Origin of the sequence: Pseudomonas sp. SAS7, assembly GCF_052112345.1 — a bacterium.
Taxonomy (GTDB): Bacteria; Pseudomonadota; Gammaproteobacteria; order Pseudomonadales; family Pseudomonadaceae; genus Aquipseudomonas; species Aquipseudomonas putida_Q.
Genome location: NZ_JBEGGO010000016.1, coordinates 1 through 57,018, shown reverse-complemented (window position 1 = coordinate 57,018; position 57,018 = coordinate 1). Strand labels below are relative to the sequence as shown.

Below are 57,018 nucleotides of genomic sequence, written 5' to 3'. Positions count from 1 at the left end.
CGCCGCCTATGTCGTGTCGGGCATCGGCTTTCTCGGTGGCGGTGTGATCATGCGCGATGGTTTCAACGTGCGTGGCCTGAACACCGCGGCCACCTTGTGGTGCACGGCTGCGGTCGGCGTGCTGTGCAGCTTGGGGCTGTTGCTGGAGGCAGCATTGGGTAGCCTGGTGGTGCTATGCGCCAATATCCTGTTGCGTGACATCGCCCAGCGCCTGGACCGTCAGGACGTGGTGCCGGCCAGCGAAGTGGAACAGCACTTCGAAGTGCGCATCGTCTGCCGCGCCGAGGACGAAATCCAGGTGCGCAGCCTGATGCTGCATAGCCTGGGCGATCCGCAGCTGCGCTTGCAGTCACTGCAGAGCGAAGACCTGGACAGCCCTGCGCGCCTGGAAGTGCGCGCCGAACTGCTGGGCACCGCACAGGCACCAGCGCAACTGGAGCGGCTTGTCAGCCGGGTCAGCCTGGAAAAAGGGGTAAGCTCGGTACGCTGGCAATTACAGCCGCAGGTGTTGGCGGCGGACTAGAACGACTGGAGTGATTCATGCTTATCCGCCCTACCCTTGAACACGATGTTCAATCCCTGCCGGACATCGAGCGTTCCGCAGCCCAGGCTTTTGTCGGTTGGCCGGCACTGGCCTGGCTGGCGGAGGGTGACGTGATGGATTGCGCTGAACACAGGGCTTTCGTCGAGGCGGGTGGTAGCTGGGTGGCTGAGGATCCCGCTGGGCGCATTGTGGGGTTTGCATGTGCCCGGCTTGTGGGCCAGGCACTGCACCTTCATGAGATATCGGTGCGCCATGAGGCGCAAGGGCAAGGTGTCGGGCGCCGATTGCTACAGCAGGTGGAAAATGCCGCGCGCTTCACCGGTGTGCGCGAGCTGACGTTGACCACCTTTGTCGATGTGCCCTGGAATGCGCCGTTTTATGCACGGTTCGGGTTTGAAATTATCGATGAGGGGCTGCTGGGCGAACGACTCCGGGGCATTCTTGCCAGTGAGCACGCTCACGGTCTGCAAGGGCGATGTGCAATGCGGCTCTGCCTTGCTCGTTAGCCGTTGGGGGCGCAAAGCCAGATCACGTATCCACGCCCAGCACCACACTCCCCGCCACGCAATACCTGTCGCGCCCCAGCTGTTTGGCCTGGTACAACGCCCGATCTGCCGCCGCGACCAGCGCCTCGGCAGTCACGCCCTCCCGCGCCAGGTCGCCCACTGCGATCCCCGCACTGAACGATACCCGTCCCAACGGGCTGGCCGCATGCTCCAGCATCTGCCGGCGTAACAGTTGCTGCAGCTCCTGCACCAGCGCCTCTGCCCCACGGCCATCGGTGTCGGGCAACAACAGCGTGAACTCCTCGCCACCATAACGCACAGCCAGGTCGGCCGGCCGCTTCAAGGCCTGTTTCAGCACCTCGGCAAAGCGCCGCAGGCACTGGTCGCCTGCGGGGTGACCGTAGTGGTCGTTATAGGGTTTGAAGTAATCCAGGTCGAGCATGACCAGCGCCAGCGAATACCCTTGGCGGCGAGCCCGGCGCAGCTCTGATTCGAACACCGCATCCAGCCGGCGTCGGTTACCCAGCCCGGTCAGGCTGTCGGTCAAGGCCAGCGCTTTCAGTGTCTGATGTGCCTGGAGCAGCGCTCGCTCTATGGCAATGCGCTCGCGCAACTGGCGCAGCACCACAGCTGCGAACGCGGCCAGCCCGACCAGTAACAGCAACAGTACCGCCACCGATTTGATTGCATCATGCCGCCAGGGCGCGATGATCGATTCACGCGACAAGCCCGCCTCCACTACCAGCGGGTAGCTGGACAACGCGCGATAGCCATACAGCCGCGGCGTGCCATCGATCACCGCGACCGCCTCGGCTACACCTTCTGCGGCATACGGCAAGTGATTACGGAAGATCTCGCTATTGGCCAGGCTGCGGCCTACCACTTGTGCCACGAACGGGCGCCGTACCAGGATGGTCCCGTCACGCTTGGCCAGCACCAGGGCACCGCGTTCGTCGATCTTGAAGTCGCCGTAATAGCGCACGAACCATTCCACTTTGATGGTGCCCAGCAATACACCGGCGAAGCTGCCGTCGGCATATTCCAGGCGCCTTGAAATAGGAATGATCAGATCGCCGGTCGAACGGCTGCGTACCACCGAACCGATACGTACACCCCGGTCGGTGTGGTTGCGATGGTAAGCAAAGTAGTCGCGGTCGGCGTTATTGGCGTTGGGCGGGATTGCCGGCTGATCGGTAACGATCCAGCTACCGTCCGGGCCGTAAACGAACAGCCCGTGCAGTTGCGGCATGATGCTTTTGTGCTGCACCAGCAAGGCATGCAGGCGCGGCCGGTCGATGTGCTCGAAACCGTCGCCTTCCAGGCGTTCGGCCAAGGCAGCGGTAATGGCGTCAACCTGGCGGATAGCGTCCTCGGCATGCTGCGCCGTGGCCCGGGCCAGGTTGCTGACCATGTTCTCGGCATTGCTGTAGGCGTATCGGTAGTCACGCCAGATGCGCCAGCCTTCCACCAGCACAAATGCCAGCATCACTACCAACATGAACGCCAGTACCAGGCGGAACAGCGCCACGGCGCGGCCCTCGCCTGTTAGCGCGAAAAGTCCTTCGTCATCCTGTTTCCTGGCTGCGCACATTGGAGTCCCTGGCCATACCGCGTTCGCCGCCTTTCACTATAGTTCAGCGTCGTACAGACAAACCGGCGGCGAAAAAGATTAAACCTTTGCCTCACCCTCACCCTCAACTGTACGCGACACTGAGGTCGCGCCACGGTTTAAGGAGTGAAGCATGAGCAATCTCTTCATCAAGCGCGTTGGTTTCTCCATGGTGTTGGGCCTGGCATCGGTGCACGCACTGGCGGCGAGCTCCGACGACTTCGTCGATGCGGCCACCGAGGCCGGCATTGCTGAAGTGGTCACCGGCAACCTGGCCAAGGAAAAAAGCCAGAATGCCGAGATCAAGACCTTCGCCCAGCAAATGATCACTGACCACACCCAGGCCAACCAGAAACTCGGCGACATTGCCCGCAAGCTGGACATTTCCGTTCCGGACGAGGCAGCCATGACCGACAAGGTCAAGAAAATGATCCTGGAATGGCGTGATGAATCGTTCGACAAGTCGTACCTCAACAACCAGGTCGACGCTCACGAAAAAGCGGTGGAACTGTTCAAGAAAGAGGCTGCATCGTCCGACAAGGCCGAGCTGAAGGCCTTTGCCAGCGAAACCCTGCCCAAACTCGAACAGCACCTGGAGCATGCCAAGGCGCTTCAGGCCAAGCACGCCAAGTGAGGCCCGCCATGAGTAACGATGCATTGAAAACCGAAGTGCTTACCCGCCTGCTGCATGCGCACCCTGAAGGGCTGGGCAAGGAAGTGCTGGACAACTACCGCGGTGAGAAAGCTGTGGCCGGCATGCTGAAGACATTGCAGGAAGCCGGCCTGATCCACGACGGCAGCGTGGTAGTGGGTAGTGACCACCAGATCAGCGTGCACTACCCGATCAAGCTGTCGGCGTCGGGGGTCGAAGCAGCGCGCAAAGCCGAAGCCTGAATACTCGCCCGTCGGGCCATAAGGCTGCTCTTACGGTAAACCTGCTAGCTCAGTGAGCTAGCAGGGCGCCGTTGGAGCGCTGGGCATAGCCGCACTCACCTGTCCTTTTCAATGTCTCTGGGCGCCTTGGCCGGCCCTTGCGGGTCCACCTGTGGGTCGTCGACATCCGGGGAATCAGGGTCGAAACCAAGGTCGTCCGGTTTATCCGCCTGCTCCGTCGAGTGAGGCCCCTCTTTGCGTACTGGCTCAGAATCATGCATGGCGTTTTCTCCCGTGAGTGTCAAAGGAAGAACACGCCAGCCACGGAAAGTTTGATTAATCTGCAACGGGTGCCAGCTGTGCGCGACATTGCGCCAGCGCCTCGTCCCGGTCCTTCAACTGTTCCTCAAAGCGCTGCAATTGCCGCGCTTGTTCGGTGCACAGGTCTCGTCTGGCCTCCAGGCTCTGCGCCTGCACATCCAGCTGACGGCGCATTTCCTCGCTGGCGCCTTGAGCCTGGGCCAGGATCGTGCGCAAGCCCTGGATCTGCGCATCGCGTTGTTCCAGCAACTCGTCCTGCGCCCGGCACTCGCTGGCCGCCTGGCGGTGTTCGCCCAGCAAGCGCTCGTTGTCGCGGTGCAGGCGGGTCAGTTCATCCTGCTTGACGATCATGCCCTGCTGCAACTGGCGCACTTCCACCTGCATGTGCTGCAACTGCGCTTCGTGGCGGCGCTGCTCCTGCTCGCGCTGCTCACGGCTGGCATTGCGGTAGTGCTCCAGAGCATCGCGGGCATGGCGATGCTTGTCTTCCAGCGATTTGACCTGTTCGTCCTTGTCAGCCAGACGCACCTGCATTTCGCCCAGTGACTGGTTGAGGCTGGCACTGCGCAGCTGCTCGGCCTGCAGGGTGCTTTGTGTGGACAGCAGCTTTTCTGTCTCGGCGGCCAATGCCGCTGCATCGATCTTGTGTTGCTGATGCGCTGCAGCCAGCGCCTGCTGGGCAATCTCCAGCTGCGCTTCAAGCGTTTCCCGCTGTTGAGTGAAGGTGCTTTCGGCCTGCTCGATCGTCAGGTCGGCCTCGTCCTGCAACTGGGTTGCCAGTTGCCCGACCAGGCGGCTCAGCACATCGCTCAGCGCCGCGCCGCCTTCGGAAGCCACCGGCTGCTGGCCGTTCAACTCCTTCAGGTAACGGTGAATGGTGGTCTTGGAGCCGGTATTACCCAGCTCGATACGTATGGCATCGATGCTGGGGTTCTCGCCCCGGGCTATCAGTGCCTGACGCGCCTGCTGCACTACCACCTTGTTAATACCGCCCCGGGCCATGCTTGCTCCTACGATTTTGTACTGTGTTATGTACCATGTAATTACGTACTAATTATGGCGATATCCAATCGCTCCTGCAAACAGTTCCTGACATGGAATAATCACGGCTTATCGCATGTGATAAGTAAAATACTGTTGTTTTCGACGTTGGCAGCCGTACGGAACCTGCAGGCGCACAACCTTGTGCCGGTTACGCTTTGCCGCCACCATGGGCGTCCAGCACTGATCACCGACAGAAAATGAACCTGCAAAACTACAAGGCAATCGCCGACAGCATCGCCCTGCTGCTGTACCCGCACGCCGAAGTCATCCTCCATGACCTGCGCAGCCAGACGGTAGTGCACATCGCCAACAACTTCTCCCAGCGCAAGCTGGGCGATGATTCGGCGATCGATCACGAATTGGGCGATGTGCTTGACGGCGCCAACCTGGGCCCGTACGAGAAGCTCAACTGGAACGGCCAGAAGGTCCGGTCTATCAGTACCGTCCTGCGCAACGCAGAGGGCGAAGCCGAGCACCTGATGTGCATCAATCTGAACGTGTCGGTACTGGAACAAGCCCGTGTGGCACTCGATGCGTTCTTCCAGATGGGCCGGCTGGTACCGCAACCTGACTCGTTGTTCCGCAACGACTGGCAGGAACGTATCAACACCTTCCTGCATGCGTGGCTGCAAGCGCGCAACCTTTCGCTGCAGACACTGCAGATGAAGGACAAGCGCAGCCTCGTGCAGGCACTGCACGCCGAAGGCGCGTTCGAAGGGCGAAGTGGTGCTGACTATGTCGCCAACGTGCTGAGCATGGGCCGGGCCACCGTGTACAAGTACCTGAAAGAGCTGAAGACCTAGCGCGCCCTTGACCGACAGAACATCGCCACCGGCTCTGCTCGCGCACTTGTCTACCATGGATAATTATTCTACCGTAGACAGATATTCCATATGCGGAGCGCAGCATGCCAGTCTTTACAGCTTCCCCGACCTTTGCCGACAGCCCTTACCTCGATGCACTGTACGAATCCATCAAGGAAGCACACAGCGCACTGCGCCCAGCCGTCAGCATTACACCGCTCACCTACAGCGCCCGGTTGTCGGCATTGAGCGGCTGCGAAGTCTTGCTGAAATGCGAACACCTGCAGCACACGGGGTCATTCAAGTTCCGTGGCGCCAGCAACAAGATCCGCCTGCTACCGACCGAAGCACGCAAGCGCGGGGTAATCGCTGCCTCTTCCGGCAACCACGGGCAGGCACTTGCACTGGCCGGCAAAACGGCTGGCGTGCCAGTGACTGTCTACACCGCCATCTCCGCCTCGCCATACAAACTGCAGGCGATGCGTGCGCTGGGCGCCGAAGTGCTTTGCCTGCCCACGGACCCGCTAAGTGCAGAGCTGGAGGCAGCCAGGCAAGCCAAGGCTCAGGGTGTACCGTTCGTGTCCCCCTACAACGACCTGCAAGTCATTGCCGGCCAGGGCACCATCGGCATGGAGTTGTTCGAGCAGGCACCCGACCTGGACGCGGTGTTTGTCGCCGTGGGCGGTGGTGGGATGATTGCCGGCATCGCTGCCGCCCTGCGCGTACTCAAGCCGGGTACCGAGATAATCGGCTGCTGGCCGGCGAATGACCCTGCACTGGAGCAATCCCTCAAGGCCGGAGAGATTGTCGAGGTGGACGCCCGCGAAACGCTGTCGGACGGCACAGCTGGCGGCGTCGAGCCCGGCGCCATCACCTTGCCACTGTGCCAGGCGTTGCTCACCGATACCGTACTGGTCAGCGAAGACGAAATTCGCGCCGCCATGCGCGATATCGCCAGCAATGAACGCTGGATCATCGAAGGCGCTGCAGCGGTTGCGGTCGCCGGCATGCAAAAGCTCGCCGAGCGCTATCAGGGCAAGCGTGTCGCAGTGATCCTGTGCGGCCGTAACATCGTGCTGGAAAAATTCCTCGAGGCCGTGCAATGAAAGTCTTCAGCAAGGCGCAGATCACCGCCAGCTTCAACCCGGAGCTGGCGGTTAGCCTGCTGGAAGAAGGCTTCATCGCCTACTCCAACGGCAAGGTCCAGGTACCGCCCGTGCAGGCCTTCGCATTTCACGCGGCGAACGGTGACTGCTGCGTGAAATCGGCCTACATCGAAGGCAGCCCTACCTTCACCGCCAAGCTTTCCACCGGTTTTTATGACAACCCTTCCAAGGGCCTGCCGAGCAACGATGGCCTGATGCTGGTGCTCTCGGCGCTCACCGGGCAGCCGCTGGCACTGCTGCAGGACCAGGGCTGGCTGACCGCCATGCGCACCGCGCTGGCCGGGCGTATCGCTGCCCGGCTGCTGGCACCGGCCGAGGTCAAGGCCATTGGCATCCTCGGCACCGGCATGCAGGCGCAGATGCAGCTTGAACAGCTGCGCGCCGTTACCGATTGCCGCCAGGTCATTGTCTGGGGCCGGCATGAAAACGGGCTTGCGGCCTATGCAGCATTTGCCCGTGAACTGGGCTTTGAGGTTCGCACCACACGGGATGCGGCAGAGGTCGCGGGCGCGGCAAACCTGATTGTCTGCACCACCCCTTCCCGCCAGGCGCTGCTGCACAGCGAGTGGGTCCAACCGGGTACGCATATCACCGCCGTCGGCGCCGATGCGCCCGGCAAGCAGGAGCTGGACCCGGCACTGGTGGCCAGCGCAGACCGCATCATCGTCGACTCGGTCGCCCAGTGCAGCCAGTACGGCGAAGTGGCTCACGCGCTCGAGAGCGGTCAGCTACACGCGAACCAGCTGATCGAGCTGGGTACGCTGTTGACCGGCCGCGCCAAAGGGCGCGAGCACGACGACCAGATCACCCTGGCAGACCTGACCGGCGTGGCTGTGCAGGATGCTCAAGTGGCGAGCTGCGCCCTGGCTGCACTGAGCACCTGAGCCCATAGCGAAGTCAGAGCAAACGCTGCACCTGCGCCGGCGTACGCTGCATCAGCACCTTGCCATTGCGTACTGACACCAGTGCATGCCCCTGGGTACGGACCATTTCGTAATCATCAGGCGCCGACAACAGCAACAGGTTCGCCGGCCGCCCCACCTCGATGCCGTAGCGCTCGCCCAGGTTCAAGGTACGGGCGCTGTTATCGGTGATCAGGTCAAGGCAACGCTGCAGGTCTTCGTAGCCGAGCATGTGGCAGATGTGCAGGCCGGCTTCAAGAATGCGCAGGATGTTGCCATTGCCCAACGGGTACCACGGGTCGACGATGGAATCCTGGCCAAAGCACACGTTCATCCCGGCACGGTCGATCTCGGCAACACGGGTGACGCCACGGCGTTTGGGGTAGTTGTCAAAACGCCCTTGCAGGTGAATGCTCTCGGTCGGGCACGACACGAAGTTGATGCCCGACAGCTTGAGCAGGCGGAACAGCTTGTAGCAGTAGGCATTGTCATACGAGCCCATGGCCACGGTATGGCTGGCCGTCACCCGGGCACCCATGCCGCGCGCCCGGGCCTCTTCGGCCAACACTTCAAGAAAACGTGATTGCGGGTCATCGGTCTCGTCGCAGTGCACGTCCACCAGGCAACCGGTACGCTCGGCCAGGTCCATCAGGAACTTCACCGACGACACCCCCTGGTCGCGGGTGTTCTCGAAATGCGGAATGCCGCCGACCACATCGGCGCCGATGGCCACCGCTTCGGTCATCAGCGCCCGGCCGTTGGCGTACGACTCGATCCCCTCCTGCGGGAAGGCGACAATCTGCAGGTCGACCAGTTCGCGTACTTCGTCACGCACTTCGACCATTGCCTTGAGCGCGGTGAGTTTCGGGTCGGTCACATCGACGTGGGTACGCACATGCTGGATTCCGTGGTCCACCAGCATGCCGATGGTCTTTTTCGCGCGTGCCTTGATGTCTTCATGGGTGGTGATTTCCTTGCGCTCGGCCCAGCATTCGATGCCTTCGAACAGGGTACCGCTCATGTTCCACCGGGGCTCGCCGGCAGTCAGTGTGGCGTCGAGGTGGATATGCGGTTCGACAAAGGGCGCCACCACCAGGTTTTGCCCTGCGTCCAGGTCATGGGCGGCAACGGGCGCCACCACCTCGGTCTGCGGCACGATGGAGGCAATGCGCTCGCCGTTCAGTTCGATGCGGAACAGGCCAGGCTTGCCGCGCAGCCGTGCGTTGATGATGTTCATGCTGTTACTCCTTGCCGTGGGCTTCGCTCATGCGCCATACCAGCATGGCGACCGAAGCATTCATGCGAAAAAGCGGGTCATCAATGGACTGCCCGCTCAGTTGTTCGATGCGCTGGATGCGCTGATTGATGGTGTTGCGGTGCAGCCCTAGCCGCTGTGCGGCCTTGAGCCCGTTGCCGTTTGCCATGAGCAAGGCATCGAGGGTGTGCACCAGAGCATTGGCCTGCTTGCGGCCAGGGGCGATCAACGGGCCGAGCGTACGGCTGACGAAATCGTCGATCAGCGAGCGGTCGACGATGCCTTGCAGCAGGCGCAGCACGCCCAGTTCGCTGTAGTTGCAATAGCCGTTGGCTGGGCGCAGGTGCTGCGCGACGTCCAAGGCCTGACGAGCCTCGTTGAGGGCCTGGCGATAGTGCGCGCAATCGTCGGCGACGCTCGACAGACCCATGTGCAAACTCAGTTCACCCGTTGTGGCCTGCAGCTGCCGGTAAAGCGCAGCCAACGTCTCGGGCAGGTCGTGTGTATCGGCCAGCAGCACCACGAACAGATCACCCGGCAGCTGCGCGGTAACGCTGCCTGGCCGTTGGCGGCACCAGGCTTCGAGCTGGTCTTCCAGGGCCTGCCGGGTAGCTTGCCAGGTACGCTCGCCGTGGGCCAGCCCGTGGCGCTCGAACAAACCGTCCACGCCCGCCAGGCGCAAAGCCAGCAAGCGACGCGGCTCGTCCAGTGCCAGCTGCAGGTGCGTTGCGCGCTGCCGGGCAATGGCCAGGCTCGGGTAGTCGCCCGTGAGCAGTTGGCCAAGGATATCGTGACGCGCGCGGCGTACCTGGCTCATCTGCACCAACGCCGTGCCGATCAGGTGGGTAACCACCACCATCTTCAGCGCGTAGGGCTGCTCGATCAGCGGCAGGCCAAGTTGCTCGGCTCGTGCGATGACAGACGCCGGGACGCTCTGGATAAAACTGCCGCCAGTGAGGATCACCATGCCGGCGATGCCCACGGCGTCGCCGTCTTCCAGCAGGCTCAACAGGTTGGCCTCGCCGCGCGGGTGGTTGATACCGGTAACGAACACCAGTTCACCGCCCATTACCCATTCAGCGATGCCTTCGTTTTCCGCCACATACGGCCAGCGCACCCGACGCTGAAGGTTACGTGCCCCGGCCAGCACACGCATCTCGTGCAGGCCAGGCAAATGCAGGATCTCGTCCAGCGCCAGGCTCACGGCTCCACACCCGCCTGGCCCGGCGCCCGGCGGCGTGCGCCCAGTTCGAGCATGACGATGTAGCACAGGGCCGAGGCGCCTATACCCACCAGCGGAGCGACCCAGGGCGAGGCGTACGCCAGTACTGCGCCCACGGCATAGGCAAACAGCCCGGTGAGGTTGTAGCGTGGCAGGCTTGCGGTGCCCAGTGCCGGGTATTGGCCGCGGTGTCGATACCAGAAGTCAGCCATGATCACCCCGCCCACCGGTGGAATGATCGAGCCCAGCAGCACCAGGAACGGGATCAGCATTTCGTACATGCCACCAATCGCCAGCACAATGCCAACCCCGGCCGCCACCAGCGTTGCCGTGCGCCGGCGCTCACTGCGCAACAAATGGCAGGCGGCCGCCGACACGTTGTAGATGGTCGGCCCCTGAATGGTCCACAGGTTCAGGCACAGCATCACCACCGCCGCGAACGACAGGCCCTGCAGCATCATTACTTCGACAATATCGGCCTGCTGGTAAACCATCGCGCACCAGGCACCGGCCACCACCATCAGGCCGTTGCCAAGCAAAAATGCCACCACGCTGGCGATCACCGCCACCCGGCCGCTACGCGACAGCCGTGTCCAGTTGGTGGCTTGGGTGGCACCACTGGCGAAGGTGCCGAACACCATGGTCACTGCTGCCGAAAAAGTCATGGTCTCGTGCGGCACTACTGCAGCCAGGCCGGCAAAGCCACCGGCATCGCGGGTAGCGATGTACATCGACACCAACAGCAGCACGAACATCAATGGCACCGACACGCGCGACAGCACGTCCAGCCCCTTGAAGCCGATGATGGCAGTAATGCTGAAACCCAGCCCGAACAGCACCATCAACGGTACGCCGAAGCCTTCCGCCAACCCCAACAGCTTGACCAGCACGATGGCCACCGTGGCCGTACCCCAGGCGTACCAGCCCAGTTCAGCGAAACCCAGCAGAAAGTCCGAGAGCCGGCTACCTGCCTCACCGAAACAAAAACGCCCCATCAGTACGGTATTCAGCCCGCTGCGCGAAGCGATGAATGCCAACGCTGCGGCATACATCGCCAGCAGGCTGTTGCCGACGGTGGCCACCCACAACATGTCGACAAAATCGAAAGCCATGCCCAGCTTGCCGCCGGCGAACATCGTGCCGGTGAAAAAGGTAAAGCTGAACAAGACCATGGCAATCGGCAGCAGGCCCTTGCGGGCGGACTGCGGGGCTTCGCTGAGGGGGAATTCGCTGGGTGAGCTCATTGCACGGGGGCTCCGGGTGGTAGTTGGGAGCTGGAAGAGCAATATGCGGGCCGCTTTTTCTAGGGCCGGGACCCGGAATCAAATCGGGCAGGCAGCCCAGACATCAATGTGCACTGTGAACAGTAAAGTCGCTTTTATGCGCTGTGGAAGTGTGCTGAACGACTTATTTTGAGGCATTCATGCACCAAAGCGGGCTTGGGCTGGGTAGGAATCACCCAGTCGACCAAGCACTTTGGGCCTGCTGCGCAGCCCATCGCCGGCAAGCCGGGCTCCCACAGAGACCGCGCAATGATTGAAGGGTTGCACCGTACCTGTGGGAGCCCGGCTTGCCGGCGATGGGGCGCAAAGCGGCCCCGGGGGGGCTACGCCACCCCGTCCAGGCCCATCTGCCAGAAGTCCGCCTCCAGGCTGGATGCCTGGCCAAAGATCCCCACCAACTCGGCAAACCGCTGCTCGGTCATGCTCCGCGCTGCCAGCTCATCCAGGTGCTTGCGCGCTGCGGCCGCCACCCCCTGGTAGCCTTCACCGGCATACTCACCAATCCACTCGCGGTACGGGTGGTTGCTCAAGTCGCCAATGCGCTCGGCCAAGGCCCGGCCGATCTCCGCATAGCCGATCACGCAAGGCGCCAGCGCCACATGCAGCTCCAGCAGGTCACCGGCGGCGCCACAGTCCAGCACGTAACGGGTGTATGCCACCGTGGCCTGGTGCTCTGGCGCGGCCTCGATATCCGCCTGGGTCAGCCCCCAGCGCGCGCACAGGCGCAAGTGCAGGTCGGTTTCATCCAGAATCGCCGCCAACCCGGCCTGCGCCGCGCGGATATCGGCCGGGCGACGGCTCTTGTAGGCCGCCAGTGCCCAGGCGCGGGCGAACTGGATGAGGAACAGGTAATCCTGTACCAGGTAAGTGCGGAACGCTTCCTCGCTCAGCGTGCCCTCGCCCATCTGCCGTACGAAGTCATGGTCTACGTAGCTGTGCCACTGTTGGGTGGCTGCGGCCTTGAGGCGCTCGAAGATATCCATGCTCATTTGCCCTCCGGGTAGACGGCATCGAAGAAGGCCAGCTCCAGCGCAACGGTGCGCTGGTAGAAATCGCTTGCAAGTGCGGCTTCCTGCGGGCCGACACGGTCCAGCTCAGACTGCAGGAAGGCAACAAAGGCCTGGAATGCCGGGTTGTCGTGCAGGGTGATCCACTCGGCATGGACAAAATTGTCCGGCATCGGCTTGGGTGCCTTGAGCGCCCAGTCGAGGTAAAGGCCTTCGGCAACGTTGAGCACTGCCAGCGCCGCTGCATAGGAGCGGGTCGCTGCCGCTTCACGCATGATCGCCTTGAACCCTGCGGTTGGCACGGTATCGGCGGGTGCGCTGCGTTGTGCGGGGCTCACGTCCAGGGCCTCGAAGGCACGCAGGAAGTAGGTGTTCTCATCGCTGGAAATCATTCCGGCAAAGCGGCCGAAGCGCAGGCGCGCCTCGAACGTATCGGCGGTGGCAATGGCCGCACCCAGCAAGGTCAGGAAACTGTCGAGAAAGCGATGGTCCTGCACCAGGTAGTCGACCATGATCGGGTCCGGCAGGCTGCCGTCGCACAATTGGGTCACGAAACGGTGGCCAACGGCCGCCGACCAGGTCGGCTCGCTTTGGCGGCGCAGGGACTGGCTGAAACGTTCGGTCATGTTGCTGTCCTTGATGAAGGTGACAGCGAGACCTTGGCAGTTGACATGGACGGGCCTCGCAGTGAGGCCGGCAAAAAGGCAGGTTACAAGCCCCATCCCTTCGCCGGCATGATCCGGATCAGGTTCGAAGGGTCACCGCGCTGTAGCGTTCAGCGGTTTCTCAGCCCTTTACCGGGCTCCCCTTGGTGGCGAACAGGTATACCCCAGCGCGCTGGGGGTGTCACGCCCCAATCCACCCAATCTGTGGGCATTGGGCCCCCGCTAGTGGGGACTTATACCCATTCTTGACGCCCCGTCATCATGCGCACATCAGGCGCCACAAGGATTTGTTTAACAAAGCATTACTGAGAGATCTGTTGGCACAGCCGTTGCTCAGGGCCTTTTACCGGGCAAAACGCCATTGATGGCTTTAAGCCATACAGCCGCGAGCGAGGCACAAGGCAATGAAAACACCTGCCGTGATACACCCCACAAGGCACGCATTCCAGCTGTCTTGCGTCACTGCGCTGATGGTCAGCCTCGGACTGATCACGGCCATGGCCTCACCCATGGATGACAACAGCCAACCGTCGCCGACCGACCCATCGGCCTATACCAACCAGCCGGACGACCCTGCCCCGGCCCTGCTCAACCTGAACACCTTGCCCGAAGCCAACCAGGGCTCGCTTGAACTGATCAATGGCGCATACGGCGACCGCGATACGGTGCGTATCGACAACGTGCTGCCGCCCGCCCTCCAAACCTCGGACAGGTACCCCACCAACGGCAAACCCAGCCCGTTGTTCGGCGCGCAGCCCTTTACCCAGCAATTGCTGCTGTTCGAAGAGTTCGGACCAGAGAAGCTCGACCCGACCACGCCGGCGCCAGAGCTGACCTTCCCGGTCCCCACCCTCGGCGCGGCCCCCGCGCAAGACCCCAACGTAGTGGCGCGCAGCGGGCCAAGCGGCACGGCACTTGAAGCGTTCCTCAAGCAACCCGGCCTGTACCCGTTCCCGACCCAGTACGCCAATGTGCTGGACCGCAACCCCTGGAAGGCGCAGATCGAGATGTTCCTCAACCGCCAGCCGGTCGGTTCGCCTGCCGAAGGCCGGCCACCAGGGAAAGGCTGGTCGCACCAGCGCTGGAACGAGTTCTACCCGCAGGCGGCGTTCAAGACTGCGCAGGCCGGCGCGCGCATCAACCTCGGCCTGCGTGACCGCAAACAGCTGCACAACTATGCGGTTGGCGAGTTCGCACCCGGCGGCCTTTACTACCAGACCTCCGACATCCCGACCACGCTGGGCACCACCAAGGGCATCGACACGCGCTTTCACCCGAACATGCCCTTGCAGAACCATAAATCACTGTGGACATTCGACGGCACCTTCCCGGCCAAGCTGCTGATGGTGCGCTACGGTCAGCCGATCCTGATGCGCCATTACAACGCCTTGCCTATCGACCCCTCTGCCAACGGCGGCTTTGGCCTGCACACCATCTCGACCCACGAGCATAATGGCCACTCCCCGGCTGAGAGCGATGGTTTTGCCAACGCTTACTTCTTCCCCGGCCAGTACTACGACTACCGGTGGCCGGTGCAACTGGCCGGCTACGACACCATCAACACCCGTGCCCAGGATCCGCGTGCGGCCTTCCCTTGCTCGCCGGGTGAAACCCTGTTCGTCAACGACGGCACACCGGGCCTGAAAACCTGCCAGAACGGCAGCATCAAGATCCGCGGTGACTGGCGTGAAACCATGAGCACCCACTGGTTCCACGACCACATGATGGATTTCACGGCGCAGAACGTCTACAAGGGCAACGCCGTGATGATGAACTACTACAGCGCCCTGGACCGCGGTAACGAGGCCCTGCAGGATGGCGTAAACCTGCGTTTCCCCAGCGGCACGGGCATGCCGTGGGGCAACCGTGACTATGATGTTAACCTGATGATTGCCGACAAGGCCTGGGATGCCAACGGCCAGCTGTGGTTCAACCCGTTCAACACCGATGGCTTCCTCGGCGACCAGATTCTGGTCAACTGGCAGTACCAGCCCAAGCTCAAGGTTCGCGCGCGCAGCTACCGCTTCCGTATCCTCAACGGCTCGGTATCGCGCTACTTCAAGTTTGCCGTGGTGCGGGAAATTGCCGGTACCAGCGGTGAGTTCAAAGGCCCGTCCGGTTCCAACCTTTCATATGCGCGGGTGCCGTTCCACATGATTGCCAACGACGGCAACATCATGGAACACGCCGTGCCATTCGACGGCACCCTGGACCTCAACGGCGACGGCAGCCTGCAGGACAACAATGGCATCCTGCCGCTGCAAGGCATCGCCGAGCGCTACGACATCATCATCAACTTTGCCAAGAACGGCATCAAGGCGGGCGACAAGCTGTACTTCGTCAACCTGGAGGAGCACCGCACCGGCAAAGGCCCGGAAGGTACCATTGCGTTGGCCGACGTACTGTCGGAAAAATACAAGGCGGTGATCAAGCAGACCAGCAAGGGCCCGCAGTGGGACAAAGGCGACCCTGCAGTCGGCAAGTTCCTGCAACTGCTGGTACAGCCTTACACCGGCCAGGACCTGAGCATGGACCCGGTGGCCTATGAGCCAGCCAAGCCAGGCAAGGCCGCAGGCCTGAAAATGCTGCCGCTGCCAATTGACCGCAACTCGGCCGCCGATTTGGCCAAAATCAAGAATGCCCGCCACCGCGAGTTCATCTTTGGCCGCTCCGACGGTACCGACACCAAGCCCTGGACCATCAAGACCGACGGCGCCTTCGGCTACAGCATGGACCCGCGACGCATCAGTGCCGCGCCGCAACTGGCCAACCAGTCCACCGACGGTGGTTTCAGTGGCGACGGCACCCTGGAAGTGTGGAAAATCGTCAACGGCGGCAATGGCTGGAGCCATCCGGTGCATGTGCACTTCGAAGAAGGCGTGATTCTCAGCCGCGACGGCAAGGCGCCACCAGAGTGGGAAAAATGGGCGCGTAAAGATGTGTACCGCATCGGCCCGGATGCCGACTCTTCGGAAGAGGTGGAAATGGCCATCCGCTTCCGCGAGTTCGCCGGTACCTACATGGAACACTGCCACAACACCCAGCACGAGGACTCGTCGATGCTGCTGCGCTGGGACATCGAGCACCCGGGGCAGTTCCAGGTGATGCCGACCCCGCTGCCAGGATGGGACGGCGTGCAGTACATGGCTTCGGTGGGCCTGCCGACCTTCCGCACCAAAGGCCATGACGACAACGACGACCCGGCCAACAAGCCACCCGTCGCGGCCAATGACAGTGCAGCCACTACCGCTGGCAAGCCGATCACCCTGAACGTGCTGGCCAACGACACCGACCCGGACGGCAACGTACCGCTGACCGTGACCGGCCTCAGCCAGCCAGACTCCGGCCAGGGTACCGTCAGCACCGACGGCACCACGGTGACCTACACCCCACCCGCCACGGTCGCCACGCCGTTCACTGCCAGCTTCAACTACACGGCGCGTGATGCCAAGGGTGCCGAGTCGCTAACCCCGGCCACGGTCAGCATCGCCGTAACCGCAGCGGCAGCGCTCGACCAGATCCAGGTCACCAGTGCCACGGTGCAGGTGCGCAGCGGCAACCGCTTCACCTGGGATGTGCAAGGGACCACCACGGTGGCCACGGGCAACAGCATCAGCGTGACAGCGGCCACCACCGGCGGCCCGGTAAGCCTGGGGAACGCCACGCTGACGGCCGCAACTACGGGCGCCCGCTGGCGGGTGTCTGTGACCACTACCGGCTTTGGCCCGGCCACACCAGCGACGGTCACGGTGAAGTCGGCGCTGGGCCAGACGGTGACTGCGCCAGTGAAATATCAGTGAGTGCACCGCTCCCACAGAAATCGCGCAGCTGCGGCTCTGTGAAGTTCCTGTGGGAGCGGGCGTGCCCGCGAAGGGCTGCACACCATCGAGGACCCTATCATGCCTGGCTCATGGCGTTTCCTGCTGGTACTCGCGGTATTTGCCGCCAGCATCCCGTTCTGGCCACTGCAGCCGCAACAACCTGTGGCCGAAAAAACCGCAAGCCCATGGGGCGCCGACTACTTTCCCAACATCCCCCTGCTCACCCAGGACGGCGACCAGCTGCATTTCTTCGACGACCTGATCAAGGACAAGGTCGTCGCCATCAACTTCATCTTCACCGGCTGCACTGACTCCTGCCCGGTGGAAACCGCGCGCTTGCGCCAGGTGCAAAAGATTCTGGGTGACCGGGTCGGCAAGGACATATTCCTCTATTCCATCAGCATCGACCCCTACAACGACACCCCCGTCACCCTGAAGCGCTACGCCGAAAAGTTCGGCATCGGCCCTGGCTGGACACTGCTCACCGGCGAGCCCGACGACATCGAGCAATTGCGCCGTAGCCTGGGTTTATGGATAGACGGCCTGGAAAACGGCCGCTCCAAAGACCACAACCTGAGCCTTATCATCGGCAACCAGGCCACCGGCCGCTGGATGAAGGCCTCGCCCTTCGAAAGCCCGTACATCCTCGCTGACCGGCTGGGCAACAGCTTGCACAACTGGAAGCAGGCCAGCGCCCTGAACAATGATTATGCCCAGGCCCCCGAAATACGTTCGCCCAGCAGTGGCGAGCAGATTTTCCGTACGCGTTGCTCTTCCTGCCACACCCTTGGCAACACCGAGCCAGGCCAGCCAGGTATCGGCCCCGACCTGCTGGGCGTGACCCGTCAGCGCGACGCCAGCTGGCTGACCCGCTGGCTGAAGGAGCCCGACCAGATGCTGGCCGAGAAAGACCCACTGGCCATGCTGCTGTATGAGCAATACAACCGCCTGGCCATGCCCAACATGCGCCTGGGAGATGCCGAAGTCAGCGCATTGATGAGCTATATCGAGGAAGAAACCGCGCGCCTGAAAACACCCGTCGCGAATAGGGAAAACCCTTAAAGGCGATTGGCCACTAGTCATCAGCCTGTCATCTCCTTGTCGTATTTTTTGAGCATCACCCAGGGTCGGGAACTATCAGCAGTGATACGCCGTTCGCTTTCATCCGCCAGCCTCCTGCGGCTGCTGATCCTGATGCTCGGTGCAGCCACCCTGGCCTTTCTCTGGGGGCTGCACATCACGCAGAAAGCCGCCGCCCGCCAGGACGCGCTGTCGGCCAAGGCCGCCGAGCACCTGAACCTGGCCAGCATCGTCGGTGAAAGCCTGCGCCAGTTGGTCGACCGCGCCCAGGCCGTTGGCCGGGTCACCCAGGACGACATGAAGGTGCTACGCCAGGGCAACTTCAGCCTGGCGCGGATACTGGCCGAGGACCCGGTGTTCAAGCGCATGAGCTTGTACGACCGGCAAGGGCGGCTGTTGTCAGCCAGCCATACCGACGAAGCTTCCGCACTGCCCGAAGACTGGTTACGCCAGCTGCAACGGCACGTTGCCCGCTATGGTTTCAAGCCCTTTCTGCCCAGCGTGCAGGCGCCGGACCAGCAGGCCACCCTGCCCAACTGGCGCCTGCCGTTTCTGCTGCCGTTGACCGACCTGCCAGGCCGCGAAATCGAAAGCATCCTGGTAGTGCAGCTGGACATCGGCTACCTGGCGGTGCTGTTCCAGCATATCGACCTGGGCAGCAGCGGGCTGGTGCGCCTGCTGCAGGATGACGGGCTGGAGCGGCTGCGCATAGACACCAGCGGCGTGGTGGAGGCCGGCGACGGGTTGCAGCCTGAACTGCCGGATACCGGCAGCGACGCGGGCATGCTGACCCAATACGCGGCCGGCGACGCGTACCAGAGCCTGTACCGACATGTGCCAGAGCGCGGGTTCAGCGTAGTGGTCAGCCAACGCCAGGATGAAATTCTCGCGCCTTCGACCCTGGCCTATTCCCGACAATTCTGGTTGAACCTGAGCATGACGCTGATGATCATCGCCAGCCTGCTGTGGACCTTGCGTCTGCTGCGCAAGCGACAGGAGGCCTTCAGCGCACTGGAACATGCCCAGCAGGTCAACCAGCAGCTTATCGGCCGCCTTGAGGACGAACACCGGCGCAGCAGCCATGCTGCCGCCACCGACCACCTCAGCGGGCTGCACAACCGCCGCCAGTTCGTCGAGGTGGCCGGCCAGGCGCTGACCCGCCAGCGTGGCAAGCGCCGGTTGATGGCGATACTGTTCATCGACATGGACCGCTTCAAGTCGATCAACGATTCCCTCGGGCACAAGATCGGTGATCTGCTGCTGCAGGCCGTGGCCGGGCGCATCCAGCGTTTGCTGGAGCCCGGTGACGAGGCTTCGCGCTTTGGCGGCGACGAATTCGTGGTGTTGCTGGCGGGCGAGCGCAGCGAAGACCAGATCAATGCCTGGGTCCGTGAATTGGTCCAGCGCTTGTCGGCCACTTATGCCCTTGACGGCCAAGAGGTCAACACCAGCCCGAGTGTGGGCGTGAGCATCTGCCCACGCGACGGCCAGGACATCGACAGCCTGATCCGCAGTGCCGATGCCGCAATGTATTCGGCCAAGCAGGCCGGGCGGGCCCAGTACCGCTTCTTCGACCCCTCGCTGAACCTGGCCGACATCCAGGCCTTCACCCTTGAACAGGCATTCGGCAGCGCCTTGGCCGAGCGCCAGTTCGTGCTGCACTACCAACCGCAGATCCGCCTCGACACCCAGCAGGTGCTGGGCTACGAAGCGCTGGTGCGCTGGGATCACCCTGAGTTCGGCCTGCTGTACCCGGACCGCTTCATCGACCTGGCAGAGCGCAGCGGCTTTATTGTCGACCTGGGCTGGGAAGTATTGCGCCTGGCCTGTGAGGCCTTGGCGGGTTGGGACGCCCAGGGCCGGGAAACGCGGTTGGCCGTGAATGTATCCGCCCTGCAACTGCGCCAAGGGGACTTCGCCATGCGGCTGCTGAACGAACTGCTACGGTATGCCATCGCCCCGCCGCGGCTGGAGCTGGAAATTACCGAAACCACCATCCTCGATCCCGAAGGTACGGCAGTGGCGCACCTTCACACGCTGCGCCGCGCGGGCCTGGGCATCAGCCTGGATGATTTCGGCCGTGGCTACGCCGGCTTCGCCCATCTGCATTCGCTGCCATTGAGCAAGCTGAAGATCGACCGCTCGTTGATCGCGCCGCTGTCCAACAGCCCTGATGACAGCCCGATCGTGTCCTCCACCATTATCCTGGCCAAGCGCCTGGGCCTGGAAGTGGTCGCCGAAGGCGTGGAAACCCGCGAACAGGTGGTGTGCCTGAAGCTTGCCGGTTGTGATATTGCCCAGGGCTACCACTTCAGTCGGCCACTGTCGCCGGCGCAGTTGCGCGAGTACCCGCCGTTCAATGGTGTCGAGGAGAAAGCATGCGTGTAATGCGAACACTGGCGCTGCCCCACTGCCCCCAGCTCACAACCTGGGCCCGCTTCGCGCGCCATCGCGACACAAGGCCGCTCCTACAGGGGCCGCGCTGGCATGCAATATCCCTTGATTCGGTTTATCGTGTACCCATCACCCGCCGACACCCGCACCATGACTGATATCGAGCGCTACCTTCGCGCCGCCACCCGTGACAACACCCGGCGCAGCTACCAGGCTGCCATCGAGCACTTCGAAACCCACTGGGGCGGTTTTCTCCCGGCTACCGCCGAGAGCATTGCCCGCTATCTGGCCGACCACGCCGACCAGCATGCCGTCAGCACCCTGCGCCAACGCCTGGCCGCACTCAGCCAATGGCACGTCGCCCAAGGCTTCCCCGACCCGACCAAGGCGCCGCTGGTGCGCCAGGTGCTGCGTGGTATCCGCACCCTGCACCCGACGCCGCCCAAGCAGGCAGCCCCGCTGTTGTTGCAGCACCTGCAAACTGCCGTGAACTGTTTCGAAGAGGAAGCGCGGCAGGCCCAGGAACATCACGACCTGGCCGCCCTGCGCCGTGCCCGCCGCGACAGTGCGCTGCTGTTGCTGGGTTTCTGGCGTGGATTCCGGGGTGATGAACTGGCGCGCCTGCGCATCGAACATATCCAGGCCGAAGCCGGTGTCGGTATCACGTTGTTCATGCCGCGCAGCAAGGGCGACCGGGAAGCACTGGGCGTGCAGCACCGCACCCCTGCCCTCAAGGCCTTGTGCCCGGTCACGGCCTACCTGCAATGGCTGGAGGTCGCCGGCATTGCCCATGGGCCGGTGTTCCGCAAGCTCGACCGCTGGGGCAACCTCGGTGACAGCGCCCTCAACAGCAACAGCCTGGTCGGCCTGCTGCGGCGCATGCTGGAGCGTGCCGGGGTACCGGCCGCGCTGTATACCGGCCACTCGCTACGGCGTGGCTTCGCCACCTGGGCAACCGCCAATGGCTGGGAACTGAAGTCGCTGATGAGCTATGTGGGTTGGAAAGACGCCAAGTCGGCCTTGCGCTATATCGACTCGGCGCAGCGCTTTGGCGAATTGGCCGTTTTACCGGCCAGCCAGACGCAACGGCTTATTCCTTGAAGCTGTGCCGGGCGACGCCGCCAGTTTCCGGGCGGATGGCATACAGGTCACCAGCATCGGGGTAATGGTGCAGCTCTTCAGGGCTCATGTCGAAGCGCGCGGTGCTGATGTACAAGGTGTTCAAGCCCGGCCCACCAAAGCAGCAACTGGTGGGGCACGGTACCGGCATCAACACCTGGTCGGTCAGGTGGCCGTGGCGATCGTAGCGCAGCAGGCAGCTGCCATGGTACTGGCACACCCACAGCCCGCCTTCGCGGTCCAGTGCCAGCCCATCCGGCCGCCCCAGTTCAGCGGGGGTTTCGGCAAACAGCGTCACCGCGCCCAGCCGGCCTTCGACGAGGTACTCGGCGCGGTAGATGGCGCGCGCCGCCGAATCGACGAAGTACACCGTATGACCGTCCTGCGACCAGGCCAGGCCGGTGGGCAAGGCCATGTCGTCGTGGATAACCTGGTCGTTCAACTGCCCGTCGAAGCGGAACAGCGCCCCGGTATTGCCGCTCAAGGCTTCGTCCATCAGCCCGGTAACGAAGCGTCCTTGCGGGTCGCAGGCGCCATCGTTGAAGCGGTAGGTCGAACGCGGGTGGACAGAGGCAGAATGCTGGAGCACCTTACGCGCCGGCACATCAAAGATGGCCACGCTGGCATCTTCGGTGAAAATCAGGTTGCCCCGGCTGGTCAGCGCCAAGGCGCCAATGCGCGCGGCTGACGCGTAAAGGCTGTGAACTTCGCCATCCGGTGTCAGGCAGTTGATGCGCCCGCCAGAAATATCGACGAAGTACAACGCGCCGCTGCGCTCATCCCAGACCAGGCTTTCACCCAGGTCCGCGCGCGTGTTCGCGACTTTCACCGGCACGTAGTTGCATTCCTTGATGCGGTTCCAGCGCTCGGCCACCTGCGCCAGGTCGTCCGCCTGCACACGGCCCAGGTCCCGGGGGTAGCTGACGCCGCTGTTTTCGTTGAAGCGTGTGGCGGTGAACTGGCCGTTGCTGGCGCGCAGGATGTAGCCGGTGTCGTGGCACAGCGCACTGGCCAGGTACAGCACGCCGGGCGTAACCCACTCCGGTTTCAGTTCTTCTGGCGGTTGGCTGATGCCCCACATGCGGGTCTTGGCCACCGGCGAGATGGCATTGACCAGGATGCCATGCTCCTGGCCCTCCATGCTCAAGGCGTTCATGATGCCGACCTGGGCCATCTTGCCGGCGGCATAGGCCACCAGGCCTGGCTGCGCATAGCGCTGGTACATGGCGCGGTCCGAGGTGGTCAGCACTACCCGTGGCGCTGCGGAGCGCTTGAGGTGGGGCCAGGCATGCTTGGCTAGCCACACGGGGGCCTGCACGTTGATGCCCAGCGCACGTTCCAGAAAGGCGGCTTGCTGATCCTCGATACGCTGGTAATCGACCCAGCCGGCATTGTGGATGAGGATATCCAGGGCACCGAAATGCTCGATGGCCAGCTCAACCAGTTGCTTGCAAGTGTCCTCGTTCTCCAGTTGGCCGGCGTGCCCAACCACAGCAAAGCCTTTGCCACGCATGGCCGTCAGTGCGTGTTCGAGTGCCGAAGCGTCCTGCCCTTGCCCCGATCGGTCGGTGCCCAGGTCGCTGATGACGACCCGCGCGCCACGTTCGGCCAACGCCATGGCATAGGCCAGGCCCAAGCCTTGTGCGGCACCGGTGATGACCGCAACTTTATTGTGAAAAGGGTCTGTAACGGGCATTTCTGGCTACCTTCAATTCTCCTTTTTACGATATCAACAAACAAATCCATGGCTTAATATTAAAAGCATGCACCTTTGATATCTCAGGGATATCACCGCCAAGTAGCCATGCTCTAGGAATGCTGGATGATCGAAACACGTTTGCTCCGGCAGTTCATCGCTGTGGCCGAAGAATTGCATTTTCACAAGGCCGCCGAGCGCCTGCACATGGCGCAACCGCCGCTGAGCCAGGCGATCAACCGCCTTGAAGAAAAACTGGGCTTCAGCCTGCTGCTGCGCAACAAGCGCGGAGTGCGCCTGACCGCAGCGGGTGCGGCGTTTCTCGATACGGCCTACCGCACGCTGGCTGAGCTGGAACAGGGGATCGAGTACGCCCGCAGTGTGTCTGCGGGGGTCAGCGGCAAGCTGACCATCACGGCTATTTCCATCGCCTATTACGACTCGCTGCTCAGCAGCTTGCGCCGTTTTCGCGAGACTTATCCGAACGTGCAGTTAACCATCCGCGAGATGCCATCCGCGTCGCAGGCCAAGGCTTTGCTGGCCGGTGAGGCGGACATCGGCTTCATGCGCAGGCTGCCGCTGCCGGCTGGTACCCTTGAAGCACGGTTGTTGCTTGATGAGCAGATCGTCATGGCCATGCCCGTCAGCCACGCGAAGGCGCGACAGGGGGAAGTCGACCTGCGCGAGTTTGCCGATGAGGATTTCGTATTCACCCCGCAAGCCTTGGGCGGTGGCTATCACGCGCAGTTGATCGCGCTGTGCGAGGCGGCGGGTTTTTATCCCAAGGTCGTGCAGGAGGCGGCGCAGATCCATACACTGCTAGGCCTGGTGGCATGCGGTTTTGGCGTGGCCCTGGTGCCGGTCTCATTCGTCGGCTCCACTGCGCGTGAGCGCGTACAGTTTTGCGCGATCCGGCCGATCGATGAGCAGCCCGCACCCGGGATCGGCCTGTACATGAAATGGAATGCCCAGAACACTTCGCCCGCATTGGCCAACTTCATTGCCATGTTCGATTCCCAGCCCATCATCAGGTAACCCTGTGGGAGCGGGCACGCCCGCTGCCACAGGGTTCAGCGCAGGTCATGTTCAGTTTGCAACGCGCCACAGCCGACCAATGTCACACGCCCGCGCCTGCAGCAGCTGCGCAGCATTGGCACAAGCCTGCTCCAGGCTCATCGGCCCACTGGCCAACGCAAATGCAGCATCGACCCCGTGGGCATACAACTGCTGATAGCCCTCACCCAAAGTCCCGGCCAGAACCACCACCGGCACGCCATGACGCTTGGCTACCCGGGCCACACCCATCGGTGTCTTGCCACGCAGTGTCTGGGCATCGAAACGGCCTTCACCAGTCACCACCAGATCTGCCCCCTGCACCAATTCATCGAGGCCGGCCAGCTCGGCCACTACCTCCACCCCAGGGCGGAACTGTGCGCCCATGAAGGCCCGGGCGGCGAAGCCCATGCCACCGGCAGCGCCACAACCTGGGTAATCCCGTACATCCTCACCCAGCAGCTGGGCGCAATGGTCGGCAAAATGGCCTAGCGCCTGGTCCAGCGCCTGCACCTGCTGCGGGCTGGCCCCCTTCTGCGGGCCGAAGATCGCCGAAGCACCATTAGCGCCACACAGCGGGTTGTCGACGTCGGCCGCCACTTCAAATTGCACTTCGGCGAGCCGTGGGTCGAGGTCGCTGGCGTCGATGCGGGCCAGCTTGGCCAGGGCCAGGCCGCCCTCCTCCAGCGCTTGCCCGTCAGCGTCCAGCAGGCGCAGGCCGAGTGCGCGCAACATGCCGCTGCCGGCATCGTTTGTGGCGCTGCCACCGATGGCCAGTACTACCCGCTGCGCGCCGGCGGCCAAGGCTGCGGCGATTAGCTCGCCGGTGCCCCAGGTGCTGCTGCGGCAGGCGTCGCGCTGGCTGGTCGGCACCAGTTGCAGGCCGCTGGCCTGGGCCATTTCGATGATTGCCGTACGGCTTTGTGGCAACCAGCCCCATCCGGCCTCCACGCTCTGCCCCAGCGGCCCACGCACGGTCTGGCGGCGCAATTCGCCGTGGCTGGCGGCAAGGATCGCCTCCATGGTGCCTTCGCCGCCGTCAGCCATCGGGCACTCGACCAGTTCAGCGTCCGGCCACGCCTCGCGCAGGCCCGCGGCGATAGCGCGGGCGACACCGGCAGCGTCGAGGCTGTCCTTGAACGAGTCGGGGGCAATGACGATCTTCATGGGGATTCTCCTGTCCTGATGAGCGGCATGCTGACAGCTGTTCGCCAAGGGGGCCTCGGTCAAATGCACAAAACGCCGGGCGGGTTGTTTGGGCGGATGCCTTCGTAACTGCTTGCCGGCCTTGTAGGAGCAGCCTTGTGCTGCGAAGAGGCCCGCATGGTCGGAGCGGGTTTGTCGCCCTGACCGGCCCTTTCGCAGCACAAGGCTGCTCCTACGGGAATCGCGTCAATCTGCCGGCAACAACTGCAACCCCAGGTACAGGCTGAGCATCCCTTCCATGCGTAGCGGGTCGACCTCGCCCAGTTCGGCAATCCGCTCCAGGCGATAGCGCAGGCTGTTGCGGTGGATGCCCAGGGCATCGGCACAGGCCTGGCTCTGGCCGTCATGGGCACACCAGGCGCGCAGGGTGGTGAGCAGCTGGCCGCTGTTGTCCCTGGCGCGAATGCGCTGCAGCGGCTCCAGCAGCTCATCCAGGGCGTCATCGTTGCGGTGGCGCCACAGCAGCGCCGGCAACCGGTAGCGCTGCAGGCTGAGCAAGCGTTCGCTGGGCAATACCTCGCGGCCATAGGCCAGCAAGTCACGTACCCGGCGGTAGCCACGGCGCAACTGCTCCAGGCTTTGCGCGGCACTGCCCAGGGCCAGCCGCTCCACGTCCCAGCCATGGCGTTGCAGGCGCTCCAGCAGACGCGACTCATCCAGTGCCACGCCGGCCGGCCGGCACCACAGCAATGACTGGCGGGCCGGGCTGACACACCAGCTGTCCGGGTAGCGGCTCATCAACCACGCCGACAACGCCTCGGCGGGCGGGCCCGAGGCCAGTTCGAACAGGCATGGCACCCGCGCCAGCTGCGGCTTGAGGCCCAATTGCCGGGCTTCGTCGAGCAGCCGGGGCGAATCACCGCTGCCACCGAGCAACAACGCCAGCAGATCATCACAGCGCTGCCGTCGCCATTGCTGGTCGGCCTGCAAATGGCGCTGGGCCAACAGCATTTCGGCGGTCATGCGTACCAGCTCGCCATAGATGCGCACCTGCTGCGGGTCACCGGTCAGGCCCAGTACTCCCATCAGCCGGCCATCGAGCATCAGGGGCAGGTTAACCCCGGGCTGCACACCTTTCAGGCATTTGGCCGCATCAGTATCCAGCTCGACGATTCGGCCGTTGGCCAAAACCAGCTGTGCCCCTTCGTGTCGGGTGTTGATGCGCTCCGGCTCGCCACTGCCCAGGATCAAGCCCTGGCTGTCCATGACATTGACGTTGCACGGCAGAATGGCCATGGCCCGGTCAACGATATCCTGCGCCAGGTCATGGTCGAGTTCGAACATTGCGTGGTCCTTTAGGTGTTAGGCTTTTGGGCTCGGGCACAGCAGCCTGGGCCGAGCACTGTGCAAAAGCACAAAGACAGGCTAGCCGCAGTCCCCGAGACTCGTCAGGGCGAGCGCCGGAACAGGCGACGCGGCAAAAACCATAACAACAGAGAACCCGATCATGGCACACAGCCCCGCCCCTGACCAAGGCTCGGACACCACCCGCAACGCGCTGTACCGGCGCATCACGCTGCGGCTGATTCCGTTCATTTTCATCTGCTACCTGTTCAACTACCTGGACCGCGTCAACGTCGGCTTTGCCAAGCTGCAGATGCTCGACGCCCTGAAATTCAGCGAAACGGTGTACGGCCTTGGTGCTGGCATCTTCTTCATCGGGTACGTGCTCTGCGGCCTGCCGAGCAACCTGGCACTCAACCGCTTCGGCCCGCGGCGCTGGATTGCGCTGATGATGATTGCCTGGGGCAGCCTGTCCACCTGCCTGCTGTTTGTCACAACCCCCACCGAGTTCTACGCCCTGCGGCTGCTTACCGGTGCTGCCGAAGCCGGCTTCTTCCCGGGCGTGGTGCTGTACCTTTCGCGCTGGTTCCCGGCTGCCCGTCGCGGCCGCATCATGGCCCTGTTCATGTCGGCGATCCCGGTGTCCGGCCTGCTCGGCGGGCCGTTCTCCGGCTGGATCCTCCAGCACTTCGCCGCCGGCCAACACGGCCTGGCCGGCTGGCAATGGATGTTCCTGATCCAGGGCCTGCCCACCGTCGCCTTGGGTGTGCTGGCGGTGTTCCTGCTCAGCGATGGCTACCAGAAAGCCGCCTGGCTGAGCCCGGCCGAACGCCAGCTGATCGCCAACGACCTCGAAGCCGACGCTGCGGGTAAGCCGAAAACCACGGGCGATGGCGTGCTCGCCGTGTTGACCAACCCGCTTATCTGGACCTTTGGCTTCATCTACTTCTGCATCCAGAGTGGCGTTTACGCAATCAACTTCTGGTTGCCGTCGATCATCAAGAACATGGGCTTCGACAACCCACTGCTGATCGGCTGGCTCAGCGCCATCCCGTACCTGCTGGCCGGTGTGTTCATGATCCTTTGCGGCCGCTCGGCGGACCTGCGCAACGAGCGCCGCTGGCACCTTGTGGTGCCGATGCTGATGGGCGCCGTCGGCCTGCTGATTGCGGTGAACTTCGCCGGCAACCCGGGCATTGCCATTCTGGGCCTGTCGATCGCCACCATGGGCGCGCTGACCGGGCTGCCGATGTTCTGGCCGATGCCAACCGCCCTGCTCAGCGCCGGTACAGCCGTTGCCGGCCTGGCGATCATCAACTCCGTGGGGCAGATGGCAGGCTTCCTCAGCCCGTACCTGGTGGGGTTCATCAAGGACCAGACCGGTTCCACCGATGCCGCGCTGTATTCGCTGGCGGCGCTGATCGTGCTAGGTAGCTTGGTGGCCTTGCGCGCAACTCGCGCAGGCGCATTCAAACCGGCCAGCGTTTGAAGTGTTGTGCCAGCCGGTCTGATTCCCGGCTGGCACTGAGTCATGCTGGATTGTCGCTAGACAGTTGTAAGCCGCAGTTCCAGCAGCTCTGTCGTAGCTGGCATTTCCCCCGTCCGCACATTGCCCATCTCCTCTGGCAGTTCAATGCGAACGATACCGGACTCTCGCCCTCGTAGCAGATTCACCCCGAACATCTCCTTCGCCACCTCAAGCGCAAGCCCCGGAAGCCCGATGTGGTACTGGTTGATGTCTGCTATGGTACGCGTTGTGGCATCCCAGGCTATCATCCCCCTCCCCACCATACCCGTTCCACCAGTCCCCAGCCGTATTCCCGACGATGCAATTGAGGCCGCAGACGATGGAGCCACCCAGGCAGCTATCACGCCGGGTGGTGTACCAAGGATCAACCCGGTCATACCCGAAACCGCTGCTATCGAATTGCCGACGCGCGCCATCAACGGGTATTCGGGCTGGCGCCCAGGAAAACTCAGATATTGCTCGGCGGTCATGCCTTGGTGGGCGGCATGAATAGACCTCTTGATGATCGACGTGGAAACTTTAAATCCCGACAGGGCGGTGTTTATCAGACCTGTAAAGCCACTGAAGACCTGCTGGAACGTCCGAATGACATCATGACCGCTTCTGTCAACATAATTGACTGGGTCGCCTTGGCAATAGGCATAGGCGTTCAGCCCACCCTTGCCAAACGGGCTGATCGAATCGGAGCTGCTGAACCTCATAAGCGCCGGCTGATACAAGCGTTGGCCATTGCCGAGCAGATAGCCTTGGGATGTTGCGTCGTGCCATTCACCCGCATAGCCCAAGGCAGACTCGGCTCGCGCACCAAATCCATAAACGGTATACGTGCAATGGCCTTTCCCGGGTGCAGCCAACTTGCCTACCGTTCCCATGTCGTTACCTCAAGGTCAAAATCGTAGAGTGACCAGAAGCGAGACAATCCGAAACTGACAATAATGCTAGTACGCCCCTTGAACACCCAGAAGAGCTAGGTTGATCCGCCAGGAGGCGATGGCGCCGAGGGCTGAAGGGTGCCTTTCAAAGCGCCCCGGTTGTGTGTAAAACAGGTGGATCAGCCTACTGCAAAAGGACCAACGCGCATGATCTACCGCCCCCTCGGCCACAGTGGCCTGCAGGTTTCCGCCCTTACTCTGGGCAGCATGATGTTCGGCGAGCAGACCAGCACCGAGGACGCCCTGCGCATCATCGACAAGGCCTGGGACCAGGGCGTCAACTTCATCGACACCGCCGACGTTTACAACGCCGGGCGTTCGGAAGAAATCGTCGGTGAAGCAGTGGCGCGCCATCGCCAGGACTGGATCGTTGCCAGCAAGGTCGGTTTCGGCCCGGCCGACGGCCTGCCAAACCGCAGCGGGCTGTCACGCAAGCACATCTTCAATGCGCTGGAAGCCACCCTGACGCGCATGGGCATGGATTACCTGGATATCTACTACCTGCACCGCGAAGACCACAAGGTGCCGCTGGAAGAGACGGTACAGGCCATTGGCGACCTGCTGCGCCAGGGCAAGATCCGCTACTGGGGCGTGTCCAACTTCCGTGGCTGGCGCATTGCCGAGGTCTGCCACATTGCCGAGCGACTGGGTGTGCCCAAGCCCGTGGTCAGCCAGCCGCTGTACAACATCGTCAACCGCCAGGCCGAGCCGGAGCAGCTTGCTGCAGCCGCCGCACACGGGCTGGGCGTGGTGCCATTCAGCCCATTGGCCCGGGGCGTACTCAGTGGCAAGTATGCGCCGGGTGCTGTGCCCGATGCCGGTAGCCGCGCCGGGCGCCAGGACAAGCGCATCATGGAGGTGGAGTGGCGCCAGGAGTCGCTGGCTATCGCCCGGCAGATCCAGGCTTATGTAGAGGCCAAGGGTGTGGGAATTGTCGAGTTTGCCATTGCCTGGGTGCTGAACAACCAATCGGTGAGTTCGGCGATTGTCGGGCCGCGTACCGAGGAACAGTGGGATACCTATGGTGGTGCATTGGCGGTGAAGATCACGGCAGAGGATGAAGCGTTCATCGACTCGCTGGTGACGCCGGGGCATGCCTCGACGCCAGGGTTCAATGATGTGGCCCACTATGTGAGCGGGCGGTTGGCCCGTAGCTGATTTTTCGCGGATAAACCCGCAGGATTTGCGATGGTTTCAAGGCAGACACAAGCCCTGTAGGAGCAGCCTTGTGCTGCGAAGAGGCCATTGCAGCTGAAGACAATCTTTAGCCTTACCGGCCTCTTCGCAGCACAAGGCTGCTCCTACAGGGCCGGTACTGACAACGCCATTGGGGAGCCCTGCGCCGGGCTTCCGGTCCCCCCTTTCCCCAATCATCTCGGTATGGTGCGCACCATTGGTTTTCACCTTTGGAGCTGCAATGAAACTCTTCCAACCCCTGCAAGTCGGCCCGCTCACCTTGGCCAATCGTGTGTTCATGGCACCCCTCACCCGCCTGCGCAGCCTCGAGCCGGGTGATGTGCCGACCACCATGATGGCCGAGTATTACCGCCAGCGTGCCAGCGCCGGGCTGATCATCACCGAAGCCACCCAGATCTCCTTCCAGGCCAAGGGCTATTCCGGCTCGCCCGGCATTCATAGCGCCGAGCAGATTGCCGCCTGGAGGCACATCAACGAAGGCATTCACGCCGAAGGTGGCCACAGCGCCGTGCAGGTGTGGCACACCGGCCGGGTGTCGCACACCTCGTTGCAACCCGGCGGCGAAGCGCCTGTGGCGCCCTCGGCGCTGCCGGCCAGCGCACGTACCACCTTGCGTGACGAGCAAGGCCGCCTTGTACGTGTAGAGACCTCCGCACCGCGCGCCCTGAACGAGAACGAAATTGCGGGCATCGTCGCCGACTTCGGCCAGGCAGCAGTGAACGCCCGCGAAGCCGGCTTCGACTTCATCGAACTGCACGCTGCCCACGGTTACTTGCTGCACCAGTTCCTTACCCCGAGTGCCAACCAGCGTGAGGACCGCTACGGCGGTAGCGTCGAAAACAGGGCGCGCATTGTGCTTGAAGCAGTGGACGCGGCGATTGCCAACTGGAGTGCCGAGCGCGTGGGTATTCGCGTTTTCCCGCTGGGCGGGTTCAATGGCGTGGACAATGGCGAAGACCAGGAGGCAGCAGGGCTTTACCTGATCCGCGAGCTGGCCAAGCGCAACCTCGCCTACCTGCACCTGTCCGAGCCGGACTGGGCCGGCGGCAAGCCGCTGCGTGACGAGTTCCGCCAGGCGATCCGCGCTGCCTATCCGGGGGTTATCATTGCTGCGGGTGCCTATACCGCCGAGAAAGGCGAAGACTTGATTGGGCGCGGTTTGATCGATGCCGTCGCGTTCGGGCGCAGCTACATTGCCAACCCGGACCTGGTACAGCGGCTGCGGATGCAGGCGCCTCTGAACGAACATCGGTCACAGTTCGACTACGCCAATGGGCCCGAAGGCTATACAGATTATCCGTTTCTGCACCAGGCCAGGGGCGCTGGTGAAGGTTCGGCTCACCGATAATCAGGGTATTACCGGGTACAGGCGGCCATCCTGCAATCCTGCCCCTGGATCTGAAAGACAAAAAACGGAGCCCTCCAAGGGCTCCGTTTTCCAGCGGCCGGGCATGCCTTGGCGTACCAGTCACTCAGGCATCTTACACGGCGCGCACTTGCGCAGCCTGCATGCCCTTCTGTCCCTTTTCGGCAACGAAAGACACTTTCTGGCCTTCTTTCAGCGACTTGAAGCCGTCCGACTCAATGGCTTTGAAGTGGACGAAAAGGTCGTCGCCACCGCCATCGGGAGTGATGAAGCCGAACCCCTTCTCATCGTTGAACCACTTGACCGTTCCGTTTTGTCTGTTGGACATACTCTAATCCCTCAAATGCTGGCTGGTGCGTTTACATGGATAGTTGAGCCGCCAGTCGATCGACTGGCATCTTCACACTCCATCTTGGGCGATATGAAGCCAACTAGCCACTGACACTTTTATCAGTACGCAAAAAAAGTCGCTTACGAGACTCGCGCACTACACCAGATCAGCCATCGCCTGAGCAGCAAAAGCATAGGAACGTTGCCGCGCCAACGGGTCATGAATCCGGCAGTCGATCATCAACTCATCTGCCCCGGTCTGCTCGATCAGCGAGCGCAGCCCTTCTCGTACCCGCTGTGGCCCACCCGCCACTGTGCAGGCCATCACCTGTTCAAGCACCGCCCGCTCATGCTCAGGCAGGCGCTCGACATAGCCTTCCTGCGGTTTTGGCAACAACCCCAGGCGCCCCACGTGCAGGTCCAGCATCCACTTGCGGTGGGAGCTGGCCAGGTAGTCTGCCTCGGCATCACTGGCGGCGGCGAACAGGTTCATGCCCACCATCACGTAAGGCCTGGCCAATTGCGCTGAGGGCTGGAAGTTGGCGCGGTAATGGGCAATCGCCTGCAGCAGGTAGCGCGGGGCAAAGTGCGAGGCGAAGGCATAGGGCAGGCCCAGCTTCGCCGCCAGGTCGGCGCCGAACAAGCTGGAGCCGAGGATCCACACCGGCACATCGTGGCTGCCAGGTACGCCACGCACCCGGCGTTGGCCGTTGTCGGCCAGGTAATCGCGCAGTTCGGCGATGTCCTGGCCGAAATCACGCTCTGGCGCGACACCGCGCAAGGCACGCACGGTCGGCCCGGACGTGCCTGGCGCGCGGCCCAGGCCCAGGTCGATACGGCCCGGGTGCAAGGTATCGAGGGTGCCGAACTGCTCGGCTATGACCAGCGGTGCATGGTTGGGCAGCATGATGCCACCAGCGCCGACGCGGATGCGCCGGGTGGCGTTGGCAATTTCATTGATCACCAGCGAAGTGGCAGCCGAGCCGATGCCCGGCATGTCGTGGTGCTCGGCGATCCAGTAGCGGCTGTAGCGCTGTTGCTCGACATGGCGCGCCAGCTGGCGGGATTCTTCGATCGCGTCGGCGAAAGTCTTGCCTTCGCCGATCATGACCAGATCCAGTACGGACAGTGCAGTCATGGGGTCTCCAGAGGGATTATCAGTGGCTGACAGTTTCCCTGCTGCGCTGCCAGCGATAAACCCAGGTACAGGCCCGGCATACGGGCCTGATATTCCCCAATCAGCACTCCCAGGGCACGCCCGATTCCCAGCTGGCGACCAACAAGTCGATGAAACCGCGTACCCGAGGGGACAGGTGACGCTTGCTCGGGTACACGATGCGAATCGGGTCCGCCGGTGGCCGGTAGGCATGCAGGACTTCCACCAAGGCGCCAGCGCGCAGGTCGTCACCGGTGATGTAGGTGGGCAGGTGAATCAGCCCGAAGCCGGCCCGGGCACCGTCGAGCATCGCCTCCGAGCTGTCGATGTTCAACCGGCCAGGGTCTTCGCACAGGTGCAGCCCTGCTTCAGTGTCAAAGCGCCAAGGCATGGCTTTCTCGCCCGCGAGGAAGGCGATCTTGTCGTGACCATAAAGGTCGGCAGGCACCAAGGGAATACCTCGCGCTTCGAGGTACGCGGGCGAAGCGCAGGTGGCAAACTGCTGCCAGGCCACCGTGCGGGTCAACAGCTGCGAGTCTTCCTTGGGTGCGCCAATACGCACCGCAACGTCCACGCCCTCCTCGACCAGGTCGACGAAACGGTCGGTGAAGCGGATGTCTGCGCGCAGTTCAGGCCACTGCTTGAGGTACTGGTCCAGCACCGGCAGCACATGGCGCTGGCCGAGCGACAGCGGCGCAGTCAGGCGCAAGGTGCCTGTGGGTTTGCCGCGGCGCTGGGCCATGGCGCTTTCCACCTCGTCCAGGTCATCCAGGATCTGCCGCCAGCGTTCGAATGCCACCAGGCCTTCGTCGGTCAGGCTCAGCTTGCGCGTGGTGCGATTGAGCAAGCGCACCGCCATGCGGGCCTCCAGGCGAGCAATGCTCTTGCCCACCGCCGACCGGGTCAGGCCCAGGCTGGCAGCGGCGGCAGTGAAGCTGCCGGCCTTGGCGGCGCTGACGAAGGCGGCGATATCGCCGAAGCGGTTGGGTTCCATGGACGGTTCCTGAGTACGGTGCGGCCGGTTTAGATGGGTCTGGATCTGTGAATTGCAAGCGCCAGGAACGGCAAGCCTCAAGACAAGCCTTTGATCACGAGCAGATGCGCTGGATAGAACAGGTAACCCCACCGCCCTACCGCAGGTACCCGCCAAGCATCATGACGCAACAACAGCCACCCGACAGGGACTGCCAGCGCAGCTGCAACCAGCGTCAGCAGGGTAATTGGCGCCAGAAGATGCTCGCGCAGCCAGTTGTTGGTCAGGTTGCCGCCAATGGCCATCAGGCAAGGCAGCAACCAGGCTAGCCCACCCTGCCTGCGTGCTATCAGCCAGGCACCAGGTAGCAACACCCCGGGCAGCCCGTACATCAACTGATCACTGAACAACCACCCCGCCAGCAGGCCTGCAAGGCCAAGCACTCGCGCCGACCGCAATGGGTGCTGCACACCCCAGGCAACCAGCAACCCCAGCACCAGTGTCGGCATTACACTGAACGTCTGCGAACCACTGTCCAGCCAACGATAGGCAGGTTCCGAGAGCACCGCGAACAGCAGCATCAGCAGCAGATAGCGCAGGTTGGCGCGGGTATGGAACACCTCTGCCCTGGCACGCCCCACATTCACCGCAATGGCCAGGCAAAACAGCGGAAACGCCAGCCGGCCTAGCACGAACAAGCCATGGGCCTGCGGCCATATGAAGCGCAGGTGGTCGGCAACCATGGTCAGCATCGCTGTCCATTTGACCAGGTCCAGCCCGGCCGAACGCATGCCTCAGTGCCCACGCTCGACCGCACCTGCCCCCAGGTACCGGTCGGTCCAGGCAGCCAGCGGCAAAGGCGGCTGCTGGTCGACGATACGGCGCCAGATCAACACCAGGTCATTGCCATTGAACATCGACCCAGGCCCGGCGCCGTCCCACGCCGAAGGCACATCGACAATCCAGTGGCCCTGGGTGTCGCGGTGCGCCATGTTGAAACGGAAGGTATAGTTGCCCGGGATGCCCATGCGCAGGTCGGTGACCACCAGCGCATCGCCTATCTGGTCGTACCGCAGCCAGTCGCCGGTGAACCAGCGCAAGCGCTGGTGCAAAGGGTCGCCTGCCAGCGCTTTTGCCAGTTCCAGGTTACGCGACAAGCGTTGCATTTCCGGCGCCTGCCGGTCGAACCCGCTGCTGATGCCTTCGTAGTAGTCGCCATTTTGGGTCTTGGCCATGACCCGCCAGACCAGGCTGTTGAACGCGATCGGCACGGCGCGAACCTCGCTCACGACGATGCCTTGCTGGTCCAGTGCCGCCTGGAAGCGTTGCTCGGCTGCCATGCGCCCGGCAAGGCCGAACCCCAGGTAAGCGGTACTGAACACCAGTGCGAGGGTCAACAGGCGTGTAGCGCTACCGGTAACGCCCTTGATGGTTGCGTAGATGACCGCCGCCAGCAGTGGCAAGGTATAGACCGGATCGATAATGAACACTGCAGCCCAGCTTTGTGGGGTGGGTTGCAGTGGCCAGAACAGTTGCGTGCCATACACCGTGAAGGCATCCAGCAACGGGTGGGTGATGAGCACCAGCCAGAAGGCGAGGAAGAGCCTGGGCAAGGTGTAGCCTTTGCCGGGCCAGCATCTATTGACCAGCCAGGCCAGCAGCAAGGCCAGCCCGGTGAGCACGAACAGCGAGTGTGAGAAGCCGCGATGGTAAGTCATCTGCGACACAGGGTCGGCATAGCGGATGATTACATCGAGGTCGGGCAGCGTGCCCAGGGCTGCGCCATACAGCAGCGAGCGGCGGCCCTGGATACGGCCAAGCACGGTGCCTTGCAGGGCTGCGCCGAGTACGGCCTGGGTGATGGAGTCCAAGGGTAGCATCCTGAAAAGGTGGTTTCCGGAAGCTACCTCTATCTGGTGCCGATGCGCAAATCCCCTCCGGTTGCCCCTAGGTGATTCAGAACAACTGCCAGGTGTACACCAGGGTCAGCCGGTTCTCGTCGATATCGCTGCGGTAGTTGGAGCGTGCCATGGCGTTTCTCACCCGAATCCCCAGCCCTTTCAGTACCCCGCTCTGTACTGCATAACCGATGTCCAGGTCGCGTTCACGATCACGGCCTTCATAGCCCAGCCCGGTATCGACATTGTTACCGGTGATGTAGCGCACGGTCGCGGTCAGGCCTGGCACGCCCATGGCGGCGAAGTTGTAGTCGTAGCGCACCTGGTACGAGCGCTCGTCGGTGTAAGCGAATTCATAGGTCGGCACCTCGTTACCCAGCGGCGAAATATTGGCGAACACCCGTGGGAACGGGCTGTCGCCATAAATGCCCTGGTAGCCCGCATGGAAGCTGTGCCCGCCATGCCGGGCGGTGAACATGGAGAAGAACGCCTGGTTGTCGATGTTGCCCAGCAATGCATCGCCATCCTCACGCGCGGTGAAGTAGCCCAGGTTGGCACTGAGCACCCAGTCACCCACCGGCTTGCTGTGCTTGAGGCCGACAAAACCCTGTTGGTAGATGTCCTCAAGTTGCCCGTACCACAGGCTGACGCTGCTCTGGTTGGCATTGAACGCGTAATCCCCGCCCACATAGTTGAAGGCATCGCTCTCGGCCTGACGCATCGGCACATGGCCGAGCATGGCGTTCATCTTGCCGTCGCCGCCTTCGTTGCGCAGGTGGGTGCTTTTCAGATGCCCGGCCTGCACGGTCAGCCCGTCAATTTCCGACGAGCTCAAGCTGGCGCCCTGGTAGGTCGGCGGCAGCAGGCGGATGTCGCTAAATGTCAGTACCGGAAGGTTCGGTTGCAGTTCACCGACGCGCAGTTCGGTCTTCGACAGGCGAGCCTTGAAAGTGGGCGCAAGGCGGCTGTACTCGTCGGCAGCACGGCCGTCGCCATGTACCGGTAGCAGGCCGGTGTTGACGCGGTCGGGGCTGCTGTCCAGCTTTATGCCCAACAGGCCGAGGGCATCGACGCCAAAGCCGACCGTACCTGGGGTGTAGCCGCTCTTGAAGTCGAGGATGAAGCCTTGGGCCCACTCCTCGGCCTTGGACTGCCTGTTGGCCCCGACAATATCGGAGAAATCGCGGCTGAAGTAATAGTTGCGGGCACTCAGGGTGGCCTTCGAATCCTCGAAGAAACCGCCTTCGGCGGCCAGTAAGGGTTGGCTGAGCAAAGTCAGGCCCAGGGCAACGCAAGGGGTGTGATTCATTCCGAAGCTCTCTTGATCTTGTTTTTATGGATAAAGCGTTGGAAACACGACAACTCATGGGGTGCGGCGCAGCACCTCCCGGGTACGGGGCTGGCGCAACCTGAGCAGCGCATGGGCGAGCAGGCCGAACAGCAGCCCCCAGAACGCCGCCGACAGGCCAAGGAAGGCCACCCCCGAAGCAGTGACCAGAAAGGTGAAAAGGCCTGCATCGCGCTCGGCGGGCTCCGCCAGGCTGCGGGCCAGGGCTTCGCTGATGGCGCCATACAGGGCCAGCCCGGCCAGGGCGGATATCAGTGCAGCGGGACAGGCTGCGAACAGCGACATCAACGTGGCACCGGCGATGCCCAGCAGCAGGTACAGCGCGCTGCCCGCCACCGCCGCCACATAGCGCCGCCGTGGGTTTTCATGGGCCTCATGGCCCGTGCAAAGGCTGGCGGTAACCGCCGCCAGGTTCAGCCCGTGACAGCCGAATGGCGCCAGCACGGCACCGGCCAGGGCACTGGCGCTGATCAACGGGCTGGCTGGTGTGGCGTAACCCGCATTGCGCAGCACCGCCATGCCCGGCATGAACTGCCCGGTCAGCGCCACCAGCACCATCGGCAGCGCCAGGCTGAATACCGCTGCCAGGCTGAACTGAGGGGTGATCCACTGCGGCGAAGCCAGTTCCAGCACCAGCGCCTCGCTACGGAACGCACCGCTGGCCCCGGTCACCAGGGTGCCCACGCACAGCACCGCAGCCACTGCATAACGGGGCTGAACCCGGCGCATCAGCACGTAGGTGACGAACATCGCCAGTACCAGCAACGGCTGCACTGGCAAGGCGCGGAACACTTCGATACCAAAACTGAACAGGATGCCAGCCTGCATGCCAGCGGCGATGGACCCCGGCAGCCGCGCGATGATGCGGTCGAAGGCCCCGCTGATGCCGATCAGCAGCAGGACCAGGTTGGCCACCAGGTAGGCACCCACGGCCTGTTCCACGCCGAGTTGAGGCAAGGCAGTGACCAGCAGCGCGGAGCCTGGGATCGACCAGGCGATCACTACCGGCACGCGGTAGCGCAAACTGAGCAGCGCACCCAGCACGGCACTGCCCATGGACACGGCCCAGACCCAGGATGACAACTGCTGGTGAGACAGCCCGGCAGCTTCCGCGGCGTGGAAAATGATCACCAGCGGGCCGGCGTAGGAGATCATCGTGGCGATGCAGCCAGCGACAATGGCGGACAGTGAGCTGTCCTTGATCAGGGTTTTCATGGCGCATCCCGCAAGGCAGTGGCCGGTCTTTGTGGCTGGTCTTGTTCTTTTCGGGTCATGCCTGCGCCGCGATGGCCTGGGCTTGCCGACGGCCGCTGGCCAGGTGCACGGCCATGGCCAGGGCGGCGATCGCGCCTGGGATGGCGAAGGCGATGAAGTTGAGTTGCAGGGGCAAGTTGATGCCCATCAGTGCGCCGCCCAGCAAGGGGCCGACGATGGCGCCGTTGCGGCCGATACCCGAGGCCCAGCCAAGCCCCGTGGAACGCACCGACAGCCCATACATTTGCGCGGCGCCGGCATACAGCAGGATCTGCGTGCCAATGGTGGTGGCGCCGGCAATGAAGATCAGCAGGTACAGCACCGGCATCGGGCTATTGACGCCCAGCAAGCTGATCGACAGCGCGGCGGCAATGAAGAACGCCACCTTGACCTTGACCAGGTTGTAGCGGTCACCCAGCCAGCCGCCGAGGATGGCCCCAGCCATGCCGCCGAAGTTCAATGCCAGCAGGAACGACAGGCTGGAGCCCAGGCTGTAGCCAGCGTTGGCCATCAGTTTTGGCAGCCAGGAGCTGAGTGCATAAACCATCAGCAGACAGCAGAAGAACGCCAGCCACAGCGCCAGGGTGCGGATGGCGAGGCCGTTGCGGAATAGCTCCAGCACTGACGCCCCGCCACCCGCTTTACGGTCAGCCGCCTGCAGCACGTCATCGGCCTGCACGTCGCATTGCGGGTCGAGTCGTTTGAGCAACGCCCGCGCTTCCTCGGTACGCCCCTTGCGCACCAGAAAACCAATGGACTCTGGCAGGTAGTAGAGGATCACCGGCAACAGCAACAGTGGCACTGCAGCTGCGAAGAACATCGACTCCCAGCCGAAGCGCGGCAACATGAAGATGCCGACGCCCGCCGACAGCATGCCGCCCAGCGAATAACCGCTGAACATGATCGCCACCAGCGTACTGCGCAGGCGCTTGGGCGCGTACTCGTTCATCAGCGCCACAGCGTTGGGCATCAGGCCGCCACAGCCCAGGCCGGCAATGAAGCGGTAGATGCCAAACTCGCTCGGGCTAGTGGCGAAGCCATTGAGGATGGTCGCCACCGAGAACAAGGCGAAACAGATGGCAATGCCCTTCTTGCGCCCGATGCGGTCGGCCAGGCTACCGAACGCCAGGGCGCCGAACATCATGCCGAACAGCGCGTAACTGCCCAGCGCACCGGCCTGCAAAGGGGTCAGGCCCCACTCTTTCATGATGACCGGCAGTACCACGCCGTAGATGAACAGGTCATAGCCGTCGAAGATCAGCAGCAGGCCGCACCAGGCCATGACCATCCAGTGGAACGGGGTGAAACGCGCGTTATCGATGATCGGGTGTACGTCAAGGGTTCGCATGGCATCTGTCGCTCTTGTTTTTGTTGTGGAGGAAAGCTGTTGCCGTGAAGTTGCTGCTCAACCGAGGTCGCCGCCCCCTACCGGCAGGGTCACGCCGGTGATGTAAGAGGCCTCGTCGGAAGCGAGGAACAGAATCGCCCCCACTTGCTCGTCGATGCTGCCGTAGCGGTGCATCAGGCTGCTGTCGAGGGTCTGGTCGACGATCTGCTGGTACCAGTGTTTTTCCTGCTCGCTTTGCTCGGCGCTGTTGCGTGGCACGCGCCGGGGTGGCGCTTCGGTGCCGCCGGGCGCAGTGGCGTTGACGCGGATGCCCCGCCCTGCAGTTTCGAAGGCCAGGCATGCGGTAAGCGCATTGACGCCGCCCTTGGCTGCGCCATAAGGCACCCGGTTGACGCCACGGGTGGCGATGGAAGAAACGTTGACGATGGCGCCGCTGCCGCGTTCAAGCATGTAGGGCAGCGCGGCGTGGCAGCACCAGAGGGTGGGGAACAGCGAACGGCGCACTTCGGCCTCGATCTGCTCGACCTCGTAGTGTTCGAAAGGCTTGGCCCAGATAGTGCCGCCTACGTTGTTGACCAGGATGTCTAGGCGGCCAAAGGTTTCTACCGCACTGGCCATGACCCGGGCGCAGTCGGTGTGTTGCTCCAGGTCGGCGGTGAGGGTGAGCATGCCTTCGCCAGCCAGCTCGTGGACCAGTTCGGAACGGTCGACCGCCACCACTTGCGCGCCTTCGGCCTTGAGCCGCCAGCACACGCCCCGGCCGATGCCTTGAGCGGCGCCGGTGACCAGGGCAACCTTGCCTTGGAATCTGTTCATATGTTTTTCCTGCATGACCCGGTTAATGGCAATTGGGAGGGCTGCGCGCCCTCCATCGCGACGCAAGGCCGCTCCTACATGGATCGCGTTTCCCCGTAGGAGCGGCCTTGTGCCGCGAAAGGGCCGCGCAGCGGCCCCGGCGATCTGTCAGGCCGCCGCCGCGAACTTCTCGTAGTAGAAGTTGGCCGGGGTAATACCCTGCTCGCGCACGTACTGGCTGACCGCCTCGACCATCGGCGGTGGCCCGCACAGGTACAGGTCCACATCCCCGTCGTTGAGGTGGCGTGGCTCGATGTGCTGGGTCACGTAGCCCTTTTGCGGGTACTGGCTGTCCGGGTTGGCCACGCAGGCGCTGTAGGTGAAGTTGGGGATGCGCGCCGCCAGTGCTTGCAGGCGGTCGAGCTCGACCAGGTCGAAGTCGTTGGTCACGCCATAGATCAGGTGCAGCGGGTGCTCGCTGCCCTGCTCGGCGATTTTCTCCAGCATCGCGGTGAACGGCGCCAGGCCGGTACCGCCAGCCAACAGCAACAGCGGGCGCTGGATCGGCCGCAGGTAGAAGCTGCCCAGCGGCCCGGCCAAGCTCATGCTGTCGCCGGCTTTGGCCAGGTTGGTCAGGAAGCTGCTCATCAACCCGCCCGGTACGTTGCGGATCAGGAAGCTGACTTCGCCGCCCTTCTGCAACGAACTGAACGAATAGGCGCGGCTCTGCTCGCTGCCCGGCACCTTGAGGTTGACGTACTGCCCCGGCAGAAACGCCAGGCGGCTCAGCGCTTCACCCTTGATCGACAGGGCAATGGTGCTGGCCGACAGTTGGCGCACATCGCTGATGGCGGCCTCGAAGCTGGCCTGTTCGGTCTTGCACAGCTGCGACGAAGCCGGGATGCGGATGACGCAGTCGCTTTCGGCGCGCATCTGGCAGGTCAGTACGTAGCCTTCGGCAATTTCGTCTTCGTTCAGGGCATCTTCGATGAAGTTGTCGCCCAGGTCATAGCGGCCGGATTCGGCCTTGCACTTGCACGTACCGCAGGCGCCATCGCGGCAGTCCAGCGGGATGTTGATGCCCTGGCGGTAGGCAGCGTCAGCCACGGTTTCATGGCCGGCGGCTTCGATGAAGCGGGTAACCCCGTCTTCGAAATTCAGTGCGATCTGGTAGCTCATGTTGCACCTCGCGGGCGAGCCGGCCCACGGCGCGTCGCAGGACGCACCGGGCAGTGCTCGCAAAACCCTGTATCAGATGTGGTAGATGTCGATGACCTGGCGCACGTAGTCGTTCTTCAGCACCACCTTCTTGGCCTTGATCAACGGCTGTCCGCCGCGCAGGTCGAGGGTGTAGAAACTGGTGCCGAAGTAACTGTCCGTGGTCTTGTAGCGAAAGCTCAGGGTGTGCCAGTTGAAACGCACCTGGCAGCTGCCCTCGCCCTGCTCGACGATCTCGATGTTGCTGATGTTGTGCGAAGTGCGGGTGTCGGGCACGGTCGCACTGGAGCGCTCGGTCTTGATACGGAACACGCGGTCTTCCAGGCCGCCACGGTTGCCGTACCAGATCAGCGAGATTTCGCTTTGCGGGTCTTCTGTGAGGGTGTCGTCATCGTCCCAGCTCGGCATCCAGAAGCTGGCATCGCTGGCGTACAGTTCCAGCCACTGATCCCACTGGGCGTCGTCCAGGTAGCGCGCTTCGCGGTAGAGGAAGTCGCGCACGGTCTCATAAAGGCTCATTGCACAGCCTCCACGGGGATCAGTTGCTGGTCGTCCTTCAGCGCCTGGATCATGGTGTCCTGCCAGTATTTGTGCTGCAGCACGAACAGGCCTTCGTCTTCGGTGCGCACGCCGGACAACAGCGGCTTGAGGTCGATTTCCCTGGCCGCTTCATCGGCGCCGTCCACCCAGTGGGCTGCACCACGGGACATGTCGTTCCAGCCGGTACCACCGCCGTAGCCGGTCTGGCACGAGCGGAACTCTTCCAGGTCGTCCGGGGTGGCCATGCCGCTGACGTTGAAGAAGTCTTCGTACTGGCGGATGCGCTTGGCGCGGGCATCGGCGCTCTCGCCTTTGGGCGCGATGCAGTAAATGGTGATTTCGGTCTTGTTCACCGAAATCGGCCGGGCAACGCGGATCTGCGAGCTGAACTGGTCCATCAGGTACACGTTCGGGTACAGGCACAGGTTGCGCGAGTTCTCGATCATCCAGTCGGCACGCGCCTGGCCGTAGTCGGCAGCCAGCTGGTCGCGGCGCTCATAGGCCGGGCGGTCTTCCGGGTTGGCCCAGCGGGTCCACAGCAGCAAGTGGCCGTGGTCGAAGGAGTAGAAACCGCCACCCTGCTTGGCCCAGGCACCGGCGCTCATGGTCTTGATTTCGTCGCCCGCCTCGCGCTGCTTGCGCTGGTTCTGGGTAGCGGCGTAGTTCCAGTGCACGGAGCTGACGTGGTAGCCGTCGGCGCCGTTTTCGGCAGTGAGTTTCCAGTTGCCTTCGTAGATGTACGAGCTAGCACCGCGCAGCACTTCCAGGCCTTCAGGCGACTGGTCGACGATCATGTCGATGATCTTGGCCGATTCGCCCAGGTGCTCCACCAGCGGTTTCACATCGGCGTTCAGGCTGCCGAACAAAAAGCCCCGGTACGACTCGAAGCGCGCCACCCTGGTCAGGTCGTGGGAGCCGTCGCAGTTGAAACTGTCGGGGTAGCCGGCGTTGCTCGGGTCTTTCACCTTCAGCAGTTTGCCGCTGTTGTTGAACGTCCAGCCGTGGAACGGGCAGGTGTAGCTGGAGCGGTTGCCGCGCTTGTGCCGGCACAGCATGGCGCCGCGGTGGCTGCAGGCGTTGAGGAAGGCATTGAGCTCACCGTCCTTGTTGCGCGCGATGAAAATCGGCTGGCGCCCCATGGTCAGGGTGAGGAAGTCGTTCTTTTCGGGAATCTGGCTTTCGTGAGCCAGGTAGATCCAGTTGCCCTCGAAGATGTGTTTCATTTCCAGGTCGAACAGGCGTGGGTCAGTGAACATCTCTCGCTTGCAGCGGTAGATGCCCTTTTCACGGTCGTCCTCGAGCATGGCATTGAGGTAGTCGAATCCCAGGGACATGGCCAGGGTCTCCATTGTTATTGTTAAGACCTGGTCAGGTTAGGGAGACGACTGGCGGGGGACTATCCGGATTGTGCAGAGTGTTATCCACCTCTACGAATTTTTGGCATTTCATCAACGGCGGGAGGAAACGGCAGCACTTCGAATAATTTCTGGCGTTCTAGCATGGCCCTGGTATTGGTCAGCTTAAAATCTACCCATTGTTTGACAGCTAAAATCTCATGCCTTGTCTCATACGCTGCTTGAGCTTCTAATGGAAAATTTCCGGCATCAAAATAGTTTTTTGCCAACTCAAACCGATTGGCCCTTCCTTGAAGCCAAACAGAAGCGTTTTCCAGTCGTTGTACATCGCGCGTCTGCCAAGACTGATATCGGTCCGCCTTCTTCATCCTCCCCTGAAGATTAGGGTCGATTTCAGAGAGAGCCCTCTTCACACTCAAGGTTTTCAATGCTGGAGCTTTTGAGCTTTGACCGGCCATCGTCGATGCGGCCGTGCGAAGCCCCCAGCGATTTGTGAACAGACCGCCATTCGAGAAGTTATTGAGCTCAATCCCCGCGTGACCGCTGGGGTCAATTTTGTTCACCGGGTCGCCCCCGCAATAGCAATAGGCGTTGAGCCCACCGTCACCAAATGGACTAAAGCTATCCGGCGAATTGAAACGCATCAAGGCTGAATCGAAGCCGCGATATCCGTTCCCAAGCAAGTAGTGCCCTGTAACAGGCTCTTTACTCTGCCCGTTAAAGCGCAGCACAGATGCGCACTGCTCGCCGCCATCCCGCCCATAAACGGTGTAGCGCTGTGCACAAGAAGAAATCTGCGACCTCGACATGGTTCCCACCCTTTGCGCGAAATAAAGCAAATGGTGGGCTATGCAGGAAATGCCGACAACTGGCAGAACTATCAGGTGGCCTCGCTAGCGCGCCTCACCCCGGCGCTTGAACGTCTGCGAAGGCAGCTCGCCAAATTGCTGCCGATACACCTCGGAAAACCGGCCTAGATGAAGGAAGCCGTAATCCAGGGCAAGCTCGGTCACACTGCGCACACCGCAAGTCGGGTCGTTCAGGCACGCATGCACCCGCTCGAGTTTGCGTTGGCGCACGTAATGCTTGGGGGTGGTGCCCAAGTGCTGGTCGAACAACGCATACAGCGAGCGCAAACTCATGCAGGCCTGCTCCGCCAGCACCTCAGCCGACAGCTCCAGCTTCAGGTTGCGCTCTATGTAATCAAGAATGCGCTCAAGGCCGGCCTGGGGTGCGCTCAGGCTTTCGCGGCGGATATTGGTGCTCATCAGGGTCAGCAACTTGCTGGCGACAATCTGGCTGTAATGCCCCTGCACCCGGGGCAGCGAGTCGCTCACTTCCGCTTCATGGCAAACCATGGCCAGCAGGTTCACGAACCCGTCCAGTTCATCCAGCCGGTAATGATTGCGCAAGAACCGCACGCCCCCATCAGGCCGGTGCCAGCGCTGTTCGTCGCAGATCGAATCCAGCAGCCGGGTTGGCACCTTGAGGATGAACTTCTCGCAGTCTTCCGAATAGGTCAGGTCAACCGGGTCATCCGGGTTGATCAGCAGCAGTTCGCCCGGCACCAGGTGCTGCTCGCGTTTGTGCCCGCGCCACAGGCAGTTGCCGTTGAGCAGCACTTGCAGGTGGTAGATGGTTTCCAGCGCCGGCGAGGTAACGCGCACGCTGCCCCCGTAGCTGATGCGGCATAGGTCGAGCTCGGCGAACTTGCGGTGGCTGAGGCTGGCTTGGGGATGGGTGGTGCGGGACAGTCCGATGCAATGCTGGCCTACATGCTGGTTCACATAATCGGACACAGCATAAGGGTCGGCGTGGTGAAACACGCTACTGCGCTCGCTCAGCAGGCGGCTTTCCATAGGCAAGGCACTCGGTATCGTTATTGTTCTGGTCGCCGCTTCCTACGGCCTTGTGGGCGGTGGTTGCGGTCGTCACGGTCATTCTATCTGGCCGGTTGCGGATAGCGGGGGCAGGCGACAACCGGTGGATGGGCACACTACAGCAAAATGGCGGGGGTTGAGCAATGCGGCGATGGGATTGGATGGGCGGATAGCGGACAAGCCAGATGGAGCTGGCGTTCGTTTATCGAACAGTATTTTCCTGTACCGGCCGCTTCGGGAGTAAACCCGCGCGAGACGGGTAATATTCCGGTTCTTCCAGAAACAGCTTGCAACCAAACCACCCTGCCATTCGGTCACTTTTTCAACACCCGGCGCAGTGCATCTGCTAGAAAGCGCACATGCCTACCCTCTTCCTTACCCACCTGCGCCGCCGCTGGCTCACCTGGTTGTGTGCCACCTTGCTGGTTATTGGCTTACCCTCCAGCTGCGCCATGCTGCAGCACAAGGAGCGCGAACTGGTGTTCCGCATCGAGCCTGGCCAAGCCAGCTGGTTCCGCGGTTTGCCCAGCGACGTGCAGGAGCTTGACCTGCGCCCGCGCAGCTTCAGCGATAACCAGAGCCTGCACGCCTGGTGGTGGCCGGCCAAACGCGCCAATGCCCCGGCGGTGCTCTACCTGCACGGCGTGCGCTGGAACCTTACCGGCCAATTGTTCCGCATCGAGCAGCTGCATGCCATGGGCTACTCGGTGCTGGCCGTGGATTACCGGGGCTTTGGCCAGAGCCGGGGCGACCTGCCATCCGAGGCCACGGTATACGAAGATGCACGCATTGCGTGGGAGCGCTTCGCCCAGCTGCAGCCGGATGCCGGCAAGCGCCTGATATTCGGTCATTCGCTGGGCGGCGCGGTGGCCGTGGAACTGGCCAGTGAACTGACACGTGAAGCGCAGCAAAGCGGCGTTGGGGCGCCGGCACGCGGGTTGATCCTTGAGTCGACCTTCACCTCCCTGGGCGATGTCGCGGCAGCGGTGGCCAAAACTTCCCTGCCGGTGCGCTGGTTGATGTCGCAGAAGTTCGACTCGCTGGACAAGATCGGCAACATCGGCCTGCCAGTGCTGCTGGTGCATGGAACGGATGACCGTTTTGTACCGCCGCGCTTCAGCCAGCAGCTGTTCGACGCAGCCCGGCAGCCCAAGACATTGCTGCTGGTGCCGGGGGCCACCCATAACAACAGCATGAGCCTGGCCGGGCAGCGTTACAGGCAGGCAATACAGGCGCTGCTCTGAACCGTCCAATAGCCCTGGGTGGCTGAAATCCTGGGGCCGCTGCGCGCCCCTTTCGCGACACAAGGCCGCTCCTACAGGGCCTGCACAACGCTACGGTTCACTGCACCGGTAAAAAATTCATCAGCAGCAGGCTTTGCGCGTAATTCAGGCCGATCCGCCGGTAACGCTCATCCAGCAACTCGGCCAGCAAGTCCAGCCGCGCCACGATCTTGCCGAACTCTACGGCAAAGCTGAGGTTGCTGCCCTCCTCCGAGATCTCATTGGAGAACAGCAGCAACACCCCATTGGCATCCTGCCGCTGGCTGAGCATCCACGTCGCCTTCTCGATATTGCGCGCTGCGTTGTTGACGAACAGCGGGTCGATGGTATCGGTCATGTAGAACTCGGTACGCCCGCCATGTGCAGTGACCAGCATGCTGCCGATGGCGTAGATGAACGCGCCGACGCGGTCGCCGCGAAACTCCGGGCTCAGGGCGTAGCTCAAGGCAGCGAGGTCGCGGCGGTTGCCAAGCTGTGGGAGTGGCTGGCGTTGCTCGATGGCCATGCGGATCTGCCGCTCGGCCGTGGCGGCATCCACGTAGCCCGACATCTTCCACTGGTTGGGGTTGCGCAGGTACAGCTTGTTCATCAGCAGGTACAGGCTTTGCAAGTTGTCGCGCATCGACAGCGTGGCCAAGCGGTCGACGCTGGTCTGGAACAGCTCGCTGGGTTTGCCGTTGCCGAACTGGCTGACAATATCGCGGCCTTGCTCCTGGGTGCAGGCGCACAGGCATGTGAGGGCGCCTGCCAGCAGCAGACGCGGGAAGAAATTCGGGTAACTTGCAACCATCGGCACCGGGTCGATCTTCGGCGGCTGCATTGGGGATCAGAGCAGCCTGGCCAAGGATAGAGCCCGGAAATCGTAAAAAGTGCAGTGATCGGGGATAGGTGGCTCACATGGCGTGGCGCAACATCTCCACCACCTGGGCATGCAGCGCCGGGTCACCGCAGGCCACCACGCACCCGCCATTATGCGCACTGCTGCCATCCCAGGCGGTGATCACCCCGCCCGCCCCTTCGATGATCGGCATCAGCGCCTGCACGTCATAGGGCTGCAGGCTGGCCTCGACGATCACGTCGACAAAGCCCGAGGCCAGCATGCAGTAGGCGTAGCAGTCGCCACCATAACGCATCAGCCGTGCCTTGCCGGCAACGGCCTCGAAGGCGGCCTTGCGCTCGGCGGTGTCGAACATGTCCGGCGTGGTGCACATCAGCGTGGCCGACGCCAGGTTGGCACAGGTACGGGTCTGCAAAGGCGTGCCACTGCGCCAGGCGCCTTCGGGGGTACCGACAAAACGCTCGCCGGTGAATGGCTGGTTCATCACCCCGACCACTGGGCGGGTGCCGTCGTTCAGGGCAATCAACGTGCCCCACAACGGCAGGCCGGTGATGAAGGCACGGGTACCGTCGATCGGGTCGAGCACCCAGGTCAACGGGCTGCTGCCGACGGCCACGCCCGCCTCTTCACCAAGAATACCGTGGTCTGGGTAGCGGGCCTGGATCAGCGCGCGCATGGCGTCCTCGGCCGCCTTGTCAGCCACGGTCACTGGGTCGAACAGGCGCCCGCCCTTGTCCTCGACATCCAGGCTGGCGCGAAAGTATGGCTTGATCGCCACTGCGGCAGCATCGGCCAACTGCTCGGCGAAAGCGCAAAATTCGCCGATCTGTTCAGCGCTCAGGGACATGGGACAGGCCTCGTGACAATGATGGGGCACGCATCATACCCGACACATGGCGCTAGCCGCACTCGAGCAGCCGCAGGTGGAAAAAGCCTGATCGGTTTTACCGGGCGCACACAGGTCTAGACTGAACAGAACCAGGTAACCGGGGGGCTGCCACACGTGGAGGTGTGAGATGAGCCAGTTCAAGCGCTTGTTTGTCATGCTCGGCCCGCAGATGCGCCATACGCCCGCGCTGCAACGCGCGGCAGCGCTGGCGGAGTCCAGCGGTGCACTGCTGGATATCAACGTTTTCGTCGACGATGTCGACACCTTTGGTTTGATGAGCGATGGCCGCGAGCGTGAGCGGCTGCTCAGTGACAACCGTCAGTGGCTGGCAGATGAGGCTGAACAGTTGGGCAATGCTGGCCTGGACGTGTCTACCGAACTGTTGTTGACTCGCGACCCGCTGGGCAGCGCGCTGGAGCGGGTCGAACGGCAAGGCTGCGATTTGCTGGTCAAGGACGTGCAGCACGAACCCGTGCTCAAACGCCTGCTGGTCACGCCACTGGATTGGCAGTTGCTCAAGGACAGCCCGGTTGCCGTGCATCTGGTCAGCGACATCCGCCTGCCCTTGCCCCGGCAGATTGCCGCGGCAGTGGACCTTAACAGCCACGGTGCTGGCGAGCACCTGGACGAGCAGGTGATCCACTGCGCCCGTGCCCTGGCCCTGCAATGCAACGCCGAGTTGCACTTGCTGCATGTGTGCGACGCGGCCAAGACCCATATTGCCGACTTCGGCGCCGGTACGGTGACCATGCCCGGCTTCGACGGCAGCGTGCGCACTGCGCAGCGGGCGGCGTTCAACCGACTGGGTGACCATCAGCAGATCCCGCTGGAGCGTCGGCACTTCCTGGAAGGCCCTGCTATCAGGGCCATTGCCCAGTTTGTCGGCCACAGCCGGGCAGATGTGATCGTGATGGGCAGCCATCGGCATGACGCCATGCAGACATATCTGGGCGGGACCACGGCGCATGTACTGGAGCACCCGCTGTGCAATGTGCTGGCGATCAAGGTCGTTCGCTGAGTCTGGTATACCTGAACCGGCCTCTTCGCGGGTCTGGTGAACCCTGTAGCAGCGGGTTGATCCTCGCAGAGGCCAGCATGGGTTTGGCTGCTTGGCATCTGGTACACCAGTGCCATTTAAAGATAATGCATTTGATAATGATTCGTAGTAGTTTCACGGCGCTTCCCTACCCCATCCTTTAGCGCCCTACTCCAGGATCGTACCGTCGATGCGTCGCACGTTCGTTTCGCTTTGTGTGCTTCATGCTGTCTCCCCGCTGGCCTTTGCCGAGCCTGAACCGCTCAGCGACCCGGCCCAGATAGAACTCCAGGCACTGAGCATCACCAGTACTGCCGACAGTGAGCGCGCCGATGGCCCGGTCGTTGGCTACAAGGCCAATCGCTCGGCCAGTGCCACCCGCACTGACACGGCGCTGCACGAAACGCCGCAATCGGTCAGTGTGGTGCCCAAGGATGTGCTGCAAGACACCGGCGCCACGCGCCTGCAGGATGGCCTGGACTACGCCGGTGGTGTCGGCCGTGCCAACAACTTTGGCGGCCAGGGCCTGACCACCTTCACCGTGCGCGGCTTCACCACCGGCGAGTTCTATCGCAATGGTTTCCCGATCAATCGTGGTTATCCCAACGCCCCGGATGCCAATACCGTCGAGCGCCTGGAAGTGATCCGTGGCCCGGCCACCAGCCTGTATGGCCGTGGCGACCCAGGTGGCACCTTCAACGTGGTCAGCAAGCAGCCACTGCCAGAATCCAAGGTTACACTGGGCAGCCAGTTCGATGACCAGGGTATGCACCGCGCTACCCTGGACGCCACCGGGCCGCTGAACCAGGACGGTTCGCTGGCTTACCGCCTGAACGTGCTTGGCGAAGGTGGTGACAGCTTCCGCGATGACGTGGAAAGCGAGCGCTATGATGTTGCACCGGTCATCAGCTGGCAGGTCAATGACGCCACGAAGATCATCTTCGAAGGCGACTTCATGCGTAACAACCACCCGCTGGACCGCGGCTTGACCCGCTTTGCCACGCAAACCGGCAGCGCCTCGCGTGACACCTACATCTGGGAAAAAGGCAGCGACAACCTGCTGCACAACGACAACAACATGGCCCAGCTACGTTTCGAGCACCTGCTCAACGACAACTGGACGCTGGCTGGTGGGTTCCAGTTCCTTGATGGTTCGCTCAAAGGCAATGCTGTCGAAGCCAACGGCGCACCGGCAGATGGCCGCACGCTGCAGCGCAACTTCAACTACCGCAAGCTGGAATGGACCGATCGTGACTGGCAACTGAACCTGACCGGACACTTCGATACCGGCACGCTCAGCCATACCTTGCTGACCGGCGTCGAATACGAGAACTACGACTACAACTCGATCATCCAACGGTCCTCTGCGGCTGCTGGCACCTACCCCATCGACATCTACAACCCGGTCCTTGGCCAGCCCCGGCCAGCCCTGACCCGTACTACGACCTGGGACAAGGAAAACCTGCAGACCTGGGCGTTCTTCATCCAGGACCAGGTAGCCTTGACCGAGCGACTGAAGGCGCTGGCTAGCGTTCGTTTCGAGCGCTTCGAGCACGATTACGTCAACAAACTCAGCGCAGCGGGTGATTTCAACAAGGGCGAGAACGGCGTCACTCCGCGTTTCGGCCTGCTTTACGACCTGACCAACACTGTCGCGGTCTATGCCAACACCGCGCGTTCGTTCAAGCCCAACAGCGGTGCACCTGCAGGTGCGACAGGGCGTGGTTTCGACCCCGAGAAAGGCAAATCCTACGAACTGGGCGTGAAATGGGAAGCGCTTGATCGCCAATTGAGCGTCGACGCGGCGATCTACCACATCGTCAAGGAAAACGTACTGACGCGCGACCCGGTGGACCCCAACTACAGTGTCGCCGCTGGCCAGGTGCGCAGCCGCGGCCTGGATATCAACATTGCTGGCAACATCACCCCAGAGTGGCGGGTGATCGGCGGCTACGCTTATGTCGATGCCGAAGTTACCAAGGACAACCGCTTGCCCACCGGCACCCGCCTGGCAAACATTCCACGTAACAGCTTCAGCCTGCTAAACACATATGAATTCCAGGATGGCTTCGCCAAAGGCCTCGGCCTGGGTATTGGCGTGAAATACGTGGATGACCGTAATGGTCAGACCGAGGCGGTCACCTACAACATGGACCAGTACACCGTGGTTGACCTGCTGGGCTTCTACCAGCTCGATGAGCACGTACGCCTGAACCTGGACGTGAAAAACCTGTTCAACAAGGAATATGACGAAGGTGCGTTCAACACCTACGCCTACCCCGGAGCACCTCGGACGGTGCAGGCCGGGGTTTCCTATACGTTCTGAAAGGCTGGGGCCGCTCAGCGGCCCCCTGCTTCAGAAACCTTTGCTGTAGAACAGCGAGTAGGACTCGATCCCGTCGTTAGGCTGCTTGATCCCCGCATTGGAATAATGCATCGCGCGAATTCCGACTTTCTGCTCCCCAGGCAGCTTCAGGCCGAAACCGATACGGTCTTCGAAGTTGACCGACGACCCCATGCGCTGGTCACCCACGTCGGTCTTGGAAAACGCCGCCAGGCCAATACCGGCCTCGATGTACGGCGTGTAGGTGAAGCCACTGAATTCATAGCTGAACACCGGGCTGAAGGACAGCGAGTGCGCCCCACTGGCGTCACCGCCTTCCCAGTAGGTGTAGGCTGCATCCCAGTAGCCAGTCACATAGCCGGTACTGCTTTCCAGCCATTTCTTGTCCCAGTCGAACGACAGGCCGATACGGTAGGTCATGTCACCTTGACTGGTGGCGCCAACGGCACCGGAAACCTGCGCGGCCTGGGCCAGATTGGCCCCTGCAAAGGCCAGCACTGCAGCGGCCAGCGAAGCTGCGAGACGGGTTTTCATCAACGACTCTCCTGATGGTCTACACGGCAAGCGGGGGCTTTTGCCCCTCGATCTTTATTGGGTGACCAGCGCATCCAGGCCGGTCACACGAAGTAACAGTTTCTGATTATTGTCCAGATAATCAGAAAGTTGAAAGTGAATTGCCACTATTGGCGTAATCAGTTGGTCAAGATGTGCCTTGCTGAGCGCAGCGTTTCAGTCGTATTCCGCCTCCTCATGGTCGCCCAGCAGGCGCCTCTGCCGGGGTGTAGCCTGCTCCAGCACCTGCGGGTTGAAGCGCCAGTTCAGGTAGGGTGAGAACTTCTGCGCGACCATGCGCCGGCCATAGTGCACTTGCAGCATGTCGCGCTCGCGGGCCTGGCTGCAATTGGCTCCGCCGCTGTGCCATACATCGCTGCGAAATACCAGCGCGTCGCCCGCCTTGCACAACACTGCCTGCGCTTGCTGGCCCTGCCAGTGGGTCTCGTCAGCCTGTGGTGGCCGCGCCGCTCGATGGCTCCCGGGCACGACGTAGGTCGGTCCGATGCTGTGGTCGATGTCGCTGAGGTACAGCTGAGCAGTCAGTATCTGCGCGGGCTGAGTGAAATCGCCCTTGGTGCTTAGCCAATCGGGCAACTGCATGGGCAGATGATCCAGGTGCAGTGCCATGCCCGGGTAACCCGGGTGGCTGCGCCACGCGGTTTGTCCGATCACGTGGCAATCAGCACCCAGCACCGCTTCTGCCAGTGTTATCAGGGGTGGCAGGTCGAGAAAGGGCAGCCACAACGGGTTGCGGTTGAACACGCATTTGTAGTGTTCCAACTGCCCCTGGTAGTCCCAGTGAATCGGCTGCAGGTCATCGATGGCGCAGCGCAACAAGGCGATTCGCAGGGGTTCGAGCACCCCTGAGAGCAACACATAGCCCCGCTCGTCCAACATCTCCAGCTGAAGTTCCAGACTCATGGCGATGCGCTCCGTTCAGGCAGGAGCACATATGTACTCCCGCCCGTTTTCCGTCAACGCCAGTTCAGGTTCACGGTCGCAGGGGCCTTGCCGTTCACGGTCACCAGTTGCTGCACCGTCTCACCTTGGGCATTGCCAGTGACTTTGTACTTGCCGGGAGGCAACTGCACATACAGCAGCGGCCCGGCATCCGTGACGCTGAGTACGGGCTGGCCTTGTGCATTCTGAATGTCGACTGTGGCACCACTCTGGAACTTGCCTTCCGCGCCAGTGGAAAGCTCCACATGCAAGTCATAGCCGGTGGTTTTGCGCAGCGCATTGGCCTCATCCTGGCCAATGCCGCCTTGCAAATAGCGCACGCCGTTCTGCTCCTGCGGTTGCAACTGCACGGCCTGCATGTCGATGGGGGCATTGAGGTCGGCGGCAGCAGCCAGGGTCCATGGCATGGCCAGGGTGATCAGCAACGCCGCGCCGAGGGCATAGTGATGGTTACGCATGGTACGACCCTCCTTTAGAGGATGGCTTACCTATTATCTGATCCTCCCGGGGTATTGGTGTTCTGGCTGATGCATGGTCGTCATCGTGACATTCGGCACTAACCCATCAATCGAATGTAAATTTAAAGACTGATCAAGAGGTTGTACGACCTTCCTCAAGCAATTTCACGAACATACTCAAACTGCGTGATACCGCGCCCCGCCGCCAGACCAGCCAGGTTTTCAGGTAGCGAAAATCTTCCGACATAGGCCAGGCACTGACCGTGCTGCACCCGGGCATATTGTCGAGCATGCTGCGCGGCATCATGGCCAGGCCTGCGCCAGCGCTGACGCAGGCCAACATGCCATGGTACGACTCCATCTCGTGAATCTTGCCCGGCACTGCCTGGTCCTTGACGAACCAGTTTTCGAAGTGATGGCGATACGAACAGTTGGCACGGAAGGCGTAGATGCTTTCACCGTTCACATCCTGGGCGCGGGTAACTGGCGCATGGTTGAGCGGCGCAATGACCATCATTTCCTCTTCGAACACCGGCATGCCTTCCAGTGTCGGGTGCAGCACCGGGCCGTCGACGAACGCGGCAACCAGCCGGCCAGACAACACGCCTTCGAGCATGGTCCCGGATGGCCCGGTGGACAGGTCCAGGTCTACCTTGGGGTAGCGCTGGTTGTACGCCGCCAGCAAAGCCGGGATGCGCACCGCTGCCGTGCTTTCCAGCGAACCGAGGGCAAAGGTGCCCTGCGGGTCTTCGCCGGCAACGGTCAGTCGCGCCTCGTGCACCAGATCAAGAATCCGCCGGGTGTATTCGAGAAAATTCCAGCCCGCAGGCGACAGGCGCAGGCGACTCTTCTCGCGGATGAACAGCTCCACACCCAAGTCTTCTTCCAGCTGCTTGATGCGCGTGGTCAGGTTGGATGGCACCCGATGGATGTGCTGCGCGGCGGCACTGATGCTGCCCTGCTCTGCCACGGCCTTAAAAATCTCCAGTTGCACCAGGTCCACAGCCTTTCTCCAAACGTGAATGTTTCGCTCATTATTATTCAGTTTTCATTAAAGCCATAGCCCACTAGTCTGGCGTCACTGATTAACAACAACGAGAGTGTCCCGCCATGAGCGCGATCAGCAGCCTGACCCACGCCATCTCCCTCGACCCGTACAGCGGTGAGCAGATCGGCGCCTACCCGTTCGACACCGACGCCGCACTGGAAGCGGCGCTGCAACGTGCCAAGGTTGGCTACGGCCAGTGGCGCCAAGTGTCGCTGGGTCAGCGCAGCGAGTACCTGTTGGCGCTGGCCAGCACCCTCGAAGCCAAGGCCGAAGCCTTTGCCCAGATGATCAGCCGCGAAATCGGCAAGCCCATTGCCCAGGCCCGTGGTGAGGTCAGCAAGTGCGTCGGTCTGTGCCGCTGGTATGCCGAACACGGCCCGGCCATGCTTGCCGCTGAGCCGACCCAGGTTGAAAAAGCCCGTATCGAATACCGCCCGCTCGGCCCGATCCTGGCCGTGATGCCGTGGAACTTCCCGGTCTGGCAGGTACTGCGCGGCGCCGTGCCAGCGATCCTGGCAGGCAATACCTACGTGCTCAAGCACGCGCCGAACGTGATGGGCAGCGCCTACCTGCTGGGCGAGCTGTTCAAGGATGCCGGCCTGCCGGATGGCGTGTTCGAAGTGCTGAACGTCACCCCGGATGGCGTAACCCGCGCCATCAACGACCCGCGTATCGCCGCCGTGACCCTGACCGGCAGCGTGCGTGCCGGCATGGCGATTGGTGCCCAGGCCGGTGCCGCGCTGAAGAAGTGTGTGCTGGAGCTCGGTGGCTCCGACCCGTTCATCGTGCTGGCCGACGCAGACCTGGATGCCGCCGTCAAGGCCGCGGTCATTGGCCGTTACCAGAACACTGGCCAGGTCTGCGCAGCGGCCAAACGCCTGATCGTGGAAGACAGCATTGTCGAGGAGTTCACGCGCAAGTTCGTTGAAGCAACCCGCGAACTGAAAGTCGGCAACCCACTGGAAGACGGCACCTACATCGGCCCGATGGCCCGTTACGACCTGCGCGACGAGCTGGACGGCCAGGTTCAGGCAACCCTCGCCGAAGGCGCCACCCTGCTGCTGGGCGGCAACAAGGTCGAAGGCGTGGCCAACTTCTACGCGCCGACCGTGTTCGCCAACGTCACCCCGCAAATGACTGCATTCAAGCAGGAGCTGTTCGGGCCGGTGGCCGCGATCATCACTGCACGTGATGCCGAGCATGCGGTGGAACTGGCCAACGACAGCGAGTTCGGCCTGGCCGCGACCATATACACCGCCGACTATGCACTGGCCGAGCGCATGACTGCGGCACTGGATACCGGTGGCGTGTTCATCAACGGCTACTGCGCTTCCGACCCCCGCGTGGCGTTTGGCGGCGTGAAGAAGAGCGGGTTCGGGCGTGAGCTGTCGCACTTTGGGGTGCGCGAGTTCACCAATGCCCAGACAGTGTGGCTGGACCGTAACTGATTCACCACCCTGGGGCTGCTTTGCAGCCCTTTCCGACCGGTCCGGCGCCGCGGCACGGCCGCGACTACAGGAGATCGCGTAATCCTGTAGATACTCTGTTGGCGGTCAAGCTTTTCCAAGGTACTCAGAGCTGAAAAGCTTGGCCGTATCAAATGGTTCACCGGTGCGGATATCCCCCATGGCAATTC

At 62.5% G+C, this 57,018-nt stretch carries 50 protein-coding genes, 2 pseudogenes and 1 riboswitch (1 of these 53 only partly in view); of the genes and pseudogenes, 19 read left to right on the top strand and 33 right to left on the bottom strand.

All coding sequences use genetic code 11. The features are described from left to right. Nucleotides 1-523, top strand: the 3' portion of a protein-coding gene (locus ABI582_RS22785) for an MgtC/SapB family protein (RefSeq protein WP_258911905.1). The gene continues 191 nt to the left of window position 1, outside the view; 523 of the gene's 714 nt are visible here — the last part of the coding sequence; its start codon lies off the left edge, out of view; it ends in the stop codon at nt 521-523. Between the two features lie 17 nt (nt 524-540). After that, nucleotides 541-1,050, top strand: a complete 510-nt coding sequence (locus ABI582_RS22780) for a GNAT family N-acetyltransferase (protein WP_442120337.1) — start codon at nt 541-543, stop codon at nt 1,048-1,050. 22 nt (nt 1,051-1,072) lie between these two features. Here ABI582_RS22780 and ABI582_RS22775 read toward each other — a convergent pair whose 3' ends face one another. Further along, nucleotides 1,073-2,641 (bottom strand): sensor domain-containing diguanylate cyclase, encoded by a 1,569-nt coding sequence (locus tag ABI582_RS22775; RefSeq protein ID WP_442120336.1) that lies wholly within the window; start codon nt 2,639-2,641, stop codon nt 1,073-1,075. 151 nt (nt 2,642-2,792) lie between these two features. Here ABI582_RS22775 and ABI582_RS22770 point away from each other — a divergent pair, with 151 nt between their 5' ends. After that, a complete protein-coding gene (locus ABI582_RS22770; RefSeq protein WP_338744012.1) occupies nt 2,793-3,293 on the top strand; it encodes a DUF4142 domain-containing protein in 501 nt (166 codons plus the stop codon). An 8-nt stretch (nt 3,294-3,301) separates the two neighbouring features. Further along, a complete protein-coding gene (locus ABI582_RS22765) occupies nt 3,302-3,553 on the top strand; it encodes a hypothetical protein (RefSeq protein WP_063424211.1) in 252 nt (83 codons plus the stop codon). A gap of 95 nt (nt 3,554-3,648) precedes the next feature. Here ABI582_RS22765 and ABI582_RS22760 read toward each other — a convergent pair whose 3' ends face one another. Together ABI582_RS22760 and ABI582_RS22755 are read right to left on the bottom strand one after the other, a co-directional pair. Beyond that, on the bottom strand, nt 3,649-3,813 hold the full coding sequence (locus tag ABI582_RS22760; RefSeq protein ID WP_258911908.1) for a DUF6021 family protein: 165 nt from the start codon (nt 3,811-3,813) through the stop codon (nt 3,649-3,651). 55 nt (nt 3,814-3,868) lie between these two features. Further along, nucleotides 3,869-4,855 carry a DNA-binding protein gene (locus tag ABI582_RS22755; protein ID WP_442120335.1) on the bottom strand — a complete coding sequence of 329 codons (987 nt, stop codon included), beginning with the start codon at nt 4,853-4,855 and terminating at the stop codon, nt 3,869-3,871. Between the two features lie 239 nt (nt 4,856-5,094). Between ABI582_RS22755 and ABI582_RS22750 the strand changes: the two genes are divergently transcribed. The 3 genes from ABI582_RS22750 (at nt 5,095) to ABI582_RS22740 (ending at nt 7,750) form a co-directional block, all read left to right on the top strand. After that, on the top strand, nt 5,095-5,700 hold the full coding sequence (locus ABI582_RS22750) for a helix-turn-helix transcriptional regulator (protein ID WP_442120334.1): 606 nt from the start codon (nt 5,095-5,097) through the stop codon (nt 5,698-5,700). A gap of 104 nt (nt 5,701-5,804) precedes the next feature. Further along, the gene (locus ABI582_RS22745) at nt 5,805-6,806 is read left to right on the top strand and encodes a threonine/serine dehydratase (RefSeq protein WP_442120333.1); all 1,002 of its coding nucleotides are present in this window, start codon (nt 5,805-5,807) and stop codon (nt 6,804-6,806) included. After that, the gene (locus ABI582_RS22740) at nt 6,803-7,750 is read left to right on the top strand and encodes an ornithine cyclodeaminase family protein (RefSeq protein WP_442120332.1); all 948 of its coding nucleotides are present in this window, start codon (nt 6,803-6,805) and stop codon (nt 7,748-7,750) included. Before ABI582_RS22745 ends, ABI582_RS22740 begins: the two co-directional genes overlap by 4 nt. 13 nt (nt 7,751-7,763) lie before the next feature. On the opposite strand, the gene codA is transcribed toward ABI582_RS22740, so the two are convergent. The 5 genes from codA to ABI582_RS22715 form a co-directional block, all read right to left on the bottom strand. After that, nucleotides 7,764-9,005: a cytosine deaminase gene (gene codA / locus ABI582_RS22735; RefSeq protein ID WP_442120331.1), complete on the bottom strand. Its 1,242-nt coding sequence runs from the start codon at nt 9,003-9,005 to the stop codon at nt 7,764-7,766. A gap of 4 nt (nt 9,006-9,009) precedes the next feature. Then, nucleotides 9,010-10,227, bottom strand: a complete 1,218-nt coding sequence (locus tag ABI582_RS22730) for a PucR family transcriptional regulator (RefSeq protein ID WP_442120330.1) — start codon at nt 10,225-10,227, stop codon at nt 9,010-9,012. After that, nucleotides 10,224-11,489, bottom strand: coding sequence for a cytosine permease (codB, locus tag ABI582_RS22725; protein ID WP_258651363.1), 1,266 nt, complete (start codon nt 11,487-11,489; stop codon nt 10,224-10,226). The genes ABI582_RS22730 and codB overlap by 4 nt, the downstream gene beginning before the upstream one ends. Nucleotides 11,490-11,851: 362 nt before the next feature. Then, the gene (tenA, locus tag ABI582_RS22720) at nt 11,852-12,517 is read right to left on the bottom strand and encodes a thiaminase II (protein ID WP_338744020.1); all 666 of its coding nucleotides are present in this window, start codon (nt 12,515-12,517) and stop codon (nt 11,852-11,854) included. Then, on the bottom strand, nt 12,514-13,161 hold the full coding sequence (locus ABI582_RS22715; RefSeq protein WP_442120329.1) for a TenA family protein: 648 nt from the start codon (nt 13,159-13,161) through the stop codon (nt 12,514-12,516). Before ABI582_RS22715 ends, tenA begins: the two co-directional genes overlap by 4 nt. A 78-nt stretch (nt 13,162-13,239) precedes the next feature. Further along, a riboswitch (TPP riboswitch) is annotated at nt 13,240-13,354 on the bottom strand. A gap of 250 nt (nt 13,355-13,604) precedes the next feature. Here ABI582_RS22715 and ABI582_RS22710 point away from each other — a divergent pair. From ABI582_RS22710 to ABI582_RS22695, 4 genes are all read left to right on the top strand, one after another. Continuing rightward, nucleotides 13,605-17,000 carry an Ig-like domain-containing protein gene (locus ABI582_RS22710; protein ID WP_442120328.1) on the top strand — a complete coding sequence of 1,132 codons (3,396 nt, stop codon included), beginning with the start codon at nt 13,605-13,607 and terminating at the stop codon, nt 16,998-17,000. Between the two features lie 99 nt (nt 17,001-17,099). Continuing rightward, a complete protein-coding gene (locus ABI582_RS22705) occupies nt 17,100-18,083 on the top strand; it encodes an SCO family protein (RefSeq protein ID WP_442120327.1) in 984 nt (327 codons plus the stop codon). An 81-nt stretch (nt 18,084-18,164) separates the two neighbouring features. Then, the gene (locus tag ABI582_RS22700) at nt 18,165-20,489 is read left to right on the top strand and encodes a putative bifunctional diguanylate cyclase/phosphodiesterase (protein ID WP_442120326.1); all 2,325 of its coding nucleotides are present in this window, start codon (nt 18,165-18,167) and stop codon (nt 20,487-20,489) included. Between the two features lie 99 nt (nt 20,490-20,588). Continuing rightward, on the top strand, nt 20,589-21,596 hold the full coding sequence (locus ABI582_RS22695; protein WP_442120325.1) for a site-specific integrase: 1,008 nt from the start codon (nt 20,589-20,591) through the stop codon (nt 21,594-21,596). Here the strand turns inward: ABI582_RS22695 and ABI582_RS22690 are convergent. Together ABI582_RS22690 and ABI582_RS22685 are read right to left on the bottom strand one after the other, a co-directional pair. Then, complete coding sequence (locus tag ABI582_RS22690) at nt 21,586-22,695, bottom strand: SMP-30/gluconolactonase/LRE family protein (RefSeq protein WP_442120415.1); 1,110 nt, start codon at nt 22,693-22,695, stop codon at nt 21,586-21,588. The two genes, ABI582_RS22695 and ABI582_RS22690, sit on opposite strands and share 11 nt — an antisense overlap. Before the next feature lie 54 nt (nt 22,696-22,749). Further along, nucleotides 22,750-23,232, bottom strand: a pseudogene (locus ABI582_RS22685) (SDR family NAD(P)-dependent oxidoreductase); the annotation flags it as partial. Between the two features lie 204 nt (nt 23,233-23,436). Here ABI582_RS22685 and ABI582_RS22680 point away from each other — a divergent pair. After that, entirely contained in the window at nt 23,437-24,345 is a 909-nt protein-coding gene (locus tag ABI582_RS22680; RefSeq protein WP_442120324.1) for a LysR family transcriptional regulator, read from the top strand. Nucleotides 24,346-24,396: 51 nt separating this feature from the next. Here the strand turns inward: ABI582_RS22680 and ABI582_RS22675 are convergent, their stop codons facing one another. Further along, the gene (locus tag ABI582_RS22675; RefSeq protein WP_442120323.1) at nt 24,397-25,530 is read right to left on the bottom strand and encodes a glycerate kinase; all 1,134 of its coding nucleotides are present in this window, start codon (nt 25,528-25,530) and stop codon (nt 24,397-24,399) included. 225 nt (nt 25,531-25,755) lie between these two features. After that, on the bottom strand, nt 25,756-26,853 hold the full coding sequence (locus tag ABI582_RS22670; RefSeq protein ID WP_442120322.1) for a sugar diacid recognition domain-containing protein: 1,098 nt from the start codon (nt 26,851-26,853) through the stop codon (nt 25,756-25,758). A gap of 163 nt (nt 26,854-27,016) precedes the next feature. Between ABI582_RS22670 and ABI582_RS22665 the strand changes: the two genes are divergently transcribed. Then, nucleotides 27,017-28,342 carry an MFS transporter gene (locus tag ABI582_RS22665; RefSeq protein ID WP_442120321.1) on the top strand — a complete coding sequence of 442 codons (1,326 nt, stop codon included), beginning with the start codon at nt 27,017-27,019 and terminating at the stop codon, nt 28,340-28,342. Between the two features lie 56 nt (nt 28,343-28,398). Here the strand turns inward: ABI582_RS22665 and ABI582_RS22660 are convergent, their stop codons facing one another. Continuing rightward, nucleotides 28,399-29,253, bottom strand: coding sequence for an RHS repeat-associated core domain-containing protein (locus ABI582_RS22660; RefSeq protein ID WP_442120320.1), 855 nt, complete (start codon nt 29,251-29,253; stop codon nt 28,399-28,401). A gap of 207 nt (nt 29,254-29,460) precedes the next feature. Between ABI582_RS22660 and ABI582_RS22655 the strand changes: the two genes are divergently transcribed. Together ABI582_RS22655 and ABI582_RS22650 are read left to right on the top strand one after the other, a co-directional pair. After that, entirely contained in the window at nt 29,461-30,471 is a 1,011-nt protein-coding gene (locus tag ABI582_RS22655) for an aldo/keto reductase (RefSeq protein ID WP_442120319.1), read from the top strand. Nucleotides 30,472-30,730: 259 nt separating this feature from the next. Further along, nucleotides 30,731-31,858 carry an alkene reductase gene (locus tag ABI582_RS22650; RefSeq protein ID WP_442120318.1) on the top strand — a complete coding sequence of 376 codons (1,128 nt, stop codon included), beginning with the start codon at nt 30,731-30,733 and terminating at the stop codon, nt 31,856-31,858. 133 nt (nt 31,859-31,991) lie between these two features. Here ABI582_RS22650 and ABI582_RS22645 read toward each other — a convergent pair whose 3' ends face one another. The 14 genes and pseudogenes from ABI582_RS22645 to benR all read right to left on the bottom strand — a co-directional run bounded on the left by ABI582_RS22645 (nt 31,992) and on the right by benR (nt 45,950). Beyond that, the gene (locus tag ABI582_RS22645) at nt 31,992-32,204 is read right to left on the bottom strand and encodes a cold-shock protein (RefSeq protein ID WP_442120317.1); all 213 of its coding nucleotides are present in this window, start codon (nt 32,202-32,204) and stop codon (nt 31,992-31,994) included. A gap of 159 nt (nt 32,205-32,363) precedes the next feature. Beyond that, the gene (locus tag ABI582_RS22640) at nt 32,364-33,344 is read right to left on the bottom strand and encodes an LLM class flavin-dependent oxidoreductase (RefSeq protein ID WP_442120316.1); all 981 of its coding nucleotides are present in this window, start codon (nt 33,342-33,344) and stop codon (nt 32,364-32,366) included. Between the two features lie 100 nt (nt 33,345-33,444). Next, entirely contained in the window at nt 33,445-34,356 is a 912-nt protein-coding gene (locus tag ABI582_RS22635; protein ID WP_442120315.1) for a LysR substrate-binding domain-containing protein, read from the bottom strand. A 77-nt stretch (nt 34,357-34,433) separates the two neighbouring features. Continuing rightward, on the bottom strand, nt 34,434-35,126 hold the full coding sequence (locus ABI582_RS22630; RefSeq protein ID WP_442120314.1) for a TraX family protein: 693 nt from the start codon (nt 35,124-35,126) through the stop codon (nt 34,434-34,436). Between the two features lie 3 nt (nt 35,127-35,129). Then, on the bottom strand, nt 35,130-36,206 hold the full coding sequence (locus ABI582_RS22625; protein ID WP_442120313.1) for a metal-dependent hydrolase: 1,077 nt from the start codon (nt 36,204-36,206) through the stop codon (nt 35,130-35,132). Nucleotides 36,207-36,291: 85 nt separating this feature from the next. Further along, nucleotides 36,292-37,542, bottom strand: coding sequence for an OprD family porin (locus tag ABI582_RS22620; RefSeq protein ID WP_442120312.1), 1,251 nt, complete (start codon nt 37,540-37,542; stop codon nt 36,292-36,294). 54 nt (nt 37,543-37,596) lie between these two features. Beyond that, nucleotides 37,597-38,796: a benzoate/H(+) symporter BenE family transporter gene (locus tag ABI582_RS22615; protein WP_442120311.1), complete on the bottom strand. Its 1,200-nt coding sequence runs from the start codon at nt 38,794-38,796 to the stop codon at nt 37,597-37,599. A 55-nt stretch (nt 38,797-38,851) separates the two neighbouring features. Continuing rightward, nucleotides 38,852-40,183 carry an MFS transporter gene (locus ABI582_RS22610; protein ID WP_258911930.1) on the bottom strand — a complete coding sequence of 444 codons (1,332 nt, stop codon included), beginning with the start codon at nt 40,181-40,183 and terminating at the stop codon, nt 38,852-38,854. Between the two features lie 57 nt (nt 40,184-40,240). Then, nucleotides 40,241-40,999, bottom strand: a complete 759-nt coding sequence (locus tag ABI582_RS22605; RefSeq protein ID WP_442120310.1) for a 1,6-dihydroxycyclohexa-2,4-diene-1-carboxylate dehydrogenase — start codon at nt 40,997-40,999, stop codon at nt 40,241-40,243. A gap of 147 nt (nt 41,000-41,146) precedes the next feature. Continuing rightward, on the bottom strand, nt 41,147-42,157 hold the full coding sequence (benC, locus tag ABI582_RS22600) for a benzoate 1,2-dioxygenase electron transfer component BenC (protein ID WP_059394918.1): 1,011 nt from the start codon (nt 42,155-42,157) through the stop codon (nt 41,147-41,149). A 72-nt stretch (nt 42,158-42,229) separates the two neighbouring features. Then, on the bottom strand, nt 42,230-42,715 hold the full coding sequence (gene benB, locus ABI582_RS22595; RefSeq protein ID WP_258651408.1) for a benzoate 1,2-dioxygenase small subunit: 486 nt from the start codon (nt 42,713-42,715) through the stop codon (nt 42,230-42,232). Further along, on the bottom strand, nt 42,712-44,070 hold the full coding sequence (gene benA, locus ABI582_RS22590) for a benzoate 1,2-dioxygenase large subunit (protein WP_258911931.1): 1,359 nt from the start codon (nt 44,068-44,070) through the stop codon (nt 42,712-42,714). Before benA ends, benB begins: the two co-directional genes overlap by 4 nt. Nucleotides 44,071-44,618: 548 nt before the next feature. After that, nucleotides 44,619-44,816: pseudogene (locus ABI582_RS22585) on the bottom strand (RHS repeat-associated core domain-containing protein); the annotation flags it as partial. Between the two features lie 168 nt (nt 44,817-44,984). After that, complete coding sequence (benR, locus tag ABI582_RS22580) at nt 44,985-45,950, bottom strand: benABC operon transcriptional activator BenR (protein WP_442120309.1); 966 nt, start codon at nt 45,948-45,950, stop codon at nt 44,985-44,987. Nucleotides 45,951-46,330: 380 nt separating this feature from the next. Here benR and ABI582_RS22575 point away from each other — a divergent pair, with 380 nt between their 5' ends. After that, entirely contained in the window at nt 46,331-47,215 is an 885-nt protein-coding gene (locus tag ABI582_RS22575) for an alpha/beta hydrolase (protein WP_442120308.1), read from the top strand. 97 nt (nt 47,216-47,312) lie between these two features. On the opposite strand, the gene ABI582_RS22570 is transcribed toward ABI582_RS22575, so the two are convergent. Next, on the bottom strand, nt 47,313-48,044 hold the full coding sequence (locus ABI582_RS22570) for a hypothetical protein (protein ID WP_338747510.1): 732 nt from the start codon (nt 48,042-48,044) through the stop codon (nt 47,313-47,315). Between the two features lie 103 nt (nt 48,045-48,147). After that, nucleotides 48,148-48,939: a histidinol-phosphatase gene (gene hisN / locus ABI582_RS22565; protein WP_442120307.1), complete on the bottom strand. Its 792-nt coding sequence runs from the start codon at nt 48,937-48,939 to the stop codon at nt 48,148-48,150. A 169-nt stretch (nt 48,940-49,108) separates the two neighbouring features. On the opposite strand from hisN, the gene ABI582_RS22560 reads away from it, so the two are divergent. Continuing rightward, the gene (locus ABI582_RS22560; protein WP_442120306.1) at nt 49,109-49,999 is read left to right on the top strand and encodes a universal stress protein; all 891 of its coding nucleotides are present in this window, start codon (nt 49,109-49,111) and stop codon (nt 49,997-49,999) included. A 208-nt stretch (nt 50,000-50,207) separates the two neighbouring features. Further along, the gene (locus tag ABI582_RS22555; RefSeq protein ID WP_442120305.1) at nt 50,208-52,343 is read left to right on the top strand and encodes a TonB-dependent siderophore receptor; all 2,136 of its coding nucleotides are present in this window, start codon (nt 50,208-50,210) and stop codon (nt 52,341-52,343) included. Nucleotides 52,344-52,373: 30 nt separating this feature from the next. Here the strand turns inward: ABI582_RS22555 and ABI582_RS22550 are convergent, their stop codons facing one another. From ABI582_RS22550 to ptrR, 4 genes are all read right to left on the bottom strand, one after another. Continuing rightward, nucleotides 52,374-52,895, bottom strand: coding sequence for an acyloxyacyl hydrolase (locus ABI582_RS22550; RefSeq protein ID WP_442120304.1), 522 nt, complete (start codon nt 52,893-52,895; stop codon nt 52,374-52,376). Between the two features lie 195 nt (nt 52,896-53,090). Beyond that, nucleotides 53,091-53,837 (bottom strand): phytanoyl-CoA dioxygenase family protein, encoded by a 747-nt coding sequence (locus ABI582_RS22545; RefSeq protein ID WP_442120303.1) that lies wholly within the window; start codon nt 53,835-53,837, stop codon nt 53,091-53,093. 53 nt (nt 53,838-53,890) lie between these two features. After that, nucleotides 53,891-54,334 carry a carboxypeptidase regulatory-like domain-containing protein gene (locus tag ABI582_RS22540; protein ID WP_442120302.1) on the bottom strand — a complete coding sequence of 148 codons (444 nt, stop codon included), beginning with the start codon at nt 54,332-54,334 and terminating at the stop codon, nt 53,891-53,893. Nucleotides 54,335-54,467: 133 nt separating this feature from the next. Beyond that, nucleotides 54,468-55,337, bottom strand: a complete 870-nt coding sequence (ptrR, locus tag ABI582_RS22535) for a putrescine utilization regulator PtrR (protein ID WP_016499597.1) — start codon at nt 55,335-55,337, stop codon at nt 54,468-54,470. Between the two features lie 107 nt (nt 55,338-55,444). Here ptrR and ABI582_RS22530 point away from each other — a divergent pair, with 107 nt between their 5' ends. After that, nucleotides 55,445-56,830 (top strand): aldehyde dehydrogenase family protein, encoded by a 1,386-nt coding sequence (locus ABI582_RS22530; RefSeq protein ID WP_442120301.1) that lies wholly within the window; start codon nt 55,445-55,447, stop codon nt 56,828-56,830. Nucleotides 56,831-57,018: the final 188 nt, after the last annotated feature.

Bases quoted from the DNA above. Each gene is read 5' to 3' on its own strand.
- ABI582_RS22780 (WP_442120337.1), top strand. From the start codon at position 541: ATGCTTATCCGCCCTACCCTTGAACACGATGTTCAATCCCTGCCGGAC.
- ABI582_RS22775 (WP_442120336.1), bottom strand. From the start codon at position 2,641: ATGTGCGCAGCCAGGAAACAGGATGACGAAGGACTTTTCGCGCTAACA.
- ABI582_RS22770 (WP_338744012.1), top strand. From the start codon at position 2,793: ATGAGCAATCTCTTCATCAAGCGCGTTGGTTTCTCCATGGTGTTGGGC.
- ABI582_RS22765 (WP_063424211.1), top strand. From the start codon at position 3,302: ATGAGTAACGATGCATTGAAAACCGAAGTGCTTACCCGCCTGCTGCAT.
- ABI582_RS22760 (WP_258911908.1), bottom strand. From the start codon at position 3,813: ATGCATGATTCTGAGCCAGTACGCAAAGAGGGGCCTCACTCGACGGAG.
- ABI582_RS22755 (WP_442120335.1), bottom strand. From the start codon at position 4,855: ATGGCCCGGGGCGGTATTAACAAGGTGGTAGTGCAGCAGGCGCGTCAG.
- ABI582_RS22750 (WP_442120334.1), top strand. From the start codon at position 5,095: ATGAACCTGCAAAACTACAAGGCAATCGCCGACAGCATCGCCCTGCTG.
- ABI582_RS22745 (WP_442120333.1), top strand. From the start codon at position 5,805: ATGCCAGTCTTTACAGCTTCCCCGACCTTTGCCGACAGCCCTTACCTC.
- ABI582_RS22740 (WP_442120332.1), top strand. From the start codon at position 6,803: ATGAAAGTCTTCAGCAAGGCGCAGATCACCGCCAGCTTCAACCCGGAG.
- codA (WP_442120331.1), bottom strand. From the start codon at position 9,005: ATGAACATCATCAACGCACGGCTGCGCGGCAAGCCTGGCCTGTTCCGC.
- codB (WP_258651363.1), bottom strand. From the start codon at position 11,489: ATGAGCTCACCCAGCGAATTCCCCCTCAGCGAAGCCCCGCAGTCCGCC.
- tenA (WP_338744020.1), bottom strand. From the start codon at position 12,517: ATGAGCATGGATATCTTCGAGCGCCTCAAGGCCGCAGCCACCCAACAG.
- ABI582_RS22715 (WP_442120329.1), bottom strand. From the start codon at position 13,161: ATGACCGAACGTTTCAGCCAGTCCCTGCGCCGCCAAAGCGAGCCGACC.
- ABI582_RS22710 (WP_442120328.1), top strand. From the start codon at position 13,605: ATGAAAACACCTGCCGTGATACACCCCACAAGGCACGCATTCCAGCTG.
- ABI582_RS22705 (WP_442120327.1), top strand. From the start codon at position 17,100: ATGCCTGGCTCATGGCGTTTCCTGCTGGTACTCGCGGTATTTGCCGCC.
- ABI582_RS22695 (WP_442120325.1), top strand. From the start codon at position 20,589: ATGCAATATCCCTTGATTCGGTTTATCGTGTACCCATCACCCGCCGAC.
- ABI582_RS22690 (WP_442120415.1), bottom strand. From the start codon at position 22,695: ATGTGGGGCATCAGCCAACCGCCAGAAGAACTGAAACCGGAGTGGGTT.
- ABI582_RS22680 (WP_442120324.1), top strand. From the start codon at position 23,437: ATGATCGAAACACGTTTGCTCCGGCAGTTCATCGCTGTGGCCGAAGAA.
- ABI582_RS22675 (WP_442120323.1), bottom strand. From the start codon at position 25,530: ATGAAGATCGTCATTGCCCCCGACTCGTTCAAGGACAGCCTCGACGCT.
- ABI582_RS22670 (WP_442120322.1), bottom strand. From the start codon at position 26,853: ATGTTCGAACTCGACCATGACCTGGCGCAGGATATCGTTGACCGGGCC.
- ABI582_RS22665 (WP_442120321.1), top strand. From the start codon at position 27,017: ATGGCACACAGCCCCGCCCCTGACCAAGGCTCGGACACCACCCGCAAC.
- ABI582_RS22660 (WP_442120320.1), bottom strand. From the start codon at position 29,253: ATGGGAACGGTAGGCAAGTTGGCTGCACCCGGGAAAGGCCATTGCACG.
- ABI582_RS22655 (WP_442120319.1), top strand. From the start codon at position 29,461: ATGATCTACCGCCCCCTCGGCCACAGTGGCCTGCAGGTTTCCGCCCTT.
- ABI582_RS22650 (WP_442120318.1), top strand. From the start codon at position 30,731: ATGAAACTCTTCCAACCCCTGCAAGTCGGCCCGCTCACCTTGGCCAAT.
- ABI582_RS22645 (WP_442120317.1), bottom strand. From the start codon at position 32,204: ATGTCCAACAGACAAAACGGAACGGTCAAGTGGTTCAACGATGAGAAG.
- ABI582_RS22640 (WP_442120316.1), bottom strand. From the start codon at position 33,344: ATGACTGCACTGTCCGTACTGGATCTGGTCATGATCGGCGAAGGCAAG.
- ABI582_RS22635 (WP_442120315.1), bottom strand. From the start codon at position 34,356: ATGGAACCCAACCGCTTCGGCGATATCGCCGCCTTCGTCAGCGCCGCC.
- ABI582_RS22630 (WP_442120314.1), bottom strand. From the start codon at position 35,126: ATGCGTTCGGCCGGGCTGGACCTGGTCAAATGGACAGCGATGCTGACC.
- ABI582_RS22620 (WP_442120312.1), bottom strand. From the start codon at position 37,542: ATGAATCACACCCCTTGCGTTGCCCTGGGCCTGACTTTGCTCAGCCAA.
- ABI582_RS22615 (WP_442120311.1), bottom strand. From the start codon at position 38,796: ATGAAAACCCTGATCAAGGACAGCTCACTGTCCGCCATTGTCGCTGGC.
- ABI582_RS22610 (WP_258911930.1), bottom strand. From the start codon at position 40,183: ATGCGAACCCTTGACGTACACCCGATCATCGATAACGCGCGTTTCACC.
- ABI582_RS22605 (WP_442120310.1), bottom strand. From the start codon at position 40,999: ATGAACAGATTCCAAGGCAAGGTTGCCCTGGTCACCGGCGCCGCTCAA.
- benC (WP_059394918.1), bottom strand. From the start codon at position 42,157: ATGAGCTACCAGATCGCACTGAATTTCGAAGACGGGGTTACCCGCTTC.
- benB (WP_258651408.1), bottom strand. From the start codon at position 42,715: ATGAGCCTTTATGAGACCGTGCGCGACTTCCTCTACCGCGAAGCGCGC.
- benA (WP_258911931.1), bottom strand. From the start codon at position 44,070: ATGTCCCTGGGATTCGACTACCTCAATGCCATGCTCGAGGACGACCGT.
- benR (WP_442120309.1), bottom strand. From the start codon at position 45,950: ATGGAAAGCCGCCTGCTGAGCGAGCGCAGTAGCGTGTTTCACCACGCC.
- ABI582_RS22575 (WP_442120308.1), top strand. From the start codon at position 46,331: ATGCCTACCCTCTTCCTTACCCACCTGCGCCGCCGCTGGCTCACCTGG.
- ABI582_RS22570 (WP_338747510.1), bottom strand. From the start codon at position 48,044: ATGGTTGCAAGTTACCCGAATTTCTTCCCGCGTCTGCTGCTGGCAGGC.
- hisN (WP_442120307.1), bottom strand. From the start codon at position 48,939: ATGTCCCTGAGCGCTGAACAGATCGGCGAATTTTGCGCTTTCGCCGAG.
- ABI582_RS22560 (WP_442120306.1), top strand. From the start codon at position 49,109: ATGAGCCAGTTCAAGCGCTTGTTTGTCATGCTCGGCCCGCAGATGCGC.
- ABI582_RS22555 (WP_442120305.1), top strand. From the start codon at position 50,208: ATGCGTCGCACGTTCGTTTCGCTTTGTGTGCTTCATGCTGTCTCCCCG.
- ABI582_RS22550 (WP_442120304.1), bottom strand. From the start codon at position 52,895: ATGAAAACCCGTCTCGCAGCTTCGCTGGCCGCTGCAGTGCTGGCCTTT.
- ABI582_RS22545 (WP_442120303.1), bottom strand. From the start codon at position 53,837: ATGAGTCTGGAACTTCAGCTGGAGATGTTGGACGAGCGGGGCTATGTG.
- ABI582_RS22540 (WP_442120302.1), bottom strand. From the start codon at position 54,334: ATGCGTAACCATCACTATGCCCTCGGCGCGGCGTTGCTGATCACCCTG.
- ABI582_RS22530 (WP_442120301.1), top strand. From the start codon at position 55,445: ATGAGCGCGATCAGCAGCCTGACCCACGCCATCTCCCTCGACCCGTAC.